Origin of the sequence: Methylobacterium longum, from assembly GCF_022179385.1 — a bacterium.
Lineage (GTDB): Bacteria > Pseudomonadota > Alphaproteobacteria > Rhizobiales > Beijerinckiaceae > Methylobacterium > Methylobacterium longum.
Genome location: NZ_BPQS01000005.1, coordinates 164993 through 221792, shown reverse-complemented (window position 1 = coordinate 221792; position 56800 = coordinate 164993). Strand labels below are relative to the sequence as shown.

Annotated in this window: 50 protein-coding genes (1 of these 50 only partly in view); 27 read left to right on the top strand and 23 right to left on the bottom strand. The window is 72.0% G+C overall.

Annotated elements, in window-relative coordinates; translation table 11 throughout:
* The 3 genes in view from MFF58_RS07005 to cysN are tightly spaced (each overlapping or abutting the next) and all read left to right on the top strand, a layout consistent with a single transcriptional unit that may run on beyond the window.
* Positions 1–18, top strand: partial view of a phosphoadenylyl-sulfate reductase gene (locus tag MFF58_RS07005; RefSeq protein WP_238286256.1) — the 3' portion only. 804 nt of this gene lie to the left of the window's left edge; only the last 18 of its 822 coding nucleotides appear in the window; its start codon lies off the left edge, out of view; its stop codon occupies positions 16–18.
* Positions 15–977: a sulfate adenylyltransferase subunit CysD gene (gene cysD / locus MFF58_RS07000; protein WP_279603308.1), complete on the top strand. Its 963-nt coding sequence runs from the start codon at positions 15–17 to the stop codon at positions 975–977. Before MFF58_RS07005 ends, cysD begins: the two co-directional genes overlap by 4 nt.
* Complete coding sequence (gene cysN / locus MFF58_RS06995) at positions 977–2392, top strand: sulfate adenylyltransferase subunit CysN (RefSeq protein WP_238286255.1); 1416 nt, start codon at positions 977–979, stop codon at positions 2390–2392. Before cysD ends, cysN begins: the two co-directional genes overlap by 1 nt.
* Before the next feature lie 119 nt (positions 2393–2511).
* Here the strand turns inward: cysN and MFF58_RS06990 are convergent, their stop codons facing one another.
* Together MFF58_RS06990 and MFF58_RS06985 are read right to left on the bottom strand one after the other, a co-directional pair.
* Positions 2512–3543, bottom strand: coding sequence for a fumarylacetoacetate hydrolase family protein (locus tag MFF58_RS06990; protein ID WP_238286254.1), 1032 nt, complete (start codon positions 3541–3543; stop codon positions 2512–2514).
* A 106-nt stretch (positions 3544–3649) separates the two neighbouring features.
* Positions 3650–4672: an LLM class flavin-dependent oxidoreductase gene (locus MFF58_RS06985; RefSeq protein ID WP_238286253.1), complete on the bottom strand. Its 1023-nt coding sequence runs from the start codon at positions 4670–4672 to the stop codon at positions 3650–3652.
* A gap of 189 nt (positions 4673–4861) precedes the next feature.
* Here MFF58_RS06985 and MFF58_RS06980 point away from each other — a divergent pair, with 189 nt between their 5' ends.
* The 4 genes from MFF58_RS06980 (at position 4862) to MFF58_RS06965 (ending at position 8831) form a co-directional block, all read left to right on the top strand.
* Positions 4862–6064 carry a pyridoxal phosphate-dependent aminotransferase gene (locus tag MFF58_RS06980; protein ID WP_238286252.1) on the top strand — a complete coding sequence of 401 codons (1203 nt, stop codon included), beginning with the start codon at positions 4862–4864 and terminating at the stop codon, positions 6062–6064.
* Between the two features lie 27 nt (positions 6065–6091).
* Positions 6092–6934, top strand: coding sequence for an NAD(P)-dependent oxidoreductase (locus MFF58_RS06975; protein WP_238286251.1), 843 nt, complete (start codon positions 6092–6094; stop codon positions 6932–6934).
* 441 nt (positions 6935–7375) lie between these two features.
* Positions 7376–7762, top strand: a complete 387-nt coding sequence (locus MFF58_RS06970) for a hypothetical protein (protein WP_238286297.1) — start codon at positions 7376–7378, stop codon at positions 7760–7762.
* Positions 7763–7877: 115 nt separating this feature from the next.
* Positions 7878–8831 (top strand): DMT family transporter, encoded by a 954-nt coding sequence (locus tag MFF58_RS06965; RefSeq protein WP_238286250.1) that lies wholly within the window; start codon positions 7878–7880, stop codon positions 8829–8831.
* Between the two features lie 19 nt (positions 8832–8850).
* On the opposite strand, the gene MFF58_RS06960 is transcribed toward MFF58_RS06965, so the two are convergent.
* Positions 8851–9120, bottom strand: coding sequence for a hypothetical protein (locus MFF58_RS06960; protein ID WP_238286249.1), 270 nt, complete (start codon positions 9118–9120; stop codon positions 8851–8853).
* 333 nt (positions 9121–9453) lie between these two features.
* On the opposite strand from MFF58_RS06960, the gene ileS reads away from it, so the two are divergent.
* The 7 genes from ileS (at position 9454) to MFF58_RS06925 (ending at position 19389) form a co-directional block, all read left to right on the top strand.
* On the top strand, positions 9454–12420 hold the full coding sequence (gene ileS, locus MFF58_RS06955; RefSeq protein WP_238286247.1) for an isoleucine--tRNA ligase: 2967 nt from the start codon (positions 9454–9456) through the stop codon (positions 12418–12420).
* Between the two features lie 214 nt (positions 12421–12634).
* Positions 12635–13126 (top strand): signal peptidase II, encoded by a 492-nt coding sequence (gene lspA / locus MFF58_RS06950; RefSeq protein ID WP_238286245.1) that lies wholly within the window; start codon positions 12635–12637, stop codon positions 13124–13126.
* Between the two features lie 192 nt (positions 13127–13318).
* Entirely contained in the window at positions 13319–13981 is a 663-nt protein-coding gene (locus MFF58_RS06945) for a hypothetical protein (protein WP_238286244.1), read from the top strand.
* Positions 13982–14138: 157 nt separating this feature from the next.
* Positions 14139–15548 (top strand): M16 family metallopeptidase, encoded by a 1410-nt coding sequence (locus tag MFF58_RS06940; RefSeq protein ID WP_238286243.1) that lies wholly within the window; start codon positions 14139–14141, stop codon positions 15546–15548.
* Between the two features lie 106 nt (positions 15549–15654).
* Positions 15655–16950: a M16 family metallopeptidase gene (locus MFF58_RS06935; protein ID WP_238286242.1), complete on the top strand. Its 1296-nt coding sequence runs from the start codon at positions 15655–15657 to the stop codon at positions 16948–16950.
* 405 nt (positions 16951–17355) lie between these two features.
* Positions 17356–18306, top strand: coding sequence for a ring-cleaving dioxygenase (locus tag MFF58_RS06930; protein ID WP_238286241.1), 951 nt, complete (start codon positions 17356–17358; stop codon positions 18304–18306).
* Positions 18307–18615: 309 nt separating this feature from the next.
* The gene (locus MFF58_RS06925) at positions 18616–19389 is read left to right on the top strand and encodes a ferredoxin--NADP reductase (RefSeq protein WP_238286240.1); all 774 of its coding nucleotides are present in this window, start codon (positions 18616–18618) and stop codon (positions 19387–19389) included.
* Between the two features lie 229 nt (positions 19390–19618).
* On the opposite strand, the gene MFF58_RS06920 is transcribed toward MFF58_RS06925, so the two are convergent.
* Positions 19619–23068 (bottom strand): AsmA-like C-terminal region-containing protein, encoded by a 3450-nt coding sequence (locus tag MFF58_RS06920; RefSeq protein ID WP_279603310.1) that lies wholly within the window; start codon positions 23066–23068, stop codon positions 19619–19621.
* Between the two features lie 183 nt (positions 23069–23251).
* Here MFF58_RS06920 and MFF58_RS06915 point away from each other — a divergent pair, with 183 nt between their 5' ends.
* The 7 genes from MFF58_RS06915 to MFF58_RS06885 all read left to right on the top strand — a co-directional run bounded on the left by MFF58_RS06915 (position 23252) and on the right by MFF58_RS06885 (position 29288).
* Positions 23252–23719, top strand: a complete 468-nt coding sequence (locus MFF58_RS06915) for a peroxiredoxin (protein WP_238286238.1) — start codon at positions 23252–23254, stop codon at positions 23717–23719.
* Between the two features lie 83 nt (positions 23720–23802).
* The gene (locus MFF58_RS06910; protein ID WP_238286237.1) at positions 23803–24987 is read left to right on the top strand and encodes a M23 family metallopeptidase; all 1185 of its coding nucleotides are present in this window, start codon (positions 23803–23805) and stop codon (positions 24985–24987) included.
* A 57-nt stretch (positions 24988–25044) separates the two neighbouring features.
* The gene (locus MFF58_RS06905; RefSeq protein ID WP_238286236.1) at positions 25045–25542 is read left to right on the top strand and encodes a Uma2 family endonuclease; all 498 of its coding nucleotides are present in this window, start codon (positions 25045–25047) and stop codon (positions 25540–25542) included.
* A gap of 47 nt (positions 25543–25589) precedes the next feature.
* Positions 25590–25931: a hypothetical protein gene (locus MFF58_RS06900; RefSeq protein ID WP_238286234.1), complete on the top strand. Its 342-nt coding sequence runs from the start codon at positions 25590–25592 to the stop codon at positions 25929–25931.
* 132 nt (positions 25932–26063) lie between these two features.
* Positions 26064–26915 (top strand): DUF1206 domain-containing protein, encoded by an 852-nt coding sequence (locus MFF58_RS06895; protein WP_238286232.1) that lies wholly within the window; start codon positions 26064–26066, stop codon positions 26913–26915.
* Positions 26916–27021: 106 nt separating this feature from the next.
* Positions 27022–27180, top strand: a complete 159-nt coding sequence (locus tag MFF58_RS06890; protein WP_238286231.1) for a hypothetical protein — start codon at positions 27022–27024, stop codon at positions 27178–27180.
* A gap of 113 nt (positions 27181–27293) precedes the next feature.
* Positions 27294–29288 carry an SDR family NAD(P)-dependent oxidoreductase gene (locus MFF58_RS06885; protein WP_238286230.1) on the top strand — a complete coding sequence of 665 codons (1995 nt, stop codon included), beginning with the start codon at positions 27294–27296 and terminating at the stop codon, positions 29286–29288.
* A gap of 189 nt (positions 29289–29477) precedes the next feature.
* On the opposite strand, the gene MFF58_RS06880 is transcribed toward MFF58_RS06885, so the two are convergent.
* The 3 genes from MFF58_RS06880 to MFF58_RS06870 are packed head-to-tail and all read right to left on the bottom strand — an operon-like array spanning position 29478 to position 33527.
* Entirely contained in the window at positions 29478–30398 is a 921-nt protein-coding gene (locus MFF58_RS06880) for an NAD-dependent epimerase/dehydratase family protein (protein ID WP_238286229.1), read from the bottom strand.
* Positions 30395–31432, bottom strand: coding sequence for an MraY family glycosyltransferase (locus tag MFF58_RS06875; protein ID WP_238286228.1), 1038 nt, complete (start codon positions 31430–31432; stop codon positions 30395–30397). The genes MFF58_RS06880 and MFF58_RS06875 overlap by 4 nt, the downstream gene beginning before the upstream one ends.
* A 52-nt stretch (positions 31433–31484) precedes the next feature.
* Positions 31485–33527, bottom strand: coding sequence for an ethylmalonyl-CoA mutase (locus MFF58_RS06870; RefSeq protein WP_238286227.1), 2043 nt, complete (start codon positions 33525–33527; stop codon positions 31485–31487).
* 454 nt (positions 33528–33981) lie between these two features.
* Between MFF58_RS06870 and ccrA the strand changes: the two genes are divergently transcribed.
* Together ccrA and MFF58_RS06860 are read left to right on the top strand one after the other, a co-directional pair.
* On the top strand, positions 33982–35268 hold the full coding sequence (gene ccrA, locus MFF58_RS06865; RefSeq protein ID WP_238286226.1) for a crotonyl-CoA carboxylase/reductase: 1287 nt from the start codon (positions 33982–33984) through the stop codon (positions 35266–35268).
* A gap of 165 nt (positions 35269–35433) precedes the next feature.
* Positions 35434–35733 carry an alkylphosphonate utilization protein gene (locus tag MFF58_RS06860; RefSeq protein WP_238286296.1) on the top strand — a complete coding sequence of 100 codons (300 nt, stop codon included), beginning with the start codon at positions 35434–35436 and terminating at the stop codon, positions 35731–35733.
* Between the two features lie 25 nt (positions 35734–35758).
* Here the strand turns inward: MFF58_RS06860 and MFF58_RS06855 are convergent, their stop codons facing one another.
* Entirely contained in the window at positions 35759–36037 is a 279-nt protein-coding gene (locus MFF58_RS06855) for a hypothetical protein (protein ID WP_238286225.1), read from the bottom strand.
* A 100-nt stretch (positions 36038–36137) separates the two neighbouring features.
* On the opposite strand from MFF58_RS06855, the gene MFF58_RS06850 reads away from it, so the two are divergent.
* Complete coding sequence (locus MFF58_RS06850) at positions 36138–37676, top strand: S1 family serine peptidase (RefSeq protein ID WP_238286295.1); 1539 nt, start codon at positions 36138–36140, stop codon at positions 37674–37676.
* 320 nt (positions 37677–37996) lie between these two features.
* Here MFF58_RS06850 and MFF58_RS06845 read toward each other — a convergent pair whose 3' ends face one another.
* The 8 genes from MFF58_RS06845 to MFF58_RS06810 all read right to left on the bottom strand — a co-directional run bounded on the left by MFF58_RS06845 (position 37997) and on the right by MFF58_RS06810 (position 44282).
* Positions 37997–38152, bottom strand: coding sequence for a DUF3309 domain-containing protein (locus MFF58_RS06845; RefSeq protein WP_091716874.1), 156 nt, complete (start codon positions 38150–38152; stop codon positions 37997–37999).
* A gap of 122 nt (positions 38153–38274) precedes the next feature.
* Positions 38275–39321 carry a cysteine synthase A gene (locus MFF58_RS06840; RefSeq protein ID WP_238286224.1) on the bottom strand — a complete coding sequence of 349 codons (1047 nt, stop codon included), beginning with the start codon at positions 39319–39321 and terminating at the stop codon, positions 38275–38277.
* Between the two features lie 138 nt (positions 39322–39459).
* Complete coding sequence (locus MFF58_RS06835; protein WP_238286222.1) at positions 39460–39657, bottom strand: hypothetical protein; 198 nt, start codon at positions 39655–39657, stop codon at positions 39460–39462.
* 62 nt (positions 39658–39719) lie between these two features.
* Complete coding sequence (locus MFF58_RS06830; RefSeq protein WP_238286220.1) at positions 39720–41039, bottom strand: MFS transporter; 1320 nt, start codon at positions 41037–41039, stop codon at positions 39720–39722.
* Positions 41040–41354: 315 nt separating this feature from the next.
* Positions 41355–41669: a hypothetical protein gene (locus tag MFF58_RS06825; protein WP_238286294.1), complete on the bottom strand. Its 315-nt coding sequence runs from the start codon at positions 41667–41669 to the stop codon at positions 41355–41357.
* Between the two features lie 230 nt (positions 41670–41899).
* On the bottom strand, positions 41900–42385 hold the full coding sequence (locus MFF58_RS06820) for an SRPBCC family protein (protein ID WP_238286218.1): 486 nt from the start codon (positions 42383–42385) through the stop codon (positions 41900–41902).
* Between the two features lie 165 nt (positions 42386–42550).
* Positions 42551–43189, bottom strand: a complete 639-nt coding sequence (locus MFF58_RS06815; protein WP_238286216.1) for a L,D-transpeptidase — start codon at positions 43187–43189, stop codon at positions 42551–42553.
* Positions 43190–43298: 109 nt separating this feature from the next.
* Positions 43299–44282, bottom strand: a complete 984-nt coding sequence (locus tag MFF58_RS06810) for an NAD(P)H-dependent flavin oxidoreductase (RefSeq protein ID WP_238286215.1) — start codon at positions 44280–44282, stop codon at positions 43299–43301.
* 117 nt (positions 44283–44399) lie between these two features.
* On the opposite strand from MFF58_RS06810, the gene MFF58_RS06805 reads away from it, so the two are divergent.
* Positions 44400–45284, top strand: coding sequence for a LysR family transcriptional regulator (locus MFF58_RS06805; protein WP_238286203.1), 885 nt, complete (start codon positions 44400–44402; stop codon positions 45282–45284).
* A 104-nt stretch (positions 45285–45388) separates the two neighbouring features.
* Positions 45389–46681, top strand: a complete 1293-nt coding sequence (locus MFF58_RS06800) for an ArgE/DapE family deacylase (protein ID WP_238286202.1) — start codon at positions 45389–45391, stop codon at positions 46679–46681.
* A 108-nt stretch (positions 46682–46789) separates the two neighbouring features.
* Here MFF58_RS06800 and MFF58_RS06795 read toward each other — a convergent pair whose 3' ends face one another.
* A complete protein-coding gene (locus MFF58_RS06795; protein WP_238286201.1) occupies positions 46790–47851 on the bottom strand; it encodes an SDR family oxidoreductase in 1062 nt (353 codons plus the stop codon).
* Between the two features lie 118 nt (positions 47852–47969).
* On the bottom strand, positions 47970–49304 hold the full coding sequence (gene aptA, locus MFF58_RS06790) for an omega-aminotransferase AptA (RefSeq protein WP_238286200.1): 1335 nt from the start codon (positions 49302–49304) through the stop codon (positions 47970–47972).
* A 167-nt stretch (positions 49305–49471) separates the two neighbouring features.
* On the opposite strand from aptA, the gene MFF58_RS06785 reads away from it, so the two are divergent.
* Positions 49472–50032 carry a cupin domain-containing protein gene (locus MFF58_RS06785; RefSeq protein ID WP_238286199.1) on the top strand — a complete coding sequence of 187 codons (561 nt, stop codon included), beginning with the start codon at positions 49472–49474 and terminating at the stop codon, positions 50030–50032.
* A gap of 111 nt (positions 50033–50143) precedes the next feature.
* Here MFF58_RS06785 and fdhE read toward each other — a convergent pair whose 3' ends face one another.
* The 5 genes from fdhE to MFF58_RS06760 form a co-directional block, all read right to left on the bottom strand.
* Complete coding sequence (gene fdhE / locus MFF58_RS06780) at positions 50144–51139, bottom strand: formate dehydrogenase accessory protein FdhE (protein ID WP_238286198.1); 996 nt, start codon at positions 51137–51139, stop codon at positions 50144–50146.
* Positions 51140–51143: 4 nt separating this feature from the next.
* The gene (locus tag MFF58_RS06775; protein ID WP_238286197.1) at positions 51144–51866 is read right to left on the bottom strand and encodes a formate dehydrogenase subunit gamma; all 723 of its coding nucleotides are present in this window, start codon (positions 51864–51866) and stop codon (positions 51144–51146) included.
* Between the two features lie 324 nt (positions 51867–52190).
* A complete protein-coding gene (gene fdxH / locus MFF58_RS06770) occupies positions 52191–53123 on the bottom strand; it encodes a formate dehydrogenase subunit beta (RefSeq protein ID WP_238286196.1) in 933 nt (310 codons plus the stop codon).
* A 15-nt stretch (positions 53124–53138) separates the two neighbouring features.
* Positions 53139–56219, bottom strand: coding sequence for a formate dehydrogenase-N subunit alpha (fdnG, locus tag MFF58_RS06765; RefSeq protein WP_238286194.1), 3081 nt, complete (start codon positions 56217–56219; stop codon positions 53139–53141).
* A 153-nt stretch (positions 56220–56372) separates the two neighbouring features.
* A complete protein-coding gene (locus tag MFF58_RS06760) occupies positions 56373–56714 on the bottom strand; it encodes a hypothetical protein (protein WP_238286193.1) in 342 nt (113 codons plus the stop codon).
* Positions 56715–56800: the final 86 nt, after the last annotated feature.

Here is a 56800-nt window from a genome sequence, read left to right as displayed (position 1 = left end):
CCGGAGTTCGCCCGATGAGCGCCGCCCTCGCCGCCGCCGTGCCGCCGAGCGCCACGATGCGCGCACAGACCGCCGCCGACCGCCTCAGCCACCTCAAGCGGCTGGAGGCCGAGAGCATCCACATCTTCCGGGAGACGGTCGCCGAGACCGAGAATCCGGTGATGCTCTACTCGATCGGCAAGGATTCCTCGGTGCTGCTGCACCTCGCCCTGAAGGCCTTCGCGCCCGGGCGCCTGCCGTTCCCGCTGCTCCACGTCGACACGACCTGGAAGTTCCGCGAGATGATCGCCTTCCGCGACGCCCGCGCGAAGGAACTCGGCCTCGACCTCCTGATCCACACCAACCCGGACGGGCTCGCCCGCGGGGTCGGGCCGGTGAGCCACGGCTCCGAGGTCCACACCGACGTGATGAAAACGCAGGCCCTGCGGCAGGCGCTGGACCGGCACAAGTTCGACGCCGCCTTCGGGGGCGCCCGCCGCGACGAGGAGGCGAGCCGCGCCAAGGAGCGGATCATCTCCCTGCGCACCGCGCAGCACCGCTGGGACCCGAAGCGCCAGCGCGCCGAGCCCTGGCACCTCTACAATCTCCGGAAGAAGCGCGGCGAGTCCCTGCGGGTCTTCCCGCTGTCGAACTGGACCGAGCTCGATATCTGGCTCTACATCGAGCAGGAAAACATTCCGATCGTGCCGCTCTACTTCGCCAAGGAGCGGCCCGTCGTCGAGCGCGACGGCCAGCTCATCATGGTCGACGACGCGCGGCTGCCCCTCGCACCCGGCGAGACCCCGCAGCAGCGCCTCGTCCGCTTCCGCACCCTCGGCTGCTACCCGCTGACCGGCGCGGTGGAGAGCGACGCCGCAACGCTGCCCGAGATTATCGGCGAGACGCTGGCCGCCCGCACCTCGGAGCGGCAGGGCCGGGTGATCGACAAGGACGGGGCCGGCGCCATGGAGCGCAAGAAGCAGGAGGGCTACTTCTAATGACCGTCCACCAGGCTCCCACCGCCTTCACCGACCGCGCCTCCGGCTACGCGGCCTTCCTCACCGCCCACCGCAGCAAGGCGGTGCTGCGCTTCATCGCCTGCGGCTCGGTGGATGACGGCAAGTCGACCCTGATCGGGCGGCTCCTGCACGACACCAAGCAGATCTTCGACGACCAGATCTCGGCGCTCCAGCGGGATTCCCGCAAGCACGGGACGCAGGGGCAGGAGGTGGATCTCGCGCTGCTGGTGGACGGTCTCCAGGCCGAGCGCGAGCAGGGCATCACCATCGACGTCGCCTACCGGTTCTTCTCCACCGACAAGCGCTCCTTCATCGTGGCCGACACGCCCGGCCACGAGCAGTACACCCGCAACATGGCCACCGGCGCCTCGACGGCGGACGTGGCGGTGATCCTGGTCGATGCCCGCCAGGGCCTGACCCGCCAGACCCGGCGCCACGCGCTGCTGGTCTCCAATCTCGGGATCCGCCGGGTGGTGCTGGCGGTGAACAAGATGGACCTCGCCGGATGGGCGCAGGGCACCTTCGACGGCATCGTGGCGGGTTTCTCGGACTTTGCCCGGGATCTCAAGTTCTCCGAGGTCAAGGCGATCCCGCTCTCGGCCAAGAACGGGGACAACGTCGTGGACGCGGGTGTCGCGGCGCCCTGGTACACGGGCGGCCCGCTGCTGACCTATCTGGAGACCGTCCCGGTCCACGCGGAGGCGCTGAACGCGCCGTTCCGCATGGCGGTGCAGTGGGTCAACCGTCCGAATTCCGAGTTCCGCGGCTACAGCGGCCGGATCGCCAGCGGCCGGGTGCGCCCGGGCGATTCGGTGACGGTCCAGCCCTCGGGTCGGACCTCCACGGTGGCGCGGATCCACACCGCCGACGGCGACCTGCCCGAGGCCGGCGAGGATGAGTCGGTGACCCTGGTGCTGGCCGACCAGATCGACGCATCCCGCGGGCAGGTGATCGTCGCCACCGACGCGCCGATGCGGGTCACCGAGACCCTGGACGCCCGCCTGTTCTGGGCGGCCGAGACCGATCTGAGCCCGGGGGCCAGCCTGTTCGCCAAGATCGGCACCGCCACGGTCACCGCGACCGTGGAGCGGATCGTCTCGCGCATCGACCCCGAGACCGGCAAGCCCGGCCCGGCCGAGCGCCTGTCGGCCAACGACATCGCCGACGTGTCCCTGCGCCTCGACCGGCCGGTGGCGGTCGACGCCTACGCGGAGAACCGCGAGACCGGCAGCCTGATCCTGATCGACCGCGAGACCACCGACACGGCGGCCCTCGGGCTGGTCCAGGCCCCGAAGGCGACGGCGGCGACGCCCGGCGCGGCGATGCCCGGCGCGGCGAAGGCCGCCGACGGAGGCGGTCTCCTCGCCCGCCTCGGCCGGCTGTTCGGGCGCTGAGGCCGAGAGGCGCGCACAACGAACGGCCCCCTCCTGCACGGGAGGGGGATCCGCCCACGATCCGGATGGCGTCGCTGCGCTCGCGACGACGCGGCGAGCCGTCTCGGCACCGCGCCCGATCAGACCAGCTTGAAGCGCAGCGCCCCGAGCCCTTCGAGTTCCGAGACCACTTCGTCGCCCGGCTTCAGCCACGCCCGATCCTGGCGCGGGATCTTCTCCCCGAAGATCACGCCCTGCGGCGTGCCGGTGTAGAAGATGTCGCCCGGCTTGATCGTCATGACCTTCGACGCGAAGCTGATCAGCTGGCGGCAATTGAAGATCATGTCGCTGGTGTTCCAGTCCTGCCGCACCTGGCCGTTCACCAGAGTCTTGAGCGTCAGGTCATTCGGGTCCTTCACCCGGTCGGAAGTGACGAGGTAGGGACCGAGCGGGGCGAACCCGTCGGAGGTCTTGCCGATCATGAACTGCGAGGTCAGAGTCTGAAGATCCCGGGCGCTGAAATCGTTGCCCGTGCAGTAGCCGGCCACGTAGTCGAGGGCGTCCGCCTCGGAGACGTTCCGGCATTCCCGGCCGAACACCATCACCAGCTCGGTCTCGTAATCGAATTCCCGCGCGGCCTGGGTCGGCAGCGTGATCGTGCCCCCGTGGTGGTTCAGGGCGTTGTTGTACTTGTTGAACAGCGGCGGGTCCTTGGGGATCGGCGTGCCGGTCTCCTCCGCGTGGTGGCGGTAGTTGAAGCCCATCATGATGATCTTCTCGGGCCGCGTGACCACCGGCCCGTAGGCGATGCCCGGCTCCGCCAGCAGGAAGCGCCCGTCGGGGGCGGCCTCGACCGCGTCGATCAGCGCCCGCAGCGCCGGGCCGCGCCCGTTCTGGAGCAGGTCGTCCATGTCGGTCGGGGCTGGCATCCCGAGCCCGCTGCCGGCGGCCGCGACGTCGAGCACGCCATCCTTCATCTTCACGCCCAAGGTGTAGCCGTCGCCGCGGCGCATGTTGATGAGGGTCATGTCCCGGGGCATGCCGAAGGGCGCGGGCGCGCCCGGCTTGCCGGGCCCGGGCGCCGTCGTCCGCTCGTCGGCCGCCCGGACGGGCGTTGCCGCCGCGGCGAGGCCCGCGGCCGTAGCGGTCAGGAATTCGCGTCGGTTGCCCATGCTGCCTCTCCTCCGGCCGGCCCGTCTGGCGCGGGCGCGATCCGGGGGGAGCCTGCACGGACCCTGGCCGCGTCGCCAGGGCCTGCCGGGGGCGGCGTGTGACGGGTCAGGCCGCCTGTGAGGTGGCGCCGAGCCCCCAGGCCTGCGCCAGCAGCGCGTAGGATTCGTGCCGGGCGGCCTGATCGGGGATGGCCGAGACGATCATCAGCTCGTCGGCCTGGGTGCGCGCGACCATGTCGGCGAGCCGGGCCCGGAGAGTCTCGGGGCCGCCCACGTGCAGGCGGTCGCGGCCGCGCTCGATCTGCAGGCGCTCCCCGTCGGCATACGGGTAGGCGAGCGCCTCGGCGAGGCTCGGCAGCGGCCGGTACTCGCCCCGCTCCCGCCGCAGGGTCGCGAGGCGCGCGCTGGATGCCAGCCGCTCGGCCTCGGCATCCGTGGCGGCACAGATCGCCGCGACCGCCAGGATCGCGTGGGGCTTGCTGCCGAGCCGGGTCGGCCGGAAGAGATTCCGGTAGTCGAGCATCGGCGCCTCGGCCGGCATGCCGGAGAAGTGCTGCGCGAAGCCGAAGCCGCAGCCGATCTCGCCCGCGAGACGGGCGCTGTAATCGGAGGAGCCGAGCAGGAAGATCGGCGGCAGCGGCACGCCCGCGGGGCTCGCCTCGATCCGCGCGAACGGATGCCCCTCCGGGAAACCGCCGTCCCAGAACAGCAGCTCCTGCAGGCGGTCGAGGAAGTCGTCGCCCCCCGCCCCCGGCGCCTCCCGGCGGCGCAGCGCCCGCGCGGTGACGCCGTCCGTGCCGGGCGCGCGCCCGAGTCCGAGGTCGATCCGGCCGGGGAACAGGGCCTCCAGCACCCGGAAGCGCTCCGCCACCATCAGCGGCGCGTGGTTCGGCAGCATGATCCCGCCCGAGCCGACCCGGAGGTTGCGGGTTGCGGCGGCGATCTGGCCGATCATGATCTCGGGGGCCGGGCTCGCCACGTTGGGCAGGGCGTGGTGCTCGGCGAGCCAGTAGCGCCGGTAGCCGAGGCCGTCGACGTGGCGGGCGAGTGCCAGGGTGTCGTGCAGCGCCTGGGCCGGGGTCGAATCGGCGCCGACGAAGGAGAGGTCGAGAACGGAGAGCGGAATCATCAGCGAGATCTGGTATCGACGCGCCCGCAAAGCGAGGGCGCCGGCGCGGGGGAGATCTGCGCTGCGCGCCCGGGGCGCCGCCCCACTCCGTGCCGCGCACCGCCTTGCCGGCTCAGCGTCCCGGGCCTAGGGTCCGCCGCGCCGCGAAGAGGCGGCGCCTGACCTCGAGAATCCGGAGCATCGCACGCCATGGCTCTCCTCGCCGACGTCCTCTCGCGGGTGAAGCCGTCCGCGACCATCGTGATGACTCAGAAGGCCCGGGACCTGAAGGCGTCGGGCGTCGACGTCATCAGCCTGTCGGTGGGCGAGCCGGATTTCGACACGCCCGAGCACATCAAGCAGGCGGCGATCGACGCGATCCACCGCAACGAGACCCGCTACCCGCCGGTCTCCGGCATCGTGCCCCTGCGCGAGGCGATCGTGCGCAAGTTCAAGCGCGAGAACGGGCTCGACTACAAGGTCGCGCAGACCATCGTGGGCACCGGCGGCAAGCAGGTGCTGTACAACGCCTTCCTCGCCACCCTGAATCCCGGCGACGAGGTGGTGATCCCCCGTCCCTACTGGGTGTCCTACCCGGAGATGGTCGGGCTGTGCGGGGGCACGCCGGTCTTCGCCGACGCCGACATGGCCAACGGCTTCAAGCTCCAGCCCGAGGAGCTGGACCGGGTGCTCACCCCGAAGACCAAGTGGATCGTCCTCAACTCGCCCTCGAACCCGTCCGGGGCCGCTTATTCCCGCGCCGAGATGAAGGCGCTCACCGACGTGCTGCTCCGCTACCCGGACGTGCACATCCTGACCGACGACATCTACGAGCACCTGACCTACGGCGATTTCGAATTCGTCACCCCGGCCCAGGTCGAGCCGCAGCTCGTGGACCGCACGCTGACCATGAACGGCGTCTCGAAGGGCTATGCCATGACCGGCTGGCGCATCGGCTACGCGGCCGGTCCGGAGAAGCTGATCAAGGCGATGGATTTCGTCCAGGGCCAGCAGACCTCGGGGGCGAGCACGATCGCGCAATGGGCCGCGGTCGCCGCCCTCGACGGCCCGCAGGACCATCTGGCCACGTTCCGTTCGGCCTTCCACGGCCGGCGCGACCTCGTCGTGTCGATGCTCAACCAGACCAACGGCCTGACCTGCCCGACGCCCGAGGGCGCGTTCTACGTCTACCCGTCCTGCGCGGCGCTGATCGGCAAGAAGACGGAAGCCGGCAAGACCATCGAGACCGACGAGGATTTCGTCATGGAGCTGCTTCAGGCCGAGGGCGTGGCCGCCGTCCACGGCTCGGCCTTCGGGCTCGGCCCGAACCTGCGCATCTCCTACGCGACCTCGAACGCGGTGCTGGAGGAGGCCTGCCGGCGCATCCAGCGCTTCTGCGGCTCGCTGCGGTAGCGGCCCGATCGTCCCCGGAGGCGTCCCGTGCCCACCATCGCGGTGATCGCCCCGGGCGCCATGGGCAGCGCCATCGGGGCCCGGCTCGCCGGCCACGGCGCGCGCGTGCTGACCTCCCTGGACGGGCGCGGGGCCGCGAGCCGCGCCCGGGCCGAGGCCGCCGGCATGGCGCATGCCGGGGACGGCGACCTCGCCGCCGCCGACCTCGTGCTCTCGATCGTGCCCCCCGCCGACGCGGAGGCGCTCGCCCGCCGCCTCGCGCCCGCCCTCGCGGCTGCCGCGAAGAAGCCGGTCTACATCGACGCCAACGCCGTCAGCCCGGAGACGGTCGGGCGCATCGCCGGGATCGTCGCGGCCACCGGCACGCCGTTCCTCGACGGCGCGATCCTGGGCCTGCCGCCGAAGCCCGGCGCCGGAGGACCGCGCGTCTACGTCTCGGGTCCCGAGACCGCCCCGGCGCTGGTGCTGCGCGACCTCGGCCTCGACCTGCGCGTCTGTCCCGGGGGCGTCGGTGCGGCCTCAAGCCTCAAGATGGGCTATGCCGGCCTCAACAAGGGCCTGACGGCGCTCGCCGCGCTCATGATCCTCGCCGCCGATCGCGCGGGTGCCGGCGAGGCGCTGCGCGCCGAACTCGCCGAGAACGAGCCCGCCCTCCTCGCCCGCTTCGCCACGGGCCTGCCCGACATGGCGCCGAAGGCCCATCGCTGGGCGCCCGAGATGGAGGAGATCGCCGGCTTCCTCGGGCCCGACGCGGCCGGGCGGCAGGTTTTCGCCGGCTATGCCGACCTCTACCGGCGCCTCGCCGGCGAGGCCGGCGCGGCCGAGATCGCCGCTCTGATACGCTTCGCCGCGGCCGCGGCGGAGCGCTGATCGCCGCGGGCGCCGCCGAAACGGCCTCGCCTCTGTTGCCGGCCCGGCCGTCACCCTCTACACGGGCTGTCCCCAGCGGCCGATGCGCCTGAAGGTTTCGCGAGCCCGCTCGGGCCTGCATGGCAGCGGGGTCGGCAGTGACGGGGTGGTCCGGACCAGTTCTCTGGGCCGTTCCTGTGAGGCTCAGTGGGCCGAGTCGCTGCAGGAGTGTCGGGAGCGCGGGGAACAGGAACCGCGAATCCGGCGCACGGCCCACATCAATTTCCCCCATCCTCGCCATCGGCCGGTCGACCCGTCGGGCGAGGCTGCGAGCGTCGGGATGCCCCGTTCCGGGACAGGATCCGGCGGGGCGATTGCGGCTTCGTTCACGCTCCGCGGCGATGATGATCCGTGACCGGGGATCCGGTCTCGCGTAACCGCGTTCTCTCGGGCCTGACGACCATGCGAGCCCTGCTCACCAGCGGCATCAAGGCGATCCTGGCGGTCGCCGCCCTTTCGACGGCCGCGCACTGGACGCTGCGCGTCCAGCGTGAATCGACGGCGGCGCCGATGCCGGTCGCCGCCATCCCCGATCCGGTCGCCACGGGCTCCATCGAGCCGCGCCAAGCCGAGCGGCAGGTGGAGCGCCCCGCCGCCGTCGCGAGCGTCCCGCCCTCCGCGACGGGGCCGCGCTCGCCCGCGGCGCCTGCATCGGGGCTCGACCAGTCGCATCTCGCCGCGCTGATCGCGGGGGCGGCACCGGCGAAGCCGAAGGTCGCCAAGGCGACCACGAAGACCGCCTCCGCCGAGAAGGCCCTGCCGGTCGAGAAGGTGGCGGCCAAGCGCTGAGGCGCCCGTCGGCGCGCACGACCGTGCGGGCTGCATGGTCCCCCTGCGCCGCGACGGATACCGAGGCGGAGCCGGGCGTGGCACGACCGCCGGCCTCAAGCGGGATGGGCCAGGCATGAGCACGCAGGTCGCGACGTCCGTCAGCGAAGACCCCGCACCTGCCTGCGCCGCCGCCGAGACGGCTCTCGCGGGCCGCCGCCGGCTCGTCGGCATCGCCCTGATGTGCGGGGCGGTCGCGTTCTTCGCGAGCCTGGATGCCAGCGCCAAGACCCTGGCGCGGGCCGGAGTCGATCCCCTGGTCACCACCTTCATGCGCTACGCCGCCAGCGTCGCGATGATCTCGCTGTTCATCAACCCGGTCCGCACGCCGGGCGTGGTCAGGAGCCGGCGGCTGACGCTGCAGATCGTGCGCTCGCTGCTGCTGTTCGCCTCCACGGCGCTGAACTTCCTGGCCTTGCGCTACCTGCAACTCGCCGAGACGATCTCGATCCAGTTCGCCGCGCCCCTCACCGTGGCGCTGCTGGCCGGGCCGCTGCTCGGCGAGTGGTCCTCGCGGGCCCGCTTGACGGCGATCGGCGTCGGCTTCCTCGGGGTGCTCGTGATCGTGCGACCGGGGCTCGGGGGGATGCACCCGGCCGCCCTGCTCTGCGTCGCCAACGTCGTGGTCTACGCCTTCTACGCGATCATCACGCGCAAGCTCGCGGCCTACGACTCGACCGCCACGACCATGTTCTACACGGGGCTCGCGGGCCTCGCGCTGATGGCCCCGCTCCTGCCCTGGATCTGGGCGAGCCCGGCGAGCCTGACCCACTGGGCCCTGCTGCTCGGCGTCGCGCTGTTCGGCACGCTGGGCCACTGGCTTCTGGTGATGGCGCATGCCCGGGCGCCGGCCAACGTGCTGGCGCCGTTCATCTACACCCAGCTGCTCTGGTCGGTGACGCTGGGCTTCCTACTGTTCGGCGACGTGCCGAGCCGCTGGACCGTGGCGGGCGCCATGATCGTCGTCGGCTCGGGCCTGTACCTCCTGGCGCAGGAGACCATTCGCCGGGAGGGGCGGCCGGCCGCCTGAGGCGACCGGCCGGATACCGTCAGCGGCCCATCCGCTCCTGACGCTCCATCCGCTCCTCGCGGCGGTTCTCGCGGGCGCGGCGGGCCGGATCGGGATCCGTGCCGAGCACGCCGCCGACCGTGCCGGTGGCGGCGCCGACCGCCCCGCCGACGACGCCGCCCACGGGGCCGGCCGCGGCCGAGCCGTCCTCGACGCCGCGCTGGGCGCCGCGGGCCGTGCCCTGGGCCTCGGCGGCACCCGCGAAGGTGATGGGCGCGAGGGCGAGGGTCGCGATCAGAAATTTCTTCATGGGTCTACTCCCGGATGTCGGTCTGGGTCGGCTCCGCGCCGCCGCGGCGAGCGGAGGGTGTGTCGTTCAACGGTTCAGACGCCGATTGGTCCCATCCGCAGTCACGGGCGCGTGATCCGCACGGCCGCTGGCCTCGGGCCGGGGCGGCTGGTAGAGAACCCGACATGCACGCTTCGCGCGCCCTGCGCGGCCCCGGCCGCCCGATCCGAATTACCGGCCCGGCCTCCGCCTGAGGGCCCGCTTCGGCGCGGCCGCGCGGAGGTCCGGGATCCTCCTGCCGCCTGAACCGAATCCGCCGGCCTGCCGCCGGCCCGACCGCCGATGCGAGACCCGATGACCGCCCCCGAGACCGCGCCCGCCCGCGACTATTCCAAGTCCCTGTTCCTGCCGCAGACCGCGTTCCCGATGCGCGCCGGCCTGCCCGTGCGCGAGCCGCTCTTCATCGAGCGCTGGAAGGCCATGGACCTCTACGGCAAGCTGCGCGCCCGCGGCCAGGGCCGGCCGAAATTCGTGCTCCACGACGGCCCGCCCTACGCCAACGGCAACATTCACATCGGCACGGCGCTCAACAAGATCCTCAAGGACGTGGTCGTCCGCTCGCAGACCGCCCTCGGCTTCGACGCCAACTACGTCCCGGGCTGGGACTGCCACGGCCTGCCGATCGAGTGGAAGATCGAGGAGCAGTACCGCGCCAAGGGCCGCAACAAGGACGACGTGCCGGTGATCGAGTTCCGGCAGGAGTGCCGGACCTTCGCGGCCCAGTGGCTCGACGTGCAGCGCGAGGAGTTCAAGCGGCTCGGCGTCACCGGCGACTGGGACCATCCCTACGCCACCATGGCGTTCCCGGCGGAGGCGGTGATCGCCGACGAACTGATGAAGTTCTCGATGAGCGGCCAGCTCTACCGGGGCTCGAAGCCGGTGATGTGGTCGGTGGTCGAGAAGACCGCGCTGGCCGAGGCGGAGGTCGAGTACGAGGAGCACGTCAGCGACACGGTGTTCGTCGCCTTCCCGATCCGCTCCGGCGCCGCGGGCGACCTCGTGGCGGCCCGGGTGGTGATCTGGACGACCACCCCCTGGACGATCCCGGGCAACCGCGCCGTCGCGTTCTCGAAGAAGATCGCCTACGGCCTGTATCGGGTCACGGAGGCGCCGGCCGACAACTGGGCGACGCCGGGCCAGAGCTACCTGCTCGCCGACAGCCTGGCCGCGACCGTATTCAAGGCGGCCCGGGTCGCGGCGTTCGAGCGTGTCGGCGACGTGAGTCCGGCGACGCTCGCTGCCCTCACCCTCGACCACCCCCTGGCCGGGCTCGGCTACGGCTTCGCCGTGCCGATGCTCGACGGCGACCACGTCACCGACGAATCCGGCACGGGCTTCGTCCACACGGCGCCGAGCCACGGCCGCGAGGATTTCGAGCTCTGGATGGCGAGCGGCCGGCTGCTGCGCGAGCGCGGCATCGACCCGACCATCCCCTACACGGTCGATGCCGACAGCGTGCTCACGGAGGCCGCCCCGGGCTTCGCCGGTACCCGCGTGCTCACCGCCAAGGGCGAGAAGGGCGACGCCAACAAGGCGGTCATCGCCGCGCTGACCGAGGCCGGGGCGCTGATCGCCCGTGGGGTGCTGCGCCACCAGTACCCGCATTCCTGGCGCTCCAAGAAGCCGGTGATCTTCCGGAACACCCCGCAATGGTTCATCGCCATGGACCGGCCGGTGGACTCCCTCGGCAACCGGACGCTCCGCGAGGTGGCGCTCCAAGGCATTGACGACACCCAGTGGGTGCCGACGCAGGGCAAGAATCGCATCACCGGCATGGTCGCCAACCGGCCGGACTGGGTGGTCTCGCGCCAGCGCGCCTGGGGCGTGCCGATCACCGTGTTCGTCCACCGGGAGACCGCCGAGATCCTCAAGGACGCGCGGGTCAACGCCCGCATCCGCGACGCCTTCGCGGCCGAGGGCGCCGACGCGTGGTTCCACGACGATGCGGCCGCGCGCTTCCTGGCGCCGGACCACGACCCGGCCGCCTACGACAAGGTCACCGACGTCCTCGATGTCTGGTTCGATTCGGGCTCGACCCACGCCTTCGTGCTGGACGATCCGGAGGCCTTCCCGGGGCTGGCCGGCGTCACGCGCGTCCGCGACGGCGGGCAGGACCGGGTCATGTACCTGGAGGGCTCCGACCAGCACCGCGGCTGGTTCCAATCCTCGCTGCTCGAATCCTCCGGGACCCGCGGCCGTGCCCCCTACGACATCGTCCTGACCCACGGCTTCGTCCTCGACGGCAAGGGCCTGAAGATGTCGAAGTCGAAGGGCAACGTCGTCGCGCCGCAGAGCGTCATCAAGGATTCGGGTGCCGACATCCTGCGCCTCTGGGTGGCGGCCTCCGACTACACCGACGACCTGCGCATCGGTCCCGAGATCATCAAGACCTTCGCGGAGACCTACCGGAAGCTGCGCAATTCCCTGCGCTGGATGCTGGGCTCGCTGGCCCACCGGGTCCCGGGCGACGACGTGGCGTACGGCGACATGCCGGAGCTGGAGCGGCTGATCCTGCACCGGCTCGCCGAGCTCGACGGCGAGATCCGCGAGGCCTACGCGGCCTTCGACACCAAGCGGGTGGTGGCGCTGCTCAACGGCTTCATGACCGGCGACCTCTCGTCCTTCTACTTCGACGTGCGCAAGGACGCCCTGTACTGCGATCCGATCTCCTCGGTCCGCCGCCGGGCGGCCCTCCAGGTGATCGACGCGGCGTTCCGGCGGGCGGCGATCTGGCTTGCCCCGGTGCTGGCCTTCACGGCCGAGGAGGCGTGGCTCGACCGCTACCCGTCCGAGGACGGCTCGGTGCATCTCCAGACCCTGCCGGAGACTCCGGCGGACTGGCTCGATGCCCCCCTCGCGGAGCGCTGGCACAAGATCCGGCGGGTCCGGCGCGTCGTCACCGGCGCCCTGGAGATCGAGCGCGCCGCGAAGCGCATCGGCGCGAGCCTGGAGGCGGCCCCGCAGGTCTACGTCGCGGATCCCGAGCTGCTCGCGGCGCTCGAGGGCTGCGACTTCGCCGACACCTGCATCACCTCCGACATCACGGTGAGCGCGGGCGAGGGACCGGCCGACGCCTTCCGCCTCGACGAGGTCCGCGGCGTCGCCGTGGTGCCGCGCCCGGCCGAGGGCCGCAAATGCGCCCGGTCCTGGCGGGTCAGCCCGAGCGTGGGCAGCGATCCGGATTATCCGGAGGTGACCCCCCGCGACGCCCAGGCCCTGCGCGAGTGGGACGCGGCGCATCCGGAGGCGAGCGCGGCGTGAGCGCGCGCGCGACCGCATCCGCCCGCCCCCCTCTCCGGGGGCGGGTGCCCCTCGCGTCGGCGAGGGACGGGAGAGGGGAGCCCGGCTTCCGGGTGCGGCGCGGCCCGCGTGGCGCCCGCGGCCCTTTCCTGCACCGTCGCGCCCCGCGCCCCGCTCCCCCGCAGGCGGGGGAGGCGGATGCGCACGGACGGCGCCGGTCCCGGGATCGCCGCCCGTGACCCCCTTCCGCGCCGGCCTCCTGGCCCTCCTCCTCACGCTCCTCCTCGACCAAGCCTCCAAGCTCAGCCTCTACTTCGGTACGGACCTCGTGCTGACCCAGCCCTGGCGGCTCACCCCCGTCGTCGACCTCGTCGTCGTCTGGAACCGCGGCGTCTCCTACGGCCTGTTCCAGCAGGAAGGCGGATTCGGGCGCTGGTTCCTCGTGGTCCTGTCGCTCGCCGCGGCGCTGGGCCTCGGGATCTGGATGCACCGGGCGGGCTCGCGGCTGCTCGCGGTGGCGCTGGGCCTCATCGTCGGCGGCGCCCTGGGCAACGCCATCGACCGGGCCGCCTACGGGGCGGTGTTCGACTTCGTCCACCTGCATGCGGGCCGCTGGTCCTGGTACGTGTTCAACGTGGCCGACGCCGCCATCGTGGCGGGTGTGATCGGCCTGATCCTCGACAGCCTGTCCCCGGCCGGGCGGCGGGGGCGGACGGACGCCGCGTAGGCCGGGGCGGGGACGCGTCGACGCGCCACTGATCCGCGCAACACACAGGCGCGCCTGCATCCCGCCCCTGGCGCGGCGTGGTCAAGGCGCCATACGATCGCCGGAAACCGGCTTCAGGCCGGAACCTGTCGGATCAGGCCGCGCCGCGGCGATCCTTGAACCGGGCGCTCCGTCCGGAACCCGTGAGGCAGCATGACCGGGCATCGCAGGCTTCGTCTCCTCCTTTCCGCCGCGGTCGTGCTGACCCCGCTGGCCGCAGGCGGCGCGCAGGCGCAGGAGCGCGGCGAGTTCATGCGCGACGCGCTGTCGGGCATCGGGCTCCTGGAGAAGCGTCAGGATCCGATCGACTACCACGAGCGCGCGCCCCTGGTGATGCCGCCCAAGCTCGACGGCAAGGCTTTGCCCCAGCCGCGGGCCCGCTCCACCAGCGCCGCTTGGCCGAAGGATCCCGAGATCGCCGAGCGTGAGCGCGCCGCCGCCGAGCGCCGTCGCCCGTCGGGCAACCAAGCCCGCGGCCGCTACGACGACAACAACGCCACGCTCTCGGTAGACGAGATCCGGGGTGGACGCCGCGCCGGAGCGAGCCTGACCACCGAGGCCGAGCGCAAGCCCGGCGACAACAATCGCGACTCCAGCCTGCTCAACCCCTTCGACCTGCTCAAGGGCAAGAGCGCGAACGCCGAGCCCGCCGACGTCGAGCCGAACCGCGACATCCTCACGGATCCGCCGACCGGATATCGCCAGCCCCCGAAGAAGCTGGCGCGGCCGTCGCCGAACGACCCGATCAACAATGCCAGCCGCGAGCGCGAGGAATCCGATCCCGGGTCCTATATCCGGCAGCGGGCGCAGCAGTAACGAAGTCGCTGTGTCGCCGTTGCAACGGCGACTCGGCGTGGCAACATGTGAACTTCGACCCGGACCGGCTCCTGCCGTCCGGAGATCAGACGGCCTCGACCCGCGCGCGCGCCCCGACGTGAGACGCCGTGTTTGGGGCCGGCAGAAGGAAAGCGGAATGCACCTGTTCAGGAAGGCGACGCCCCCCCTCTTCCCGCCGCGTCCGGGTTCGCCCCTCGGCGGCAGCGCCGGTCGGGGCGAGGCCGCGCCGTTCGGGCGTTCCGAAGCGGGCGGACCGGAGGTGACGGCCTTCACCCTCGACAACGGCCTCGACGTGGTGGTCGTCCCCGATCACCGGGCTCCCGTCGCCACCCACATGATCTGGTATCGCAACGGCTCGGCCGATGATCCGCTCGGCCAGTCGGGCATCGCCCACTTCCTCGAGCACCTGATGTTCAAGGGGACCGAGCGGCACCCGGTCGGTGCCTTCTCCAAGGCGGTGTCGGGGCTCGGCGGCCAGGAGAACGCCTTCACCAGCTACGACTACACCGCCTATTTCCAGCGGGTCGCCCGCGACCACCTCGGCACCATGATGGCGTTCGAGGCCGACCGCATGAGCGGTCTCGTCCTCGACGACGCCGTCGTGGCGCCCGAGCGCGACGTGGTGCTGGAGGAGCGCCGCATGCGCGTCGAGACCGACCCGTCGGCCCAGCTCTCCGAGGCGATGGCGGCCTCCCTGTTCGTGCACCATCCCTACGGGATCCCGATCATCGGCTGGATGCACGAGATCGAGGGCCTGAACCGCGAACACGCGCTGGCCTATTACAAGCGCTTCTACACCCCCGAGAACGCCATCCTGGTGGTGGCCGGCGACGTGACTCCCGACGAGGTCCGGCGGCTCGCCGAGGACACCTACGGCCGCGTCGCGCCGCAAGGCGCGAGGCCCGAGCGCCTGCGGGCGCGGGAGCCGGAGCCGAAGGCGCTCCGCCGCATCGCGGTCGCCGACCCGAAGGTCGAGCAGCCGACCCTGCAGCGGCTCTACCTGACCCCCTCCTGCATCACCGCCCGCGACGGCGGCTGCCACGACCTCGAGCTGCTCGCCGAGGTGCTGGGCGGCGGCTCGACCTCGTACCTCTACCGCAAGCTGGTCATGGAGACCGGCCTCGCGGTGAATGCCGGCGCCTGGTACATGGGCTCGGCGATCGACGACACCCGCTTCTCCGTCTACGCGGTGCCCGCCGAGGGCGTGCCTCTGGAGAAGCTGGAGGAGGCCGTCGACCGGGTTCTGCGCCGCGCCCCTGCGGAGGCCCTGGACGCCGAGGCGATCGAGCGCGCCAAGACCCGCCTCGTGGCCGAGACCGTCTACTCGTCCGACAGCCAGTCGTCGCTGGCCCGGATCTACGGCTCGGCGCTGGCGATCGGCGAGACCATCGAGGAGGTCCGCCGCTGGCCGACCGACATCGAAGCGGTGTCGCAGGACCGCCTCAAGAGCGCCGCCGAGCGCTGGCTGACCCCGGCCCGCTCGGTCACCGGCTACCTGACGAAGGCGCAGGATCCCGACGCCCCGGTCGCGATGGCCGCCGAGTAGCCCCGGTCGCGTCCCGGTCCGGCCCGCTGCGGGCCGGACCGGGACGTGCCGAACGGGAGCCTTGGCACGCTCCGCCGTCGCCCGAGATTGAAGACACGAGGTTCCCATGAGCTTGACCGAGACTCTGGTCGAGACCACCGCCCAGACCATCAATTCGCCCACCACGGCGCTGCCGGTGACCACCGCCCCCGGGATCGAGGCGTGGCACGTCGAGTCGCCGGTGGTGCCGATGATCGCCCTGGCCTTCACCTTCGAGGGCGGCGCGGCCCAGGACCCGGCGGGCAAGGCCGGCTGCGCCCAGATGCTGGCCCGCATGCTGGACGAGGGGGCGGGCGACCTCACCTCCGACCTGTTCCAGGAGCAGCTGGCCGCCCGGGCGATCGAGCTGTCGTTCCATGCCGGGGCCGACGCGGTCGGCGGCTCCCTGAAGATGCTGGTCAAGCATGCCGACGAGGGCATCGCGCTCCTCGCCCTGGCGCTCGCCAAGCCCCGCCTCGACCCCGACGCGATCGAGCGGGTTCGCGGCCAGATCATCGCCGGCCTGCGCTACCAGCAGAACGATCCGGGGGTCCTGGCCTCCCGCCGCTTCTTCAAGGAAGCCTTCGCCGGCCATCCCTACGCCCGCCCGTCCTCCGGCACCGTGGAGAGCGTCACGGCGATCACCCGGGACGACCTGCTGGCGATGCATGCCCGCATCATCGGCCGGGGCCGGGTGAAGGTGGCGGCCGTCGGCGCCATCGGGTCCGAGCAGCTCGCCGAGGGCCTGAACCGCGCCTTCGGGGCCCTGCCGGAGGCCGGGGAGCTGAAGGCGGTGCCGCGCACCGAGGTGCACGATCTCGGCCGGCGCGTCGTCGTCGACCTCGACGTGCCCCAGTCGGTGATCCGGTTCGGCATGGCCGGCGTGCCCTGGCGCGATCCGGACTTCATCCCGGCCTACGTGCTGAACCACATCCTCGGCGGCGGCGCCTTCACGTCCCGGCTGTTCCAGGAGGTGCGCGAGAAGCGTGGCCTCGCGTACTCGGTGGGGACCTCGCTGGTCAGCCACCGCTCGGCCGCGATGACCTGGGGCTACACCGCCACCAAGAACGAGCGCGTCGGCGAGGCCCTGTCGGTGATCGGCGACGAGATCGGCCGGCTGATCTCCGACGGTCCGGACGACGACGAACTGCAGAAGGCCAAGGATTACCTGACCGGTTCCTACGCGCTGGGCTTCGACACCTCGACCAAGATCGCCCACCAGCTGGTGCAGATCGCCTTCGAGGAACTGGGCATGGACTACATCGCCCGCCGCAACGCGATGGTGTCGGCCGTGACCCAGGCCGACATCCGCCGCGCCGCCGCCCGCACCTTCGCGGATGGCAAGATGCTGGTGGTTGCCGCCGGCCGACCGGTCGGGCTCTGAGCGAATCGGGTCCTGAGCGAAGCGCCGCTCCGCTCGGGCGGCGCTCGGTTCCGACGGCCGGCGAGGCCGGGCCCTGATCGGGGCGGTGATGGTCGCCTGCGCGCCCTCCCCCGGGAGGCCGGATAGCTGCTGATCCGGGTCCCGGCGGCGCCGGCACGGGTGCGCGGCGACTGTGGGTCGGATGCGGCGGTCGCGGCGGTGCTGTCCGAGGACCGCCTGCGGGCGCAGCCCGTGCCGTTGCGCATCCTGGCGCGCGTTCTGCAGCCGTTCGGCCGCGTCTGAAGCCACATCCCGGTGCAACGTCACGGCGCGGCCCGAAGCGCGACGACGCGCCTGCCGTCCGTCGCTCGCAACCCCGACGCCCCTCCCTACCTGAGGCCTGACGAGGCGAACCCCCGGACCGATATGCAGCTCACCGGCATCCACCATCTCACCGCGGTGACCGCCCGCGCGGCCGAGAACGTCGCGTTCTACACCGGCACCTTGGGGCTGCGCCTCGTGAAGAAGACGGTGAACCAGGACGACGTCTCGGCCTACCACCTGTTCTACGCCGACGGTCTGGCGAGCCCCGGCACCGACATCACCTTCTTCGACTGGCCGGCGCCCCGGGAGCGGCGGGGCTCGAACAGCATCACGCGCACGCATCTGCGGGTGCCGGGCGAAGGCGCGGTGGCGTGGTGGCACGCGCGCCTGCGCGAGGCCGGGATCGTCGAGGCCGAGCCCACCCTGCGCGACGGGCGCCTCACCTTCGACTTCGAGGATCCGGAAGGTCAGCGCCTCGCCCTGGTGGACGATGGCGGGACCGGCCCGGAGCATCCCTGGGAGGGGTCCCCGGTGCCGGCCGCCTACCAGATCCGCGGCCTGGGTCCGATCCGGCTCTCGGTTCCGGACCCGTCGCGCACCGCCGCTGTGCTCACCGGGGTGCTCGACATGCGCCGGGACCGCGCCTTCGAGACGGGCGACGGGCCTGTGGAGGTCTACGCGATGGGGCCCGGCGGTCCGGCCGCGGAGATCCAGCTCCGGGCCGATCCGTCCGCGCCGGCCCGGCCGGGTGCGGGCGCGGTGCATCATGTCGCCTTCCGCATTCCGGATGCAGCCTACGACGCCTGGGCCGACCGGCTGATGGCCGCCCGGGTGCCGACCAGCGGTCCGGTCGACCGCTACTATTTCCGCAGCCTCTACTTCCGCGAGCCGAACGGCATCCTGTTCGAGATCGCCACCGACGGGCCGGGCTTCACCGCGGACGAGCCCCTGGAGTCCCTGGGCGAGGGCCTCGCCCTGCCGCCCTTGCTGGAGCCGCGCCGCGCCGAGATCGAGGCGGGGCTCAAGCCGCTCCGGCCCGACCGCCGCGTCTGACGACCGCGGCCTCCGGCAACCCTCCCATGTCCGGGACGGTACTGCAGACGGTCCGGGGAGGCGCTAAATATTCGAACGATTCCAGGCCGTTCACTTCTTCCGTGGGTGTGATGTCGGCGCGCCTTGACGGGCGTGCTGCAACTGCGAAAGAAGCACCGCACGTGTGTTCATCATCTGGATCCGGGCGGATCGTCTCGCCCGAGGATCCATCCCCGCCCGGGCGGGGCGGCGGCGACCCGCCGAACCACGCGCCCCGGGAAGGTCGGGGCCGTGAGCCGAGCGTCAGAGGATTCGAGGTCTGATCCGTCCATGAGCAAGTTCTACGAGGAGCGCGTTCTGTCGGTCCATCACTGGACCGACAACCTGTTCTCGTTCCGCACCACGCGGGACCCGGCGTTCCGATTCCGCAACGGCGAATTCACCATGATCGGCCTGGAGGTCGAAGGCCGGCCGCTGCTGCGCGCCTACTCGGTGGTCTCGGCCAATTACGAGGAGGAACTCGAGTTCTTCTCGATCAAGGTCCAGGACGGGCCGCTGACCTCCAAGCTCCAGCACCTCAAGGTCGGCGACCCGATCATCGTCGGCAAGAAGCCGACCGGCACCCTGGTGCTCGACAACCTGCTGCCGGGCCGGCACCTCTACCTGCTCGGCACCGGCACGGGGCTCGCGCCGTTCCTGTCAATCATCAAGGATCCCGAGGCGTACGAGCGCTTCGAGAAGGTCGTGCTGGTGCATGGCTGCCGGCAGGTGCAGGAACTGGCCTACGGCGAGACCATCACCGACACCCTGCCCAAGCACGAGTTCCTGGGCGAGATGATCTCGAACCAGCTGGTCTACTACCCGACCGTGACCCGCGAGCCGTTCCGCAACCGCGGCCGGATCACCGACCTGATGGTCTCAGGCAAGCTGTTCGAGGATATCGGCTTGCCCGACATGTCGATCGAGAACGACCGGTTCATGCTCTGCGGCAGCCCCGACATGATCCGCGACACCCGGGAACTCCTGTCCTCGCGTGGCTACGAGGAGGGCAACCACGGCGAGGCCGGCCACTACGTGATCGAGAAGGCCTTCGTGGAGAAGTAGGCGTTCTCAGCGATCCGGTTTCAGCCCGGCGCGGCCCGCCGCGCCGGGTTTTTCATGCCGCGCCCCGTCTGCGGCCTCACGACGCGAAACGCATCGCCACCGTCCCCGCGCGCTCCCGTCCGTCGATTGGCCTGGCGCGGACCGATGGCGGACGCTGCAGCGGCCGGAACGCGCGGCCGGAGCCTATCCCCCGTGATCGGATCGATACGCGGCGGTGACGGTGCCCGACCTATTGCGGCTGCACCCCCTGCAACCCGTCCGCGAAGGGCCCGCCGCCGGCGCTGAACAGCTTGCGCAGGAAGCCCGGGGCGATGGCCGAGAGCGGGTTCACGCTCACGTCCGGTGCGGCGAGCTTGCCCACGACGCGGAAGTTCACCGCGAACAGGCCCTCGTTGTGCCCGCCCCCGAGGAGCGGTCCCAGGAGCGGCAGCTGCGAGGCGACGTTGTTCAGCCCGTAGAGCGGCACGAAGGTGCCGTTCATGTCGGTGCGCTCGCGGCCGGTATCGAGCCAGCCCGACAGGGTGAAGCCCATGGCGGCGTTCGAGATCGCCGCGTCGCTGAAATCCACCCGGCTTCCGTTGCGCACGAAGTTGGCCCGCATCCGGTCGAAGGTGACGTCGCCGGCCGCCCGGCCGGGGGCGACCCGGCGCCCGCGGGCCGCGTCCGTGTCGGCCGGCTCCGGCCCCTGGGCCATGATGCTCGACAGGGCCGGCTCGTTGCGCAGGGCAAAGTCGCGGATCTGCACGACGCCGGCTTGCGGGCCGTCGTTGAGGCCGATGCCAGCGTTGAGCCGCCCGCCATACATCCGCCGGTACACGTCGACGAAGCGCAGCGTCGCGCCGGCATCGGCCGCGTCCACGGCGAGGGTCGGCGCGCCGCGCTCGCCGCGTGTGACGGTGGCGGCGAACGGCGCGGCGCGGAAGCGTCCGGTGATGTTGGCCGCGCGCAGGGTCTTGCCGTGCAGCGACAGGCGCAGGTTGGCGTTGGTGAGCGCCTCCTCGTTGAAGCCCGTGACGATCGGCAGCTGGATGTCGGCTTCGATGTCCTTGGGGTTCGTCTCCCTGGCGTCCTTGCCGCCCTTGGCGTCCGGGCCCCCCAGCGACTTCAGGAACGGCCGCGCATCCGCCACCGCGCCCCGGACCACGACCTTGTAGCCGCTGCCGGTCCGGTCGAGGCTGACCCGCAGGTCGTCGCCGGGCGAGAGCTTGACGCCGGTGAGATCCGCCCGTTCCAGGCCGCCCTCCGGGGTGATGGCGACGGTGCCGCGCGCCGATGCCGCCCCCGCCTCGAAGGCGAGATCGCGTAGCTCCAGGGTCTGGCCGCCGTCCACGAGGGTGAAGGTGAGACGCCCCGGCTTGCCGGCGGGCTTCGTCAGTCCCGGCAGCAACCCGTCGATCCCGGCCCTGGCGAGGTCGGCCTCGACCCGGATCGGCGGCTTGGCCGCCCCCGGCCGTCCGATCGGCACCACGGCGCGCACCGGGATCGTGCCGCTGAGCTGCGGCGCGGTCGGCAGGCCTTTCCGGCCCCGGACGGCGTCGTCGAGCGACAGGTTGACCACGGCCTCGCCCGGCTGACCGACCTTCGGCTGGCGCAGGTCCACCGAGACGGGCGCGCCCGCGACGCGACCGTCGCCCTTCAGCCCGAAGGCGCCGCGGTCGTACGACAGGGAGAACCGACCGGATTCTAGCCGGTCCTTGCCCATCACCTTGTCGACCGACAGGTCGGCCAGCGTGCCCGTCAGGGTCACCGGCAGGTCCGGCAGGTCGGGGATGTGCTTGAGGTCGAGGGGGAAGTCGACCCGCAGGTCGGCGCTGCCCTTGATCGTGGCGGTGTCGAGATCGACGCTCATCACGCTCTTGAACAGCTTCGCCTGGAGCACGGAGGCCATCCCGTCGGCGCCCCCCGAGAGCCGCATGCCGATCTGCGCCACCACCCGGTCCGGGGTGGTCTTCGGGATGACGAAGCTGCCGTCCGTGATCGCGAGCCCGCGGCCGTCCGGCCCGTGCACCTCGGCGGTGACGTTGCGCACCGTGGTCGAGCGCCCGGTGATGACGCCGACGACGTTGCCCTTCGTCACCGGCGGCGCGTCGCCGGTGACGTCGATGGCCGCGTCCGAGACGTGGAAGTCGATGCGGACGGACTCGTCGGGCGCCGGCTCGCCCCGGGTGGCGGCGGCCAGCACGGTCCCGGACATCTTCACCCGGATGTCGACCGAATCGACGCGTCCGCGCCGCAACTGGTCCACCAGATAGATCCGGGCCGGCGGCGCGATGTGCTCGGGCCAGAGGCGAAGTCCGGTCCGGACCTCGCCGTCATGGCCGACGATGTGGAGGGTGAGCCCGCCCTCGTCGGCCGTGGTGCCGATGGTGCCGGTGATCGTCCCCGTCACGCCCGGGGCGGACAGGTTCAGCGCGTCGATGGCGAGGCCGCCGTCGCGGCCGGAGAGCTGCACGTCCAGGGCATCGATCTTCACCGGCGCGTCCTGCGCGGTCGCCCCGCGCAGGATGGCGTCGCGGCTCGCCAGCGTCGCGGTCCAGGCGGTGGGCGCGTCCGGGGGACTCCCCCTCCACGCGCCGGTGAGATGCACGGCGTTGCCGGCGCCGCGGTAGTCCAGGCCGTCGAGCGCCATCACGCGGCCGGCCTCGTCCCAGGTCAGCGCGGCGTCGAGGCTCTCGACGGTGACGGGGTTGAAGTCCTTCTCCTCGATCAGGAACGTGCCGTCGCCGGTGTGGACCTTGGCGCTCATCATCCGGATGCGTCCCGCCGCCAGGCTCACGTCGGCGCGGGCCGAGAGCTTCAGGTCCGTGGTCAGCGGCAGGCCCGACTGGCCCGAGAGCAGCAGCAGGTCGGTTACCGGCAGGTCGTCGAGGGTGATGATGCCCGAGCGCTCCTGCCCGTCGGCGCCGTCGCGCAGGGAGCCGCCGAAGCGCCACTCGCCGTGCGGCCCGTCGAGCCGTATCTCGAAGTTGCGGGAGCCGTTCGCCGGATCGCGCCCGAACAGGCCGTTGACCCGCGAGAACACGGCCCGCTCGTGCCCGTCCTCGTCGATCAGCCTCAGGCGCGCGTCCGTGACGCGGGCCCGGTCGAGGGCGCCGACGACGCCGCTCGAATCCAGCACCACCCCGAAGATCGACGCGATCGCGGCCGAGAGCGGTGAGACGCTGCCCCGCACCCCGTCCACGCTCGGCGGCGTGACCGGCTCGATATCGACGGGGTGGTTGGCCTCCGAGGCCGCGAAGGCGATGGAGCCGTCCCGGTGCACCAGCGCGGTGGTCTGCGTCTCGCGGAACTCGATCGAGCGCGGCTGCAGGTTGAAGCGCAGGAGGCTCCACAGGTCGAGGCTGACCAGCGCCAGGGGGGCGCGGACCACGAGCGCGCCCTGCGGGTTGCGGATGTCGAGGCCGGAGAAGCGCAGGCTCAGGGCGTTCTCGCGGTCGAGCTCCAGGCTGCTGCCACGGATGCCGATGCTCCAGCCCGGGCCGATGCGCTCGGCCACCGCGGTCGCGACGCGGCGCGACAGGGCGTCGATCTGCAGCGGTCCGTTGGACAGGCGCAGGGCCACGACGCCGATCCCGGCGCCGATGAGCAGCACCAGGGCGAGGGCGCTCACGAGGCAGAAGCCACCCCAGCGGCGCGCCCTCCCCCGGGGCCTGCATGCCGACGTTGTCTCGTCCGCCATCGGGACCCTTGTTCCGGGGGCTCAGCGCGCGATGCGGTGAGGCGCCGCGGCCGGTGGATCGAAGCGCGCCCGCGCTTTACAGCGGTCGCGACTCCGGTTTTGTCTCGGACGTGCGCGGCGCAACCGCGTGATGCCGGGCACGCGATCGATTGCACATCATCAATCGGCCGAAAGGAAGGCACGATGTCCCTGTCCGAGGGTGACCCCGCCCCCGATTTCGACCTGCCCGCCTCTGCGGGAGGGCGCGTCGCCCTGTCCGCGCTCAGGGGTCACAAAGTCGTGCTCTACTTCTACCCGAAGGACGACACGAGCGGCTGCACCCTCGAGGCGCAGGACTTCAATGGCCTCCTGCCGGCCTTCGCCGAGGCCGGCGCGAAGGTCGTCGGCGTCTCGCCGGACCCGGTGAAGAGCCACGACAAGTTCTGCGGCAAGTACGGGCTCACCTTCCCGCTGGCCTCGGACGAGGACAAGGGCGTGCTCGAGGCCTACGGTGTCTGGATCGAGAAGAGCATGTACGGTCGCAAGTACATGGGGGTCGAGCGCACCACGGTGCTCATCGACCGGGAGGGGCGCACCGCCAAGGTCTGGCCGAAGGTGAAGGTGCCGGGCCACGCCGAGGCGGTGCTGGCAGCGGCGCGCGCCCTGCCCTGACGGGGGGCACGCTCCGGTCGCGGCCCTCGACGGATCCTTAACCTTACTGCGGCTTGAATGATGGCTTCCCCGGGGCCGTCCCGATGCACCGTTCGCAGATCCTCTCGCGCCTCAGGCCTCGTCAGGCCACGCCCTGGCTGGCTGCGGGCCTCGCCCTCGCCTGGGCCCTCGGGGCCTCCTACCTGATCGTGTTCCACGACGACGTGCTCGCCGGGTTCGTGGCCCGGCAGGCCGCGATGCGGGACGCCTACGAGGCGCGGATCGGCACCCTCCAGGACCTGCTGGATCGCGACCGCCGCGCGCATGCGGGTGCCGAATCCGGCCTGGTCGACCGGGTCACGGCGGCGCTGGAGCGCCAGGCCGAACTCGAGCGGCGCGCCGCGGTCCTAGACCGGCTCGGTCGGCCGGCCCTGCCCGACCCGGTCGCCACCGGCGCGCTGACGCGGCGCGACGCCGACGGACTGCTCCTGCGCCCCTCCGAGGATTCCGAGCCCCCGCCCGCCCCCGTCCGGCCGTTCCCCCGCCAGAGCGCGCGGCAGGCCGAGATGGGGCTCATCCGGCTGGAGGCGCGCCTCGACGGTCTGCAGGCCGCGCAGGGCGAGCACCTCGTCCGCGTGGCCGGGCGGGCCGACGACGAGGTCCGGCGCCTGCGGGCGCTGATCGGCCGCCTCGGCCTCGATCCCGGCCGCTTCGACGCGCCCGCGCCGTCGGCCGGCCTCGGTGGCCCGCTGGTCGCCCTCGACCCCCGGACCCTGGACGGATCCGGGTTCGAGGCCGGCCTCGCCCTGGCCCGCCGGGCGCTCGGCGACGGCGAGCGCCTGCGCCGCGTCGCGGCCCGGCTGCCGGTGAACCGTCCGATCCGCGGCGACACGGCCGTGTCGAGCCCGTTCGGCACGCGCCTCGACCCGTTCACCCGCGGCCTCGCCCTGCATACGGGCCTCGACCTGAAGGCGGAGTACGGCGCGCCCGCCCGGGCCACCGCGCCCGGCCGCGTGGCGGCCGCGGAGTTCGCCGGCGGCTACGGTAACATGGTCGAGATCGACCACGGCCACGGCCTGACCACCCGGTTCGGTCACCTCGCCCGCATCGCGGTGCGCCCGGGGCAGCGCGTGGCCGCCGGCGAGGTGATCGGCTTCGTCGGTTCGACGGGGCGCTCCACCGGCGCGCACCTGCATTACGAGACCCGCATCGACGGCGAGCCGGTGGACCCGCAGCGGTTCCTCGACGCGGGCGCGACGGTCCTGACGGCCGAGGGCGCGGGCGACTGACGCCGTCGCCGGGATTCCCGTTCCGTGCTAGCCTCCGAGTCGCGATCGGAGGCCGCCATGGCATGGGCCGTGAAGCGCGACGCGGGCAGGAGCGTCGCCGCATACAGGCGCGGGCTGGAGCCGCGCCCGGACGAGGAGCGCCGGACGCTGCTCGACGGCGTGCCCGTGCCCGCGGCGGCGCCGCGGGAGCGGCACCGGCGCATCGTCATGACCCCCGCGGGACGGCGCGATCCGCTGGCGGAGCCGCGGGGCTGCCGCGCCAGGCCGGATCCGGCGATCCCCAGCGATGTGGACGATGGCGCGCCCATCCGCGACCTCGTGGTGCGGTGCGGACCGCCCCTCCCGGAGGGCTGCGCCACGGATCCGCTCTGCATCGCCGAGGCGCCCTCGGCCATGAGCCTCGACGGCGGCCCCCAGTTCGACTTCAGCCGCACCAATTCCGAGGCGGCGCGGGTCGCGGCCCGGCGGCGCGCCGGGCAGGATTGGAGCGTCGCGGCCCTCGGGCTCGACGGCGCCGTGCGGGTGCGCAAAATCTCCCGTGGCCTCGCCTTCTGAGCGCCCGGACCCCACCTCATCGACCGGCGAAGCATCAAGGCACCGACTTGCCCCATTTCGAAGATTTCTACGCGGCCAAGCTGCGCGGTTCCCTCGGCGTGACCGACGCCGAATCCGTGCTCGACCTGCGCGGCACCAACCGGGCGACCGCCGAGGCCTCGCTCAAGGACATGCTGGAGCGCAGCCGCTTCGCCAAGGGCAAGACCGTGGCGATCCGGCTCGATCCGCCCCCCGAGGGCGGTGGTGAGACCCTGTTCCAGCCGGCGGGGCGCCTCCTCCTCGACGCGAAGCGCCGCGGCCTGATCGAGCGCCTGCAGACCCTCCCGTCCCAGGACGGGCTCGGCTTCTACGTGGCGCTCACCGGGCGGGCCGAGCGGACGCCGCTCTAGGGTGGAACCGAAGGTTGTGCCGGCAACGGATCGGGTGCGCGCCGCCGGGCGTTGACCGGTCTCGCTCCACCGGATGCCCGTCCCGATGCCGCCCCTGCCGAACACCCGATCCCCGTCGTCCCGGCCGCGCCGATGATGACCCTTCCCGGCGGCCGCAACACGATCGAGCGCATCGCGCGCCTCGGCTACGGCGCCCGCGGCGTCGTCTACATCGTGGTCGGGGGGCTCGCCCTGCTGGCCGCCCTCGGGCATGGCGGCCGGGCCGGCGACAGCAAGGACGCCCTGCGGGCGGTGATGGCCGGCCCCTTCGGCGCCGCCGTCGTCGGATTGATCGCGCTGGGCCTCCTGGGCTTCGCCCTCTGGCGCCTCGTCGAGGGCGTCACGGATGCCGACCGGCGGGGGACGTCGGCCAAGGGCATCGCGGTGCGCGGCGCCCACCTGATCAGCGCCGCACTCTATCTCGGCCTCGCCGTCAGCGCGGCCTCGCTCAGCCTCGGCCTCGGCATGAGCGGCGGCGACGGCGTGCATGACGGGACCGCGTGGCTCCTCGGCAAGCCCTTTGGCCGCTGGCTCGTGGCCCTCGTTGGCCTCGCGGTCGCCGGCGGCGGCTTCGGCTTCCTCGGCAAGGCGTGGCGCGGCGACGTCACCGATCGGCTGGCCCTCGACGCGCAGGCCCGCGCGCGCTGGGCCGGCCCGATCGGCCGGTTCGGCTACGCGGCGCGGGGCCTGGCCTTCCTGATCATCGGCGCCTTCCTGGTGGCGGCGGCGTGGCACCAGCGCTCGTCCGACGCCAAGGGTCTGGCCGAGGCCTTCGCGCTGCTGCGCGCCCAGCCCTACGGCTGGGTCCTGCTCGGGCTCGCGGCGGCGGGCCACGCCGCCTTCGGGGCCTTCGGGCTGATCCAGGCCCGCTACCGGCACATCGAGGCGCCCGACATCGACCGCGTGGATGATGCGGCCGGCGCGGCGGCGCGGGCGCTGACCTGAGCGGGCCGGTTTGTCGCCCGTCCCGATTGTAATCGGCCGCCCGCGCCCCAAGTAAAAGGGAGCCTCCGCGCAATCCTGTGCCCTGGGCGACAACGCGGAGGCGACGATGGCCAGAACTTTGATCACCGGACGGGCACAGACTGTGACCACGGAAGACTTCAACGAGCGCGTCCGGATCCTGATGGTCGGCAAGCTCGACCCGGTGAAGGGTCGCATTTACCAGCGGAATTTCAAGACCGGGTTCTCCGGCGCGCTCGTCAAGTAGCCGGTTAGGCCGCCGGCGCGGCGGTCGCGCGTCCGTGCGGCGCGGGGGCGACGCGGCGCGTTGACAGGGCCGGTGCCGCGGCGGATACCCCGCGGCATCCGATCCGGCACCCGATGCAGCAGCGCCTCTACAAGACCGCGGTGATGGTGGCCCACGACCTCGCGGCGACCGCCGCCGCCGTGGTGCTCACCTTCCTGTTCCGCTTCCAGGGCGGCATGCTCGCCGAGCGGCTGCACGCGCTGCCCCTGCTGCTGCCGCCGTTCTTGATCTTCGCCGGCTTGGTCTACGGCCGCTTCCGTCTGTACCGGACCAAGTGGCGCTTCGCCTCGCTGCAGGACCTCGCCGGGATCGTCCGCGCCGCCAGCGTGCTGGCGCTGGCGCTCCTGGTGATCGACTGGATCCTGGTCTCGTCCGACCTGTACGGCTTCTACTTCTTCGGCAAGATCGCGATCCTGCTCTACTGGGTCCTGCAGATCTTCTTCCTGGGCGGCACCCGTCTGGCGTTCCGCTACCTCAAGGACACGCGCTCCCGGCAGTCGAGCGCCCGGGCCGCCACCGTCCCGACCCTGCTGCTCGGGCGCGGCGCCGACATCGACGTGCTGATCCGGGCGATCGAGGCGGGGTCCGTGAAGAAGCTCGCGCCGCGGGGGATCCTGTCGCCCCGCGCCGACGAGCGCGGCCAGTTCATGCGCGGCGTGCCGGTGCTCGGCGGCTTCCCCGATCTCGAGCGCGTGGTGGCCGACCTCGCCGGCCGCGGCGAGCCGGTGCGGCGGCTGGTGGCGGCCCCGAGCGCCCTCGTGCCCGAGGCGGCCCCCGACGACCTGATCGCCCGCGCCCGGCGCCTCGGCCTGCCCCTCGCCCGCGTCGTCGGCCTCGGCGAGGGCGTGCAGGGGCCGGAGCTGGCGCCGCTGGAGATCGAGGACCTGCTGCTCCGGCCCACCGTGGCCATCGACCGCCCGCGCCTCGAGGCGTTCCTCGCCGGCCGCCGGGTCGTGGTGACCGGCGGCGGCGGCTCGATCGGGTCGGAGATTTGCCTCCGGGCCGTGGCCTTCGGGGCCGCCGCGGTGCTGGTGCTCGAAGCCTCCGAGCCGGCGCTCCACGGCATCCTGAGCCATCCCGCGATCCTGGGCGCCGGGGCCGAGGTCACGGGCGTGCTGGCCGACATCCGTGACCGGGAGCGGACGCGGGCGGTCATTACGGCCTTCCGTCCCGACTACGTGCTGCACGCCGCCGCGCTGAAGCAGGTGCCCTACCTGGAGCGGGATTGGCAGGAGGGTATCAAGACCAACGTCTTCGGCTCGATCAACGTCGCCGAGGCCGCGGTGGCGGCCGGGGCGCGGGCCCTGGTGATGATCTCCACCGACAAGGCGATCGAGCCGGTCTCGCAGCTCGGCGTGACCAAGCGCTTCGCCGAGATGGTCGCCCAGGCCCTCGACGCGGAGCAATCCGCGCGGCCCGGCCATCCGACTCGCCTGATCGCCGTGCGGTTCGGCAACGTGCTGGGGTCCGCGGGCTCGGTGGTCCCGGTGTTCAAGGCGCAGATCGCCCGGGGCGGTCCGGTCACCGTCACCCACCCCGACATGGTCCGCTACTTCATGACCGTGCGCGAGGCCTGCGACCTCGTGCTGACCGCGGCCTCCCACGCCGACGGCGAGGCGCGCGGGGGGGCCGAAGCGGAGCGCGCCGCCGTGTACGTGCTCAAGATGGGTCAGCCGGTGCGGATCGCGGAGCTCGCCGAGCGGATGGTCCGGCTCGCCGGCTTCGAGCCCGGTGCGGAGATCGAGATCGCCTACACGGGCGCGCGGCCCGGCGAGCGCCTCAACGAGATCCTGTTCGCCCGCGAGGAGCCGCGGGTCGCCCTGCCGGGCATCGACGGCGTGATGGCGGCCCGGCCGGTCTTCGCGGACCGGGATCAGCTCGACGGCTGGGTGGCGCGGTTGCGCGACGCCGTGGCGGCGGGCGACCGGGCGGCCGCGGAGGCCGTGTTCGAGGCGGCGGTGCCGCATTTCCGCGAGCGCCATGCCCAGCGGGCCGGGCGGGCGCCGGCGATCGGCACCGTGACGGCGGACGCGCCGCTCGCCGGAGCGGCATCGGCGGCGATCGGCTGACGCGTTCGGCTTCGGGGCCGACGCCGCGTTCCCTCCCGTCCATCCCCGCCTCCTGAAGAGCCCCGGCGCAGAGGCCCCGGAGGAGGCCGCCGGACGGCGCCGCGATCCCTGAAGGCCCCTTTTCCAGGCCCGCCGACGCGGGCCCGTCAGGATGGGGCCGATGGGCGAGAGCCCGGTTGGCTCAGGTGTTCATCCGCCGTCCCGCGCCAGCCGCGACAGCCCGTCCCGGGTCGGTCCGGCCGGCCGCCAGCCCAGCGCCGGCAGGCCCTCGGCGCGGGCCACCAGCCCCTCGGCGATGCGGGCGAACTGCGCCTCCCGCCCGGTCATGCGGCAGGCCAGCTTCAAGATGCCGGCCGGCACGGGGACCAGCCCCGGGCCACGGCCCAGGCCCTGGCGCAGGGCTGCGATCATCTCGGGCAGGCTGAGCGGGTCCGGGTCGGCGGCGATCAGGGCCCTCCGCAGCGGCTCGGGTGCCCGCAGCACCACGTCGACGGCGCCCGACAGGCTCTCCAGGGCGATCAGCGAGCGCCGTGCCGCGAGGCCGCCGAGCGGCAGCGGGTAGGGACCGCGGGCGAGGCGCAGGAGCGCGGCCATGTTGCCCTTCACCCCCGGCCCGTAGACCAGCACCGGGCGCAGCGCGACCCAGTCGAGCCCGGCTTCGGCGAGGGCCCGCTCGGCCTCCAGCTTCGAGCGGCCATAGGCGTCGGTCGGCGCCGCGGCATCGCCCTCCCCGATCACGCCCGGCGCGCTCGCCCCGACCTGGGCGCGGATCGATGACAGGAACACGAACCGGCGCACCCGCGCGCGGGCCGCGGCCTCCGCGAGCCGGCGGGTCGCCTCGGTGTTGAGCGTCCGGTAATCGTCCTCCGGGGCTCCCGACATGGCGTGGGCCAGCCCGGCCGAGTGCACCACCGCGTCGACACCGCTCAGGGCCGCCGCCATGTTGATCGGGCGCGTCAGGTCGCCGACCACCGCGCTCGCCGCCCCCTCGGGCAGGGCCGTGGGGCGACGCAGCAGCACACGGACCCGGTACCCGCGCGCGGTGAGATCCGCGAGGAGGTGGCGGCCGATGAACCCGGTCGCCCCGGTGAGCGCGATGAGTCCGGTCACGGGTGGGCGGCACCTTCGGCTGGGGCCGGCGCCGGGGCGCGGGCGAAGCGGCGGAGCAGGGCCGCGACCAGGGCCAACCCGGCCGCGAGCGCCGCGAGCGTGACCGGCCAGGACGGCCAAAGCAAGGTCGCGGCGGCGAGCGCCGCCAGCGCGAGGTTGGTGCCGAACACGCGGCCCACCACGCCCGGCACCTTCAGGCCGTTGTCGGTGGCCCGCTGGTAATAATGCCCCCGATGCGCCTCCCAGACCCGCTCGCCCCGGGCGGCGCGCGCGACGAGCGTCAGGCTGGCATCGGCGAGGTAGACGAGCGGCAGCAGCACCGCCGCCGCCAGGCCCCCCGCCAGGGCCAGCTGACAGAGCAGCCACGCCGTGACGAGCCCGGCCGGCAGCGACCCGACATCCCCGAGGAAGAGGCCCGCCACCGGCCGGTTGAACGGCGCGAAGCCGAGCATCGCGCCCAGGAGGCAGGCGGCCACCAGCGCCGGCAGCGGCGGCAGGGGGCCGGCGAGGCCGAGCAGCAGGAGCGCGCCGGAGACCGGCACGATCTCGGCGACGGTCATCCAGTCGAGCCCGTCCATGAAGTTCGTCAGGTTCACGAACCACAGGCCCGCCACCACGGCGAGGCCGCGCTCGAGCCAGAGAGGCACCGCGGGCAGGAACCGACCGTCCAGGTGCCAGACCAGCAGGCCCACCGCCGCCGCCTGCACGATGAGCCGGAGGGCGGCCGGCAGGGGCCGCACGTCGTCCACGGCGCCCAGGACCGCCAGCGCGAGGGTGCCGCCGGCGAGCCAGATCCAGTCCGGCCGGCCTCCGATCTCCGGCGCCGCGATGAACAGGCCCGAGATCGTGACCAGGGCCGTGACCACGGCGATCCCCCCGCCCTGCGGCGTCGGCACCGTGTGGCTGGACCGGGCGTTCGGCCGCGCGAGGGCGTAGCGCTGCAGGAGCGGCCGCAGGCGCAGGATCAGGCCGGCCGTGAGGGCGGCGGCGAGCGGGACGGCGAGGAGGAGGAGCGTGGGCAGCGCGGACGGCATGGCGCCGTCCTACGCGATCCCGCGGGCGACCGTGAGGGGGACCGATCCCCGGTCAGTAGACCTGCGCCTCCTCCCGCGGCCGGTCCTCGTGACCGTCCCGGCGATCCAGGTTCCTCTCCATCACCTTGGCGAGCCCGACCATGATCTGGTCGATGGCGTAGTCCTTCGGCGTGTAGACCGCGCGCACGCCCATATTCTTGAGGACCAGCTCGTCCTCGGGCGAGATGATGCCGCCGACCACGACCGGGACGTGGTCGAGCCCCGCTTCGCGCATCTTGGCCCGGACCTCGCGCACCAGCGGCACGTGGCTGCCCGACAGGATCGACAGGCCGACCACGTGGGCGCCGGTCTCCTTGGCCTTGGCGACGATCTCGGCCGGGGTCTGGCGGATGCCGTCGTAGGTGACGTCGAAGCCGACATCCCGGGCGCGCAGCGCGATCTGCTCGGCGCCGTTGGAGTGTCCGTCGAGGCCGGGCTTGCCGACCACGAGCTTGGGCGTCTCGCCGAGCCGCTCGCCGAGATCGGCGATCAGGAGCTTGGCCTCCTCGGCCGCCCCGGAGGAGACCGTCTCCAGGGTGACGCCGGTGGGCGCCCGGTACTCGCCGAAGACCGCGCGCAGGCGCGCGCCCCACTCGCCCGTCGTGACGCCGGCCTTCGCGGCCTCGATCGAGGGCGGCATGATGTTGGCGCCCGAGCGCGCCGCCTGCTCCAGGGCGTCGAGGGCGCGGCCCACGGCCCCCTCGTCGCGGCGGCCGCGCCATTCGCGGATGCGGTTCTGCGCCTCCATCTCCACGGTCTCGGAGACCGAGAAGATCGCGCCCTCCCCCGCGGTGAGCGGCGAGGGCTCGCCCTGCTGCCACTTGTTGACGCCGACCACGATCTGCTCGCCGGCCTCGATGGCCGAGATCCGGCGGGCGTTCGACTCCACCAGGGCGCGCTTCAGCGCCCCGGTCTCGACGGCCGCGACCGCGCCGCCGATGCCGCCGATCCGCTCCAGCTCGGCCCGGGTCTGCGCCTTCAGCGCCTCGACCTTGGCCTCGATCACGTGGCTGCCGTCGAAGATGTCGTCGTATTCCAGCAGGTCGGTCTCGAAGGCGAGGATCTGCTGCATGCGCATCGACCATTGCTGGTCCCAGGGGCGCGGCAGGCCCAGCGCCTCGTTCCAGGCCGGCAGCTGCACCGCCCGGGCGCGGGCGCGCTTCGAGAGCGTCACGGCCAGCATCTCGATCAGGATGCGGTGGACGTTGTTCTCCGGCTGCTGCTCGGTGAGCCCCAGCGAGTTCACCTGAACGCCGTAGCGGAAGATGCGCTTCTTCGGGTCGTCGATGCCGTAGCGCTCCTGGGCGATCTCGTCCCAGAGCTCCGCGAAGGCGCGCATCTTGCAGATCTCGGTGACGAACCGCAGCCCCGCATTCACGAAGAACGAGATCCGTCCGAACACGTCGGAAAAACTCTCGGCGTCGAATTCGGGATCGTCCCGCACCGTGTCGAGCACCGCGATGGCGATGGCCAGCGCGTAGGACAGTTCCTGGACCGGCGTCGCCCCCGCCTCCTGCAGGTGGTAGGAGCAGACGTTCATCGGATTCCACTTCGGCACGTTCTTCGTGGTGAAGAGGATCACGTCCTTGGTGAGCCGGAGCGACGGCGCGGGCGGGAACACGTAGGTGCCGCGCGACAGGTACTCCTTGATGATGTCGTTCTGGGTCGTGCCCTGGAGGGCGGCGATCGGCGCGCCCTGCTCCTCGGCCACCGCGAGGTAGAGCGCCAGCAGCCACGGGGCCGTGGCGTTGATGGTCATCGAGGTGTTCATCTGCGCGAGCGGGATGTCCTGGAACAGGGCCCGCATGTCGCCGAGATGCGCGATCGAGACGCCGACCTTGCCGACCTCGCCGCGCGACAGCTCGTGATCGGGGTCGTAGCCCGTCTGGGTCGGCAGGTCGAAGGCCACCGACAGGCCGGTCTGGCCCTTGGCGAGGTTGCCCCGATAGAGCTTGTTCGACTCCGCCGCAGTGGAGTGCCCCGCATAGGTGCGGATGATCCAGGGCTTGTCGCGGCTCGACTTGTCGCTCTTGGTCTCGGCGACGCTCGCGCCCATTCCTCGCCTCCGTGTGATCTTTGTATCCGCGCGCGGGGCGCGGCCTTCCGGCCACCGTAGCGAAGGCTTGGGCACGCGTCATCCGGGACGGAAGTGCAAGAGACGCCCGCGGGCCCCGCCCGGTCTTTAAAAAACTTGTCCCCCGCGACAGGCCGATTTGACGCGCGATCCCGGGTCAGCCTGCCGGACATTGGTATAAAGTCTACCCAGCTACCCTCCGGCAAGTCCGGGAAGGTCTCGGCGCCGGCGCCCGCAGGGTGGTCGCGTAATAATACTTGCTCTGCCGGCAAGGCGAATTTGAATACGTGGGCGCCCGCCCTGTGCCGACGGGTTTTTCATGTCGGAAACCTGCGGGTTTCGACTTTCGGCCCACTTGGAGGGCTTCGGCATCGCCGCTATAGCGCGAGTGAGAACCGCGGCCGTGAGAATCACGCGGGACGAAGAGGAGAGCGAGATGGCGGCGAGCGCTGCGGTCGGTCCGAAGGAAGCCGAGGTCAAGGACCTCTACGAGATGGGCGAGATCCCGCCGCTGGGTCACGTGCCGGCCAGGATGTATGCCTGGGCGATCCGGCGCGAGCGCCACGGACCCCCGGAACAGTCCCACCAGCTCGAGGTGCTGCCGGTCTGGGAGATCGGCGACGACGAGGTGCTGGTCTACGTCATGGCCGCGGGCGTGAACTACAACGGCGTCTGGGCCGGGCTCGGCGAGCCGATCTCGCCCTTCGACGTGCACAAGGGCGAGTACCACATCGCCGGCTCCGACGCGTCCGGCATCGTCTGGAAGGTCGGCGCCAAGGTGAAGCGCTGGAAGGTCGGCGACGAGGTCATCGTCCACTGCAACCGCGACGACGGCGACGACGAGGAGTGCAACGGCGGCGACCCGATGCTCTCGCCCTCGCAGCGCATCTGGGGCTACGAGACCGGGGACGGCTCCTTCGCGCAGTTCTGCCGGGTGCAGTCCCGCCAGCTCATGACGCGGCCCAAGCACCTCACCTGGGAGGAGGCGGCCTGCTACACGCTGACGCTGGCCACCGCCTACCGCATGCTGTTCGGCCACGCCCCGCACACGGTGAAGCCGGGCCAGAACGTGCTGATCTGGGGCGCCTCCGGCGGGCTGGGCGTGTTCGGCGTGCAGCTCTGCGCGGCCTCCGGCGCCAACGCCATCGCGGTGATCTCGGACGAGTCGAAGCGCGACTACGTGATGAGCCTGGGCGCCAAGGGCGTCATCAACCGCAAGGACTTCGACTGCTGGGGGCAGCTCCCGAAGGTGAACAGCCCCGAGTTCCACGCCTGGACCAAGGAAGCGCGGAAGTTCGGCAAGGCGATCTGGGACATCACCGGCAAGCAGGACGTCGACATCGTGTTCGAGCATCCCGGCGAGGCGACCTTCCCGGTCTCGGCGCTGGTGGTGAAGCGCGGCGGCATGGTGGTGTTCTGCGCCGGCACGACCGGCTTCAACATCACCTTCGACGCCCGCTACGTCTGGATGCGGCAGAAGCGCATCCAGGGCTCGCACTTCGCCCACCTGAAGCAGGCCTCGGCGGCGAACCAGTTCGTGCTCGATCAGCGGATCGACCCGTGCATGAGCGAGGTCTTCCCCTGGGACAAGATCCCCCAGGCCCACACCAAGATGTGGAAGAACCAGCACCCGCCGGGCAACATGGCGTGTCTGGTCAACGCCCCGCGCGCCGGGTTGCGGACCGTCGAGGACGTGATCGAGGCCGGACCGCTGAAGCGGTAAGGCCGGGTCGCCGGACCGGCCCGCGCGCGAGGCCGGTCCGATCGGCTAGGGTCCGGCCGTCCCGCGCCGAATCGGCGACCGGTTGGATGTGCCGGGACGCGCGTGTATGACGGGCCTGCGGGATCCGGACAGGACCGGGTCCCGATCCGGACCGGGGGCACGGCTTTGAGCGGCGGCGACGAGGCTTACGTCTACGACGAGGCGACGGGTGAATGGCTTCCGCCAGGGACCGCAGGCGCGGCGCCCGAGGTGGTGCAGGTCCGCGACGCGGCCGGCAACAGCCTCGCCGACGGCGATTCGGTCACACTGATCAAGGACCTTAAGGTCAAGGGCGCCAATCAGACCCTGAAGCAGGGCACGGTCATCCGGTCGATCCGGCTCACGGACGATCCGGAGGAGATCGACTGCCGGCACGACACCATCAAGGGCCTCGTCCTGCGCACCGAATTCGTGCGCAAGCGCTGATTCGGCTTCCCCGGCCCCCGCGGCTTCAACGCTTCCGCGTCTCCTCCTGCGGCAGGTGACGCCCGTAGGCCTCCTGCTTTTCCGCACGCTCTTGGATCAGGTCGGCATAGGCCTGACGCATCTCCGGGGAGACGCTGACGCTCTTGCCCTTGGTGGGCTTGCGCTTGGGCGCCTTCTTGAACGTGTTGTTGGTGTCGCTCATGCCGGGCTCCGTGTCGAACCGTGGCGGCATCGCGTGGCCCGCGAGGGCCGGAACGGCGACCCGGCCGCCGCCGGAGGCCGGATGTTGCGCCCTGTAGCGCATCGCGGCCGCCGACGCACGACGCGATGGCGAACGACGCGGTTTCGCCTGGCCTGCCGCCGGAGCCTCTGACAGGATCGGCATCGTGCAGGTGGGGGCCGTCATGGATTCGGGTGAGCTGTCGCGGAACGGAGTTCCGGGAGCCCGGCCCCCGCGTCGTCGCGCAGCGGTGTGCCTCCTCGCGATCCTGCTCGCCAGCGGGGTCGTCCACGCCCAGGACGGCCCCGTCCCGCCTCACCCCGCCCCGCCCCGTCCCGTTCCAAACCGCCCCGTCCCACCCCCGGCCGCCCCGCCCCGGGCCGCGCCGAAACCGCCGCCCGCTGCCGGGGCGCCGGCCGATCTCGCCTTCGAGGGCGCGAAGGCGGCCTTCGAGGCCCTGCCCGAGGCGGACCGCAAGGCGGTTCAGGAGGCTCTGGTCTGGACCGGCGACTTCAACGCCGTGGTGTCGGGCACGTTCGGGCGCCGGACCTTCGAGGCGCTCAGCGCCTATCAAGCCCGGTCCGGTCCGGCCGATCCCCTCGATCCGCGCGGACGGGCGGCGCTCCTGGCCGCCGGCGCAGCGGCCCGGACGGCGGCGCGCTTCCGGGTCGCAGTCGATCCGGGCACCGGCGCCGTCATGGGCGTTCCGGAGCGCCTGCTGGCGAAACGCACCGCCCTCCCCGCCGGGACCCGGTGGCAGAGCCAGGACGGGCGCGTCACCCTGGAATCCCGAGCCTTTCCCCCCGAGACCGAAACCCTGGATGCCCTGTTCGAGAAGGCCACCGCGCCGCTTCCCGGCCGCAAGGTCACCTACAAGCTGCGACGGCCCGACATCGTGGTGGTCACCGCCGAGACCGGACCGGGACTGTCCTACATCCGCTACGCGGCCGGGCCGCAGGGCGTGCGCGGCTTCCTGTTCGGCTACGACCGCGCCCTGGCTCCGGAGGTCGACCGGCTCGTGATCGCCGTGGCGAACGCCTTCGAGCCGTTCCCGGATCCCGCCGGCTCAGGGCCGGCCGCGCCGGCTCAACCCCCCGCGCTGCCTCCTCCGGTGAGCCTCGCCGCCGCGGCCCCGGCGGGCGCCGGTCTCACGGTGGCGCCCGGCCGCGTGCTGACGGCCGCCGCCGCGCTGGAGGGTTGCGCCCTGCCGCGAATCGGCGCGGCGCCCGCGCGGCTGCTCGCCACCGATCCGGCCGGACTCGCGCTTCTCGATGCGCCCGGCGCCCCTGCCCCGCTCCGGCCCGCGATCCGCGCGGAGCCCGGTCCGCCCGAGGACGGCGTGATCGCCCTCGCGCCCGGTGCGGACGGGATCCAGGCCGCTCCGGGTGAGGTCCAAGGGACCGACGTGATCGCCGCACTCCAGCCGGGCTCCGCCGGCGCGCCGGTGCTCGACCGGTCGGGTGCCCTCGTCGGGCTCGTCGCCCGCTACCCCACGGCGCCGCGCCGGATCGCCGGGGTGGTGCCGCCAGCGCGCCTGCCGCTGGTGCCGGCGCGGGCCGTGGCGGCGTTCCTCGATGCCCAAGGTGTCGCTGGGCCAAATCTCGCTGGGCCAGGTCTCGCTGGGCCAAATCTCGCCGGGCCAGGTCCCCCCGGGACGGCCCCACGCCGGGCAGACGGACCCGGCGCGGTCGCGCCCGCCGTGGTGGGGATCACCTGCCGCTGAGCGCAGGGGCATCGGCTTGCCCAAGGGGCGCGATGGGATCCCGAAGGCCTCCGCGGCTTCCGCCGCGCGCGGCATCTCGGGAGGGTAGGGCGCGGGTTGCGCCTCCCGTCGGGGCCTCGTGGCGTCGGATCCCGCGGGGGCGGGCCGACACCATCGGCCGGATCCTCGCCCGGTAGGCGGGTCGCCCCGCAGGACCCGCGGTCCTGCAGTGAAACCCGCTCCGGGCCGGTCCCGGACCCGACGCGATCTGGATCGGTTCCGGGCTTTGATCGCCCGCACCCGCCGTCGAAGTCGTGTCGGCCCCGGCGGCGGGCTCGGAGTCAGAGCCGGCCGGTGACCAGCAGCACGATCAGCACGATGAGCAGGATGCCGCCGAGACCGAAGCCGGGGCCGCGATAGGCGCCGCCGCCGAGGAAGCCGCCGCCACCGAAGGCCAGGATGATCAGGATGATGAGGATGATGGTGACGAGGGACATGGTCGGGCTCTCCGGACGGTCGCGCTGGTGCGAGCGTGACCGTTCAAACGCTGCGACAATCCGTTCCGTTCAACGCCAAGCTCCGCTTTTGTGAGGAAACTTCCGCATGACGTCCCGGGGCCTCAGGCGTGCCAGTCCGGCAGCGGGTCCTGCGGTGCGTCGAGCCAGCCCGGGACCGGCAGGCCCCGCTCCGTGAGGAAGGCCGGATTGAACAGCTTCGAGGCGTAGCGCGCCGCCCCGTCGCACAGGATCGTCACCACCGTGTGGCCGGGCCCGAGGTCCCGCGCCAGCCGGATCGCCCCTGCGACGTTGATCCCCGACGAGCCGCCCAGCGACAGCCCCTCCTCCCGCATCAGGCCGAAGACGATGTCGAGGGCCTCGCGGTCGGGGATGCGGTAGGCCAGATCCGGGGTGAAGCCGTCGAGGTTCCGGGTGATGCGACCCTGGCCGATGCCCTCCGTGATGGACGAGCCCTCCGCCTTGAGGGTGCCGTTCGTGTAGTGGGCGTAGAGGGCCGAGCCCTCGGGATCGGAGAGCGCGATCCGCACCTCCGGATTCCGGGCGCGCAGGGCCGCGGCGGTGCCGGCGAGCGTGCCGCCCGTGCCGGCCGCGCAGACGAAGCCGTCGACCCGTCCGCCGGTCTGGTCCCAGATCTCCGGGCCGGTGCCCTCCACGTGCGCCTGCCGATTGGCGACGTTGTCGAACTGGTCCGCGAAGAAGGCGCCGGCCGGCTCCGTGGCGGCGAGCTTCTCCGCGAGACGGCGGGCCACGTGGACGTAGTTGTCGGAGTTGGCGAAGGGCACGGCCGGCACCTCCACCAGCCGGGCGCCGGCGAGGCGCAGGGTCTGCTTCTTCTCCTCGGACTGGGTGACCGGGATGACGATCAGCGTCCGGTAGCCGCGCACGGAGGCCACCAGGGCGAGGCCGATGCCGGTGTTGCCGGCGGTGCCTTCCACGATCGTCCCGCCCGGCCGGATCAGGCCCTTCGCCTCCGCGTCCTGCACGATGGACAGCGCCGCGCGGTCCTTCACCGACAGGCCGGGATTGAGGAACTCGGCCTTGCCGTAGATGGCGCAGCCGGTCTCCTCGGAGGCGCGGCGCAGGCGGATCAGCGGCGTGTGGCCGATGGCGGAGAGGACATCGGAGGCGCTGCGATTCGGTTCGGTCATGGCGGGAAAGTAGGAGAACGCCGCCGCGCTGGCGAGCTACAACGTTCCACCGCGGTGCGGTTGATCCGCAAGCCTATCCCGATTGACGCCGGTCCCGAACGACGTCCGATCTCCCCGCGCGATCCACGGGGTCGCCGGTCAGACCCGCAGGTCGACGCTCTGTCCCTGCCCGGGCGGGGCGGGCGGACCGGCACTCGCGGCCTGGGCCGCGCCGTCCGCCACCAGCCCGGCGACGGCCTTGTCGGCCGCGAGCTGCTGCCGGGCCACGGCGATGCCGATCTGCTGGTTCTGGGACGCCGCCAGCATCTGGACGGCGGTGGTCGCGATGGGATCCATGCCGCCGATCCTAGCGCACCGGCCTGAATCTCCGGTTAGCCGAATCCGCGGCTTTCGATCGATCAATCGTCCAGGAAGCCACGCTGCCGCGCGCGGTAGCCGCCGATCAGCGTCACGCAGACGAAGGACACGCCCGCCAGGACCGTCCCGAACACCGCGATCGGCCACCAATGGCCCTGGAAGCGCTCGGCCAGCACGGTGCCGATGATCGGCGTCAGCCCACCGGCCAGCGCGCCGCAGAACTGGTAGGCGATGGAGATCGCCGTGTAGCGCACCCGGGTCGGGAAGGCGCCCGCCAGGTAGCCGGCGATCACCGCGTAGAAGGTCGCGGTGCCGATCACGTTCAGGGCGAGGCCGAGGACGATGAACGTCACCGACTTTGTCTCGACGAGCCAGAACAGCGGGTACGGGGCGAGCATCGCCCAGACCAGTGTCCCCTGCAGGAACAGCCGCTCGTTGCGGATCGCTTCCGCGATCCGGGCGCCCACCGGGGTCATCACCAGCTGAACCACGGCGCCGATCAGCAGGGCGTCGAGGATCGTCGCCCGCGCGATGCCGAGATACTGCGTGGTGAACGCGATCATGAAGGTGTTGAACAGGTAGACCGAGGCGATCGCGAAGGTGTTGGCGCCCGCCGCCAGCAGCACCGGCTTGAGGCAGGTCGTCAGCACCTCGCGCACGGGGGCGGCGGGCGGTCCGCCCGCCGCGCGGGCCTTCTCGAAGGCCGGCGATTCCGCGACGCCGAGGCGGATCGCCAACCCCACGAAGAGTAGCAGGATGCTCACCAGGAACGGCACCCGCCAGCCCCAGGTCAGGAAGCTCTCCTTGTCGAGGAGCCCCGCGAGCCGGAAGGCCAGCAGCGACAGGATCTGCCCGGCGGGGCTGCCGAGCTGCGCGAAGGAGGCGAAGAAGGTGTTGCGACCGGCCGGCGCGTGCTCGGCGGCCATCAGCACCGCTCCACCCCATTCGCCGCCGACCGCCAGCCCCTGGATCAGCCGCAGAACGACCAGCATCACCGGCGCCCAGATCCCGACGGAGGCATAGGTCGGCAGCAGCCCGATGCACGAGGTGGCGATGCCCATCATCACCAGTGTCGCCACCAGGGCGCGCTTGCGCCCGAACCGGTCGCCGAGATGCCCGAAGATCAGGCCGCCGAGCGGCCGGGCCAGGAAGCCCACCGCGAAGGTGCCGAAGGCCGCGAGCGTCGCGATGTAGGGCGATTCCGCCGTGAAGAAGAGCGGCCCGAACACCAGGGCCGCCGCGGTGCCGTAGATGAAGAAATCGTACCACTCGATCGTGGTGCCCACGAAGGCCGCGAGCGCCGCGCGGGCGGACTGGTTCTGTCGGGGCCCGGCGGCCGGGGCTGCGGTGGTGACGGCCATCGATCCTCGCGTGGAATTATGAATTCAGATGGAGGCCCTGCATGCGCCTTTCGGCCGGGGCACCGCAACGCCTGCCGCGACGGGAATATGCCCGGGAGGGACGCGGCAGCGCGCCGGTCACGGGTGGGCGCCCCCGACCCCCGCCGTCCCCGTGGGGTTCGCGCGCGAGGCGGCCAGCCAGAGGAATGCCTCCCACGAGGCGTCGTCGCCCGCGCCTCGGGATGGGGCGCGGGAGGGGCATCCTCGCAGGGCGGACCGCTTCATTGCGCGACGGCGGCCGATCCCCCGGTCCGGAGCGGGATCGTCGCAGCGCGCTCAGCGGTAGCCGTAGCGGCTCTTGGCGGCGGCCAGGAGGTGCAGGGCCTCGCCCGACTTGCCCGCGGAGCATTCCGCGGCGGCGTGCCCGAGGTCGGCGTCGAAGCGCTCGCCCACCGGCTTGTTGAGGTTTCCGGTGGCCACGTCGCTGGCCACGATCGCCCGGGTGCGGGCGATCTCGGGGCCGCACCCGCTGCCCGTGGGCAGGACCAGGGGGGCCGGGACGATGGGCGAGGGCTCCGCGACCGCGGGGGCGGCGCGCTGCTGGCAGGCGCCGAGTGCCGCCACGGCGGCAAGGGCGAGGCTGAGGCGCATCGGGAGGCGGGACGCGGTCACGGCGGTCTTCCTGTTGGGGCGCGGAGTGCTGCGCCGGCAGGGTTCTGGGCCGAGCTTGGCAGTGCGTCAATCGTCGGCGCGACACGCCCCCTGGGGGCGTCGCGGGACGCGGGAGGAACCGGTCGGGCGAAATCGTTTCGTCATCGCAGGAACTTGGCGCGCGCGGCTGCCATCTGGCTTCAGCCGCGCGCGCCAAATCGTGACGGGGACTACTTGGCCTTGTCGCCGAGCGCCTTCAGGCCGGAATCGTAGATGCCTTGAACCGCGTCGGTCGCGACGGTGTCGGGGGCGCCCTTGGCGTTGAAGGTCCCGGTCCAGGTCACCTTGGATCCGGAGCCCGCCGGGGCGACCGAGAGGGTCGACTTGTAGTCGGAGACCGGCAGCGGGCTCTCCAGGATCGTGTAGGTGTAGCTCATCACCTTGTCGTCCCGGGAGACCTGCTCCTCCTTGATGGTGCCGCCGCCCTTGAGGCTCAGGGTGCGGACCTTCATGCCGTCCTTGTCGGACAGGGCGCATTTCTCGATGGCCGGGTGCCAGTCGCCGATGCCGCAGAACTCGCCGATGGTCTGCCAGACCTTGGCCGGTGGCGCGGCGATGTCGGCCGAGCGCGTCACCTCCAGGGCGTAGCCCGGCACGGTGGCGGCGGCGAGCGCCAGGGCTGCGAAGGGAAGGGACCGGCAGAAAGTAATGGGCATCGTGGGGGTGTCTCCGTCCGTCTCAAGTCGCGGCAGGGGCCGCGCAGGCTCTGAAGGCCGCGGGGGAGCTAGGCCGGGATGGCGCCCGCGGCAATGGGCCGGGCCCACGGAGCGTGACGTCCGCACGCGGACGACGCGGTCGCGGCCCGGCGGCCGTGGTCCGGCCTACCAGCCGTCCATCGCGTCCGCGCCGGCCGGGTAGCCGTATCCGGCGGCCGGCGCGTAGGCGGGTTGGGCGGCGGGCCGGTAATAGGCCGGCAGCGACCGGCGGCCCATCTGGTCGCCATCGGCCAGCAGATCGTCCGCCGCGTAGGGGTTGCGCTGCCGGGCGACGCGGATGCCGCGCTGCCCGCGCTCCGCCACCGGGGCATCGGCACCCTCGATGACGAACCGCGTCCGTCCGATGCCCTGGGCCTTCACGAGGTTGAACAGGGTCGCGGCGTTCCGCACCGACAGCCGCACGCAGCCGTGGGAGGCCGCCCGCCCGAGGCTGCGGACGTGGTTGGTGCCGTGGATCGCGTGGCCCTGGTTGGTGAAGAACATCGCGAACGGCATCGGCGCGTCGTCCCACTCCCGGGAGAAGTGGGTGCGCTCCATCCGGAATGGGCGATAGGAGCCGGACGGGGTGTCGTAGCTCGCGACGCCCGTGGAGACCGGCCAGGAATAGCGGGGCTGGCCGTCCACCGAGACCTCCATCCGCTGGGCGCCCTTGTCGACGCTGACGAGCACGTCCGCCGACGCGCCGCCCGGGACCGCAGCCCAGAAAAGGAGCCCCGACAGGACCGAGACCAGACCGATACGCATGAACGACCCCGACCGAGAAACCGCAACGGTTTGCCACACGCTAAGCCGTTGGCAACAGCGCGGTTCCGGCCGGCCCGGGTCATGCGTAGTCACGCCGGGCGGAGAGCCGTCACGATGCCGCGACCAACCGGGCATTGCGCAGGAGGCAGGCTTCCGCCTCGTCGGCGATCCGCCGCACCAGGGCGCCGGCCTCCGGCAGGTCGTCGATCAGCCCCACGGCCTCGCCGACGGTGACGTTGGCCACATCGTAGTCGCCCGCCGCGTCCGCCTCGGTCACCGCCCGCCCCCGCTCGGCGGCGTGGGCGCGCAGGTCGTCCTCGCGGCCGTGCCAGGTCTCGATGAAGGCGTTGCGCAGGAGCCGTCCGGTGTAGGCGGCCGGCCAGGGCCGCTGCCGGGCGATGTCGTAGACCTGCGTCCGCACCGTGTCGTCGCCCGTGGCCGCGAGCACCCGCTGCTTCGCGGCGGGATGGATCAGCGCCTCCCGGGTCGCCCAGAATCGCGTGCCCATCAGGGCGCCGTCGGCCCCGAGCGTCAGGGCGGCGGCGAGCCCGCGCCCGTCCGCGATGCCGCCGGCCGCCAGCAGCAGGGTCTCGGGCCGTTCCCGGGCGATCAGGTCGGCCACGGCCGGCACGAAGGCCAGGGTGCCCCGCGCGGTGAGCCCGTGGCCGCCGGCCTCCGTGCCCTGCGCCACGACGGCAGTCGCCCCGACCTCCAGGGCCCGCCGGGCCTGGGCGAGGGTGTGCACCTGGCAGATCAGCGCGATGCCGGCGCCGTGGATGCGGTCCGCGAAGGGGGCCGGATCGGCGAAGGACAGCATCAAGGCGGCCGGCGCGCGGGCCAGCGCCGCATCGAGGAGCGAGGGGTCCCGGGCCATCGACCACGTGATGAAGCCGCAGCCCACCCGCTGGTTGCCGGCCGCCGCGAACTCGCGCGTGAGCCGGTCGTGCTCGCCGTAGCCGCCGCCGATCAGCCCCAGGCCGCCGGCCGCGCTCACCGCCGCCGCGAGGGCGCCCCCCGCGGCGGGGTCCATGGGTGCGAGGACGATCGGATGCCGGAGGCCGAACGCCTCGGTCAGTCGTGTCCGCAGGGCCATGGTTTCCTCCTCCGCGCGCGCGCCGCCGTGCCCGCATCGCCCGGCCGTGCCTTAGCGAATGGCTTGACGCGTGAAAAACGATTCCTTCAGAAGGAAGTCATCTGGAAAGCAGATGGCATGAACAGCACCGACCTGATGTTCTTCGCGGCCGTGGCCGAGACCGGCGGCATGGGCCGGGCGGCGGCGCGGCTCAACACGGTCCAGTCGAACGTGACCGGCCGGATCCGCGCCCTGGAGCAGGCGATGCGCGTGCCATTGTTCCATCGCGGCAGCCGCGGAGTCACGCTGACCCGGGCCGGGGAGCGCCTGCTGCCCTACGCGATCCAGGTCGGGCGCTTGCTGGCCGAGGCGCATCACGCGGTCCTGGCCGAGGGCGAGCCCCGCGGGCCGCTGCGGATCGGCGCCATGGAGACGACCGCCGCCCTGCGCCTGCCCGGCCCGCTGGCGGATTTCGCCGGCCGGCATCCGGAGGTCGACATCGAGCTGGAGACCGGCCCGACGGAATGGCTGATCGGCCGGGTCCTCGACCGGTCCCTCGAGGGCGCCTTCGTGGCCGGGCCGGTGGTGCAGGCCGCACTCACCGCGATCCCGGTCCTGACCGAGGACCTTGTCCTGGTGGCCCCACCGTCCGTCTCCGGGCTCGCGGACTTGCTCGACGGGCTGGCCCGTGCCCGGGAGGCCAAGGTGCTGGTCTTCCGCGCCGGCTGCTCGTACCGCAGGCGCCTGGAGGCGTTCCTGGCCGACCGGGGGCTGGTGCACGTGCGCCGCATGGAGTTCGGCACCCTGGACGGCATCCTCGGCTGCGTGGCGGCCGGGATGGGCGTGACCCTCATCCCGCGCGTCGTCGCCGAGCCCGCTCGCCGGGCGGGACGCGTCTCCGTCCACGGGCTGCCCGACAGGGCCGGACGCGCCGAAACCGTCCTGGTCCATCGCGGCGACGGACAGCCGAGCGTCGCCTTCGCGCGGTTCGCCGAGCAGGTCCGGACAGCCTTTCCGGCGTGACCGGGCGTCCCGGTCCGCGGCATGGAATATGCCGTCGACAACCGCCGGTTGACAGTCGCCCGAGGCCGGGCGCTTCCTCCGGCCACAACCGGTTTGGAGTTTCCATGGCCCTCGACCCTGCCCTCGCCGCCGAGATCGAAGCCGCCGTGGCGGAGGGGTTCGCCGATCAGGTCGCCCACACGCAGGCGCTGGTCCGGTTCGCCTCCCTGCGCGGCGAAGAGCACGCCTGCCAGGATTACGTGTTCGAGCAGTTCCGCGCCCGCGGCTACGCCACCGAGCGCTTCGCCATGGACCGCGCCGCCATCGCGGCCCATCCGGGGGGCTCGAAGATCGACGAGGCCCGCCATTCGGATGCGCCGATCGTCGTCTGCCACCACCGGCCGAGCACCGAGACCGGGCGCTCCCTGATCCTGCAGGCCCATGTCGACGTGGTGCCGCCGGGGCCCCTCGACCTCTGGACCCATCCGCCCTTCGATCCGGTGATCGCGGGCGACTGGCTGTACGGCCGGGGCGGCGGCGACATGAAGGCCGGGCACGCCGCCAACCTGTTCGCCCTCGACGCCCTGGCCCGCCTCGGCCTCCAGCCGGCGGCCTCCGTGACGGTCCAGTCCGTGGTCGAGGAGGAATCCACCGGCAACGGCGCCCTGATGACCCATCTGCGCGGATACCGGGCCGATGCCGTGCTGATCCCGGAGCCCGAGGACGAGAAGCTCGTGCGCGCCAATACCGGCGTGCTGTGGTTCACCGTGGAGGTGCGGGGCGTGCCGGTCCACGTCCGCGAGATGGGCGCGGGCGCCAACGCCATCGACGCGACCTACCGGGTGATCGGCGCCCTGCGCGACGTCGAGGCCCGCTGGAACGCCGAGAAGGCCGCGCATCCGCATTTTGAGCGGGAGGACCACCCGATCAACCTGAACATCGGCCGGATCGAGGGCGGCGACTGGGCCTCCTCGGTGCCGGCCTGGTGCCGGATCCACTGCCGGGTCGCGCTCTACCCGGGCGTGAGTGCCGCGCAGGCCGCCGCCGAGATCGAGGCCGCCGTCTCCGGTTTCGCCCGGCGCGATCCGTTCCTGGCCAACAGCCCGCCGCGCGTGGTGTTCAATGGCTTCTTCGCCGAGGGCTACGTACTGGAGGAAGGCTCCGAGGCCGAGGCGGTGCTCGGCCGCGCCCACGAGCGGGCGATCGGGTCACCGCTGCAGAGCTTCATGACGGCGGGCTACCTCGATACCCGGGTGCACGCCCTCTACGACCGGGTGCCGGCCCTCTGCTACGGCCCGACCTCCCAGAACATCCACGGCTTCGACGAGCGCGTGAGCCTCGCCTCGGTCAAGCGCTGCACCACCACGATGGCGCTGTTCGTGGCCGAGTGGTGCGGGACCGAGCGCAAGGCCAAGTGACGGTGGCAGGCGAGGGGCCGGGGCCGGCGCGGGTCCCCTCTCCCCTGCGGGCGCGGAAGCCCGTCGCCGCCGGCGGAGACCGACGCACGATTGCCGGACAGCCTCGGATCAGGGGATGAGCCGGTCCGCGCGGAGCTGGCCGAACAGGTCGTAGAAGGCGTCGTCGGTGGGCTGGTAGGCGGTGAAGCCGAGGCGCCGGCTCTTGCTCATGTCGGTGACGACCTCGATCGGCCGGCCGAGATCGGCATCCGTGTGCCAGGCGGAGGCCAGCTTCTCGAGGTTCGGCTCGGCGAGGCCGTACCGTTGCGCGATCTCGGTCCAAGCCGGCCCGTCCTGGGCCATCCGCGGCTCGAGCGGCCGGTGCGTGCCGTCGAACGGCACCGCCTCGATCCCGAACCAGTCGGCGATCCGGCCCCACATCCAGCTCCAGCGGAAGACGTCGCCGTTCACGACGTTGAACGCCTCGTCGGCGGCCTTCGGCTCCGTCGACGCCCAGAGCAGCTGGCGGGCGAGCAGCCGCGCGTCGGTCATGTCGGTGAGCCCGTTCCACTGCGCGGCCGAGCCCGGGAAGACGAACGGACGCCCCGTCTCCCGGCACAGGGTGGCGTAGCAGGCGAGCGTCGTGCCCATGTTCATGGCGTTGCCGACCGCCTTGCCGATGATCGTGTGGGGGCGATGGACGCTCCAACTGAAGCCGTCGCGCCCGGCGGCCGCGAAGACCGCGTCCTCCTGGGCGTAGTAGAAATTCTCGATGTCGAGCCGACCTTGGTCCTCGCGGAACGGCGTCTGCGGCAGGGTGCCTTTGCCGTAGGCCTCGAACGGCCCGAGATAGTGCTTCAGCCCGGTCACCAGGGCGACGTGGCGGACGCTGCCCTTCGGGCGCAGGGCATCGAGGACGTTCTCGATCATGGCCCGGTTGACGCGGATCATCTCGGCTTCCGTGGGGCGCCGCTGCCAGGTCGCGAGGAACACGTGCGACGGGGCCAGGTCGGCCAGCGCCCGCTCCAGGGAGGCCGGATCCTGCAGGTCGCCGACCACCGGCTCGACGCCCGCCTGGGCCACCGGATGCCGCGCGAGGCCCGCGACCCGCCAGCCCTCCTGGGTGAGCAGCGCCGCGGTGGCGCTGCCGACGATCCCGCTGGCGCCGACGATCAGGGCGGTGTTCGACATGGAAAGCCTCGCTGCAAATCCTCGCCCCCGAGATCCGGCCCGAGGCCGGGTCCGGGGAGATGCGGCGGGCGGGCGCCCGCCGCAAGGGCGCGCGGCGCCGGGCTTGCCTGCGTGGGGCTCAGGCGACCCGGTCGATCGCCGCGCCGAGGACGTCCACGATCTCGCCGATCTGGCCGCGCTCGATGATCAGCGGCGGTGACAGGGCGACGATGTCGCCGGTCACCCGCGTGAGCAGGCCGCGCTCGAAGCAGTCCACGAACACGTCGTAGGCGCGCTTGCCCGGCGCGTCCGGCCGCGGCGCCAGCTCGATGCCGGCGATCAGCCCGATGGTGCGGATGTCGATGACGTTCTTGCGCCCGCGCAGGTCGTGCATCGCTGCCGCCCAGTCGTCGGCGATGTCGGTGACGCGGGTCAGCAGCCCCTCGTCCCGGTAGATGTCCAGCGTCGCGAGGCCGGCCGCGCAGGCGACCGGGTGCCCGGAATAGGTGTAGCCGTGGAACAGCTCGATCCCGTCCGGGCCGTGCATCAGCCCGTCGTGGACCGCGCGGCTCGCGAAGACCGCGCCCATCGGCACCGTGCCGTTGGTCAGGCCCTTGGCGCTGGTCACGAGGTCGGGGACGACGCCGAAAAAGTCGGTCGCGAACGGCGCACCCAGGCGGCCGAAACCGGAAATGACCTCGTCGAAGATCAGCAGGATGCCGTGCCGCGTGCAGATCTCGCGCAGGCGCTCGAGGTAGCCCTTCGGCGGGATCAGCACGCCGGTCGAGCCCGCCACCGGCTCGACGATGCAGGCCGCGATGGTCTCGGCCCCGTGGAGCGCCACCAGCCGCTCCAGGTCCTCGGCGAGCTCCATCCCGTGCTCGGGCTGGCCCTTCACGAAGGCGTTGCGGGCCGGATCGTGGGTGTGGCGCAGGTGGTCGGTGCCGTTGAGCTGCGGGAAGACCCGCCGGTTCGACACGATGCCGCCGACCGAGAGCCCGCCGAAGCCGACGCCGTGATAGCCGCGCTCCCGGCCGATCAGCCGGGTGCGGGTCCCCTGCCCGATCGCCCGCTGGTAGGCGAGCGCGATCTTGAGGGCGGTGTCGACCGATTCCGAGCCGGAATTCGTGAAGAACACCCGGTCGAGGCGCTGGTCCGGGCCGCCCGGCGCGATCTCGGCGAGGCGCTCGGCGAATTCGAAGGCGATGGGGTGGCCCATCTGGAAGGTGGGGGCGAAGTCGAGGGTCGCGAGCTGGCGCTCCACCGCCGCCCCGATCCCCCGGCGCCCGTGCCCGGCATTGACGCACCAGAGGCCCGCCGTGCCGTCGAGGACCGTGCGGCCGTCATCGGCGGTGTAGTGCATGCCCTCCGCCGACACGAGCATGCGCGGCGCCGCCTTGAACTGGCGGTTGGCCGTGAACGGCATCCAGAAGGCGTCCATCGCGGGCGTGTTGCGGAGCGGATGGTCGGTCATGGGGCGGCTCTCCGGGGCGGGCGGCGCGGATCGGGCGACACGATCAGGGGACACCTTCGCGGATCGGGCAACAAGTCCTTTTCTGATCGCCGCCAACCCCTTGCAGGAATGGGGCCGCGGGTGGCACCGTTGCGGGATCCGCAACAGCTGAAACGGGTCCGGTCCGGATGAGCATCGATGTCGGGGCGCGCCTGCGCTTCGTGCGCGCCCGCCACGGCCTGTCCCAGCGGACGCTCGCCAAGCGCGCCGGCGTGACCAACTCGGCGATCTCGCTGATCGAGGGCAACCGGGTGAACCCGTCGGTGGGGGCGCTCAAGCGGATCCTCGACGGGGTGCCGATCGGCATGGCCGAGTTCTTCGCCCTGGAGCCCGAGCCGGAGCGCAAGGCGTTCTTCGCCGCCGAGGACCTGACCGAGATCGGCCGGCGGGCCGCCAAGGGGGCGATCTCGTACCGTCAGGTCGGCGACAGCCTGTTCGGGCGCAAGCTCCAGATCCTCAAGGAGCGCTACGAGCCCGGCGCCGATACCGGCCGGGTGCCGCTCTCGCACGAGGGCGAGGAGGGCGGCATCGTGCTCTCCGGCCGCCTGGAGGTCACCGTGGATGCGGAGCGCCGGATCCTGGGCCCCGGCGACGCCTACAGCTTCGACAGCCGTCGCCCGCACCGCTTCCGCTGCGTCGGCCCCAACCCCTGCGAGGTGGTGAGCGCCTGCACGCCGCCGAGCTTCTGAGGGGCGCAGGCCGGCCGATCCCGCGGGGGCATGCCGCCCGCCCCGCCGGGATCGGGACGCGGGCCGAATGCGTGGCCGCCCGGCGCCGCGGCCGGGCGGACCGCGGTGGCGCTAGATCACGAACAGCAGGTTCAGCCCGGCCCGCCGGAAGCCTTCCTCGGCGATCTTCAGATCGAGCCCGTAGGTGGCGATGTCGTCCGCCACGGGGTCGAGGCCCGGAGCCCGGTGCTGGTGCAGGTGCTTGATGTAGCTGTGGCAGGTCGTGCAGGTCTCCACTTGGACGTCCTTCGAGATCTCGTCGAGGCCGTAGTAGCTGATGCCTTCGCCGGAGCCGCAGGCGGTGCAGCGGATGCGGACGTGGTTCCAGTACGTGCCGCAGAGCGAGCAGCTGAGATACCGGGCCTTGTCGGCCGGGGTCCACGCCACCACGACGCTCGCCACCGGCGCGCCGCCGCAGCACGGGCAGACGCCGTCCGCCACCGGCTTCAGGACCTTCGTGTCCAGGCGCGCGGCCTGCTCGGCGAGGCGGATCTGCAGGGCCGCCGACACGAACACGCATTCGGCGATCCGGTCGACCGGCAGCGCGCCCTCGAAGACCTGGAGGGCGAGGTCGCGGCGATCCTCCTGGGACGCCGCCCGCAGGCTCGCGCGCGCCGCGGCCGAGGCCTCGGGCGCCGTGGCGAGGTCGAGGGCATCGAGGAGCGCCAGCAGGCAGGCGTCGAAGCCCCGGTCCGCCTCCAGGCTGTGCCGCGACAGGGGCGGCATGCCGTGCTCGCTGCGAAGCGCCAGATCGGCGGCGTCCGGGAGCGCGGCGGGCTGACCCGTCGCCCGGGTCGCCGCCTGCACCTGGGCCTGGGCGCGGGCGACTTCGGCGACGAAGCGCAGGTAGGCCTCCAGCGGATGCCCGGGCGCGGCCTCCGACAGGCGCGCGGCCCGGTCGGCGAACAGCGTTGTCGGGTCGGGCAGGCGCACGAACGGCACCGAGCCCGAGATGCCGATCTTGTCGGGATCCGGCTTCAGCTCGTTAAAATCCCGACGGCGGGGCTTGGGCTCGGCCTGAGGGGCCGGCGTGCCCTGCGCGGGCCTGCGCTTGAAGAAACCAGCCACGTCCTCAGGATCCGCGCTTGTCCACAGAGCCATGGCGGGCCTTGCCGCCGGCGATCTGCCGGAACCACTTGCGGTGATGCCGGTAGGCCCAGCCGCCCGTGACCGTGCCGCGCACCATCGCCCGGCCGGTGCCGCGCACCCAGATGCCCGCGTAGATGTGCACCACGATGATGGCGATGGCGATCACGGCGGCCAGCGAGTGGGCGAGCAGCGCCCAGCGCTGGGTCTCGATGGAGGTCAGCCCGCCGAAATAGGTGTTCCAGATCACGAGGCCGGTGACGAACATCACGCCGATCAGCGCGGTCTGGCCCCAGAACACGCCCTTCTGGCCGGCATTGTACTTGCCGAGTTCCGGCAGCCGGTCCTCGCGGTTGGTGACCACGTCGCCGATCTTCATCGACCACTCGAGATCGTCCTTGTTGGGGATGTTGAGCTTCCAGAAGCGCACGAACAGGAAGAAGAAGCTGACGGCGAGCGCCACGCCGAACCACGGGTGGACCGCCCGGGTCGCCTGCCCGCCGCCGAACAGGCCGGTGAGCGAGAACAGGTAGGGCGTGAACATCGCGAGACCCGAGAGGGTCAGCAGGGTGAACAGGATCGCGGTGATCCAGTGGTTCACGCGCTGCACGCCCGTGTAGCGCGGGACGTACAGCACCTCCGGCGCCTCGGATTTGGCGTGGTGGAGGGGGCGGGTATCGCCGTCCCGGATATCGTTCTGGCTCGTCATCGGCCTTCACTCGCCTGACGGGGCCGACGCCGCGGCGCGGATCGGCCTTGAAACTTACGGTAGGGCGGCGTGGCCTCGATGGCTCCACCCTGTCGGTTCCGGATCCGCGCGGCTCTCCCTCGCCCTATGGGAGAGTGAGGCCCCTGCGCCAGCAGGGATCCGGAGGTCTGTCCCGGCCTCAGAAAGCGGCGGAGCGGGCGTGGCGGGCACAGCGTCGCCTGTCCCGTCGCTCCCGCCTCACGCCCCGTCCGGGAGCCACCCTCCCCTGAGGGAGGAGGGCGTACGCGGCGTCGCCCGGGCCGGCCTGCCGGCCCGGGATCCCCCTCAGTGCGGCCGCGCCTCGCCGCCGGACTCGCGGCGCTTGGCCTCGTCGTACTCGACCGCCTCTTCCTCTTCCTCGGGCACGACCTCGTTGGGGCCGGCCGTCACATAGTGAAAGAAGCCCGCCACCGCGGCGAAGCCCATCGCGGCGAGACCGAACACCTTGGCGCCGCCCTTCCAGAAGGCCACCAGCGGCGAGATCTTCGGGTCGTTCGGCAGGCCCGCATAGAGGCTCGGCTGGTCCGCGTGGTGCAGCACGTACATGACGTGCGTGCCGCCGACGCCCGCCGGATCGTAGAGGCCGGCCTTGTCGAAGCCGCGCGACTTCAATTCGTCCACGCGGTCGTGGGCCTGGTCGAGCATGGCCTGCTTGGTGCCGAACATGATCGAGCCGGTCGGGCAGGCCTTGGCGCAGGCCGGAGCCTGCCCCACCGCCACCCGGTCCGAGCACAGGGTGCACTTGTACGCCTTGTGGTCGGTCTGGCTGATGCGCGGGATGTTGAAGGGGCAGCCCTTCACGCAATAGCCGCAGCCGATGCAGTTCTCCTCGATGAAGTCGACGATGCCGTTGGAGTACTGCACGATGGCGCCGGGCGACGGGCAGGCCTTCAGGCAGCCCGGCTCGGTGCAGTGCATGCAGCCGTCCTTGCGGATCAGCCATTCGAGGTTGTTGGTCTCCGGGTTCTCGTACTCGGTGAACCGCATCAGGGTCCACGACTTCGGCGTGAGGTCGTGGGGATTGTCGTAGACACCGCGATTGATGCCGATGTCGTCGCGCAGGTCGTTCCACTCCTCGCAGGCCGACTGGCAGGCCTTGCAGCCGATGCACTTCGACACGTCGATGAGCTTGGCGACCTCCACCTGGCGGCGGATCTCCGGCGGCGTCTCCGTGGAGGCGGAGCGCTGGCGGATGTCGAGGGAGCTGTAGTCGGCCATGTTTCAGCGTCCCCCTTACGCGACCGCGTCCGACGGAGGCGTGGTCGGCTCGATGTTCACGAGCCAGGCCTTGAACTCCGGCGTCTCGGTGTTGGCGTCGCCCACGACCGGCGTGAGCGAGTTCGGGTGCCATCCTTTCTTGGTCAGGCCCATGAAGCCCCAGTGCTGCGGGATGCCGACGACGTGGACGGGCTTGCCGTCGCAGATCAGCGGCTTGATGCGCTTCGTCACCACCGCCTTGGCCTTCAGGGATCCGCGCTTCGACCAGACGCGGACCCATGAGCCCTTGGTGATGCCCTTCTCCTTGGCGAGCTCCTCCGAGATCTCCACGAAGGCCTCCGGCTGGAGGATCGCGTTGATCCGGGCGTGCTTGGTCCAGCCGTGGAAGTGCTCGGTCAGGCGGTAGCTCGTCGCCGCGTAGGGGAAGTCCTTCGCGTCGCCGAGATCGGCCAGATCGTCCTTGAAGATGCGGGACGCGGGCGCGCCCTTGATCTTCGGGAAGGCGAGGTTGGCCACCGGGGACTCGAACGGCTCGTAGTGCGTCGGGAACGGCCCGTCGCGCATGAGGCCCCGGGTCCACAGGCGGGCGACGCCCTCCTGGTTCAGGATGAACGGCCCGACGCCCTTATCGGGGGCGACCGTCACGCCGTAATCCGGCACGTCGAAGCCGATCCACTGCTTGCCGTTCCACTCGATGAGCTTCTTCTTCTCCGACCACGGACGCCCCTCGGGGTCGCACGAGGCGCGGTTGTAGAGCACGCGGCGGTTGGCCGGCCACGCGAAGGCCCAGTTCGGCGCGATGCCGCGGTCGCCGGGATCGGTATTGTCCCGGCGGGCCATGGTGTTGCCCTTCTCGGTGTAGCAGCCCGAGTAGATCCAGCACGCACAGGCGGTCGTCCCGTCGTCCTTGAGCTGGGCGAAGCCGTCGACCTGCTTGCCCGCCGGGATGATGGTCCCGTTGAGGTCCGGCGTCGGCGCCACCGTGTAGCCGTTGAGCTCGCGGGCGAGCTCCGTCGGCGTCGGCGACTCCGCCATCGCGTAATCCCACTTCAGATTGACGATCGGGTCCGGGAAGGCTCCGCCGTCCTTCTTGTAGGCCGCCTTCACGCGGAGGAAGATTTCCGACATGATCTCGATGTCCGAGCGGCACTCGCCCGGCGCTTCCTGCGCCTGCCAGTGCCACTGCAGCCAGCGGCTGGAGTTCGAGAGCGAGCCTTCCTCCTCCACGAACAGGGTGGTCGGCAGCTCGAACACCTCGGTCTGGATCTGGGTCGGATCGACGTCGTTGTACTCGCCGTGGTTTTCCCAGAACCGGGCCGTCTCGGTCTTGAGCGGATCCATCACCACGATGAACTTCATCTTGGAGAAGGCTTCCGTCATCTTGGCCCGGTTCGGGAACGACAGCAGGGGGTTGAAGCCCTGGATGACGTAGCCGGTCATCTTGCCCTGCTTGGCGAGCTCGAACCCGCGCAGCACGTCGTAGGTCGGCACGTCGAGCTTGGGCAGGTAGTCGTAGGCCCAGTCGGTCTCCTTGGTGGCCTTGTCGCCCCACATCGCCTTCTGGAACGAGACGAAGAACTTGTTGTAGTTCTGCCAGTAGCTCGTCTGCCCGGGACGCAGCGGCTTGAACTGCCGCTTGGCGATGTAGCTCGCGTAGTCGGGCTCCTTCTCCACCGGGATGTTCAGATAGCCGGGGATGAGATTGCTCATCAGCCCGATATCGGTCAGCCCCTGGATGTTGGAGTGGCCGCGCAGGGCCTGCATGCCGCCGCCGAGCACGCCGATATTGCCCAGCAGCGTCTGCACGATGCACATCGAGCGGATGTTCTGCGAGCCCTTGGAATGGTGCGTCCAGCCGAGGGCATAGAGGGAGGCCATCGACTTCTCGGGGGACGCCGTGGTCGCCATCAGCTCGCAGACCTTCAGAAAGGTCTCCTTGGGCGAGCCGCAGATCCTCTCGACCATCTCGGGCGTGTAGATCGCCAGATGCTTCTTGAGGAGCTGCATGACGCAGCGGGGGTGCTGCATCGTCTCGTCGACCACCGCGTAGCCGTCGGGGCCGATCTCGTAGTCCCAGGTGGTCTTGTCGTAGTCGCGCTTGTCCGCGTCGTAGCCCGTGAACAGCCCCTCGCTGAAGTCGTAGCCCTCGCGGACCACGTACCCGGCGTTGGTGTAGGCGGAGACGTAGCGGTGCTGCAGCTTGTCGTTGTCGAGCAGGTACTTGGCCACGCCCGACAGGAACGCGATGTCCGAGCCCTGCCGGATCGGGCAGTAGAGGTCGGCCACCGACGCCGTGCGGGTGAAGCGCGGATCGACGACGATCAACTTGGCGTTGTTATGGGCCTTCGCCTCGACGACCCACTTGAAGCCGCAGGGGTGCGCCTCGGCGGCATTGCCGCCCATCACGGTGATCACGTCCGCGTGCTTGATGTCCATCCAGAGGTTGGTCATCGCACCGCGTCCGAAGGAGGGCGCCAAACTGGCGACCGACGGACCGTGTCAAACCCTGGCCTGATTGTCGAAGACCAGGGCCCCCATGCTTCGGACTGTCTTGTAGGTCAGCCACGCCGTCTCGTTGGTGGTGGCCGAGGCACCCAGGAAGCCCGTCGTGGTCCAGCGGTTGACCGTCAGGTCGCCGTTCTTGGCCACGAAGTTCCGGTCGCGATCCTCCTTGAGGAGCTTCGAGATCCGGTCGAGGGCGAAGTCCCACGAGACGCGCTTGAATTCCGTCGCGCCCGGGGCCCGGTGGAGCGGGTACTTGGTGCGGGTCTCGGCATGCACGAAGTCGAGCAGCGCCGAGCCCTTCGGGCAGAGCGTGCCGCGGTTGACCGGATGGTCGGGATCGCCCTCGATGTGCATCACCGAGGAACGCGCGTTCTTCGACCGGTCGCCCAGGCTGTAGAGGATCACGCCGCACGCCACCGAGCAGTACGGGCACGTGTTGCGGGTCTCGCGCATCTGCGCGAGCTTGAAGGGCCGCACTGCGGCGGCCATGGCGGGCTCGAGGCCGCCGAACCCGAGCGCGCCGAGCGAGCCGCCCGCGAGGCCGGCGCCGGCCCCCTTGAGCAGGCCACGCCTTGAGACCTGGACCGTCATCTCCGCTCCATAAAGCGATTTGGTATAGTTCCAGGGTCTCCCAAAAAAGCGTGCCACAGGCAAGTGTGGTCGCGTGACACAGCAAGTCCCCGTGTCGGGCGCGGCTCGGCACGTTTACCGCCCCGGTATCATCCTGGGGGAGAACGCCTTTTTCTACTTGCTGGGAACCGCGGGGTTCATACCCGAGGGGCTCGCCGTGCGGTGCTCCAGGGGAGCCTGCGGCTCCGTACCTGTGGAGCCGCCGGGCTGGGCGGGCGGGACCGGGCGGTCGGCGTTCTCCTTGATCGAGTGGCCGCCCGGGTCGGGCGCGTCCTTGGCGGCCGATTGCTCCCGGGGCACGGGCGCCTGGCTCCAGCCGTCCTGGGCGCTGCGGGACTTGTCGCCCATGGCGTCGATGCCCTTGATCTCGCCGGGCTTCGTCTGCGCCAGCGCCGACGAGCCGGTCGCGGTCGCCGCGAGCAGGGCCAGGACGGACAGGGACAGGGGACGGGACACGGCGAGACTCCGGGCGGCGGGTTGGAACAGCCGGGCAACGTGTCCCTCGCGGCGGCAGTTCCGGTCCGCGGCGGCGAGGCATCCCC

Bases quoted from the DNA above. Each gene is read 5' to 3' on its own strand.
- cysD (WP_279603308.1), top strand. From the start codon at position 15: ATGAGCGCCGCCCTCGCCGCCGCCGTGCCGCCGAGCGCCACGATGCGC.
- cysN (WP_238286255.1), top strand. From the start codon at position 977: ATGACCGTCCACCAGGCTCCCACCGCCTTCACCGACCGCGCCTCCGGC.
- MFF58_RS06990 (WP_238286254.1), bottom strand. From the start codon at position 3,543: ATGGGCAACCGACGCGAATTCCTGACCGCTACGGCCGCGGGCCTCGCC.
- MFF58_RS06985 (WP_238286253.1), bottom strand. From the start codon at position 4,672: ATGATTCCGCTCTCCGTTCTCGACCTCTCCTTCGTCGGCGCCGATTCG.
- MFF58_RS06980 (WP_238286252.1), top strand. From the start codon at position 4,862: ATGGCTCTCCTCGCCGACGTCCTCTCGCGGGTGAAGCCGTCCGCGACC.
- MFF58_RS06970 (WP_238286297.1), top strand. From the start codon at position 7,376: ATGCGAGCCCTGCTCACCAGCGGCATCAAGGCGATCCTGGCGGTCGCC.
- MFF58_RS06965 (WP_238286250.1), top strand. From the start codon at position 7,878: ATGAGCACGCAGGTCGCGACGTCCGTCAGCGAAGACCCCGCACCTGCC.
- MFF58_RS06960 (WP_238286249.1), bottom strand. From the start codon at position 9,120: ATGAAGAAATTTCTGATCGCGACCCTCGCCCTCGCGCCCATCACCTTC.
- ileS (WP_238286247.1), top strand. From the start codon at position 9,454: ATGACCGCCCCCGAGACCGCGCCCGCCCGCGACTATTCCAAGTCCCTG.
- MFF58_RS06945 (WP_238286244.1), top strand. From the start codon at position 13,319: ATGACCGGGCATCGCAGGCTTCGTCTCCTCCTTTCCGCCGCGGTCGTG.
- MFF58_RS06940 (WP_238286243.1), top strand. From the start codon at position 14,139: ATGCACCTGTTCAGGAAGGCGACGCCCCCCCTCTTCCCGCCGCGTCCG.
- MFF58_RS06935 (WP_238286242.1), top strand. From the start codon at position 15,655: ATGAGCTTGACCGAGACTCTGGTCGAGACCACCGCCCAGACCATCAAT.
- MFF58_RS06930 (WP_238286241.1), top strand. From the start codon at position 17,356: ATGCAGCTCACCGGCATCCACCATCTCACCGCGGTGACCGCCCGCGCG.
- MFF58_RS06925 (WP_238286240.1), top strand. From the start codon at position 18,616: ATGAGCAAGTTCTACGAGGAGCGCGTTCTGTCGGTCCATCACTGGACC.
- MFF58_RS06920 (WP_279603310.1), bottom strand. From the start codon at position 23,068: ATGGCGGACGAGACAACGTCGGCATGCAGGCCCCGGGGGAGGGCGCGC.
- MFF58_RS06915 (WP_238286238.1), top strand. From the start codon at position 23,252: ATGTCCCTGTCCGAGGGTGACCCCGCCCCCGATTTCGACCTGCCCGCC.
- MFF58_RS06910 (WP_238286237.1), top strand. From the start codon at position 23,803: ATGCACCGTTCGCAGATCCTCTCGCGCCTCAGGCCTCGTCAGGCCACG.
- MFF58_RS06905 (WP_238286236.1), top strand. From the start codon at position 25,045: ATGGCATGGGCCGTGAAGCGCGACGCGGGCAGGAGCGTCGCCGCATAC.
- MFF58_RS06895 (WP_238286232.1), top strand. From the start codon at position 26,064: ATGATGACCCTTCCCGGCGGCCGCAACACGATCGAGCGCATCGCGCGC.
- MFF58_RS06890 (WP_238286231.1), top strand. From the start codon at position 27,022: ATGGCCAGAACTTTGATCACCGGACGGGCACAGACTGTGACCACGGAA.
- MFF58_RS06885 (WP_238286230.1), top strand. From the start codon at position 27,294: ATGCAGCAGCGCCTCTACAAGACCGCGGTGATGGTGGCCCACGACCTC.
- MFF58_RS06875 (WP_238286228.1), bottom strand. From the start codon at position 31,432: ATGCCGTCCGCGCTGCCCACGCTCCTCCTCCTCGCCGTCCCGCTCGCC.
- MFF58_RS06870 (WP_238286227.1), bottom strand. From the start codon at position 33,527: ATGGGCGCGAGCGTCGCCGAGACCAAGAGCGACAAGTCGAGCCGCGAC.
- ccrA (WP_238286226.1), top strand. From the start codon at position 33,982: ATGGCGGCGAGCGCTGCGGTCGGTCCGAAGGAAGCCGAGGTCAAGGAC.
- MFF58_RS06855 (WP_238286225.1), bottom strand. From the start codon at position 36,037: ATGCGCTACAGGGCGCAACATCCGGCCTCCGGCGGCGGCCGGGTCGCC.
- MFF58_RS06850 (WP_238286295.1), top strand. From the start codon at position 36,138: ATGGATTCGGGTGAGCTGTCGCGGAACGGAGTTCCGGGAGCCCGGCCC.
- MFF58_RS06845 (WP_091716874.1), bottom strand. From the start codon at position 38,152: ATGTCCCTCGTCACCATCATCCTCATCATCCTGATCATCCTGGCCTTC.
- MFF58_RS06840 (WP_238286224.1), bottom strand. From the start codon at position 39,321: ATGACCGAACCGAATCGCAGCGCCTCCGATGTCCTCTCCGCCATCGGC.
- MFF58_RS06835 (WP_238286222.1), bottom strand. From the start codon at position 39,657: ATGGATCCCATCGCGACCACCGCCGTCCAGATGCTGGCGGCGTCCCAG.
- MFF58_RS06830 (WP_238286220.1), bottom strand. From the start codon at position 41,039: ATGGCCGTCACCACCGCAGCCCCGGCCGCCGGGCCCCGACAGAACCAG.
- MFF58_RS06825 (WP_238286294.1), bottom strand. From the start codon at position 41,669: ATGCGCCTCAGCCTCGCCCTTGCCGCCGTGGCGGCACTCGGCGCCTGC.
- MFF58_RS06820 (WP_238286218.1), bottom strand. From the start codon at position 42,385: ATGCCCATTACTTTCTGCCGGTCCCTTCCCTTCGCAGCCCTGGCGCTC.
- MFF58_RS06815 (WP_238286216.1), bottom strand. From the start codon at position 43,189: ATGCGTATCGGTCTGGTCTCGGTCCTGTCGGGGCTCCTTTTCTGGGCT.
- MFF58_RS06810 (WP_238286215.1), bottom strand. From the start codon at position 44,282: ATGGCCCTGCGGACACGACTGACCGAGGCGTTCGGCCTCCGGCATCCG.
- MFF58_RS06805 (WP_238286203.1), top strand. From the start codon at position 44,400: ATGAACAGCACCGACCTGATGTTCTTCGCGGCCGTGGCCGAGACCGGC.
- MFF58_RS06800 (WP_238286202.1), top strand. From the start codon at position 45,389: ATGGCCCTCGACCCTGCCCTCGCCGCCGAGATCGAAGCCGCCGTGGCG.
- MFF58_RS06795 (WP_238286201.1), bottom strand. From the start codon at position 47,851: ATGTCGAACACCGCCCTGATCGTCGGCGCCAGCGGGATCGTCGGCAGC.
- aptA (WP_238286200.1), bottom strand. From the start codon at position 49,304: ATGACCGACCATCCGCTCCGCAACACGCCCGCGATGGACGCCTTCTGG.
- MFF58_RS06785 (WP_238286199.1), top strand. From the start codon at position 49,472: ATGAGCATCGATGTCGGGGCGCGCCTGCGCTTCGTGCGCGCCCGCCAC.
- MFF58_RS06775 (WP_238286197.1), bottom strand. From the start codon at position 51,866: ATGACGAGCCAGAACGATATCCGGGACGGCGATACCCGCCCCCTCCAC.
- fdxH (WP_238286196.1), bottom strand. From the start codon at position 53,123: ATGGCCGACTACAGCTCCCTCGACATCCGCCAGCGCTCCGCCTCCACG.